Raw genomic sequence first — 57,671 nt, 5'->3', positions numbered from 1 at the left:
GTCGCTGCGGTCGTCCTCGTCGAATACCGCCACCGCGTGGGTCGGGCGGCTGTGCTGGATCAGCTGCTGCAGCGCATGGCGGCAGGCGCTGACGCAAGGGGAGCCCTGCACGGCGTGAATGCGGCGGATGAGGTTCAGGGCGTCGACAATCAGTAGGTGTATCATCATGGGCTGTCAGGTCGGAAAAAAACAGGGCGGCTGTTACGCCGCCCGGGATTGAGGGTCAGGCTACGATTTCGTAGCAGGGCACATAGGCGCTGCCCGGCAGCTTCATGCGGTGCTGGGCGACAAAGCCCTGCAGCAGGCTGTCCATTTGCTTCATCATTTGCGGTTCGCCGTGCAGCTTGTACGGGCCGAACTGCTCGATGGCGTGGATACCGTTTTCCTTCACGTTGCCGGCGACGATGCCGGAGAACGCGCGGCGCAGCGCGGCGGCCAATTGCTCCGGCGGCTGGTTCGGATACAGGTTGAGGTTTGCCATGTTCTCGTGAGTCGGCTCGAACGGCAGCTGCAGATCCGGCGCGATGCGGATCGACCAGTTAAAGCTGTAGGCGTCGCCAGTGTTGCGGCGGTTTTCCTTCACCAGCGGCATGGCTTTCTTCATTTGCCGCGCCACTTCTGCCGGATCGTCGATGATGATGGTGTAGTGGCGGCGCGCAGCGTCGCCCAGCGTGTTCATGATGAACTCGTCCAGCACGCGGAAGTAGTCGGCGCTCTCTTTCGGCCCGGTCAGGATCAGCGGCAGCACCTGTTCGCTGTTCTCCGGGTTCATCAGGATACCCAGCAGGTACAGCAGCTCTTCGGCGGTGCCGACGCCGCCCGGGAAGATGATGATGCCGTGCGCGATGCGCACGAAGGCTTCCAGGCGTTTTTCGATGTCCGGCATGATCACCAGCTCGTTGACCAGCGGGTTAGGCGGCTCGGCGGCGATGATCGACGGTTCGGTCATGCCGATGAAGCGGCTGTTGCGGTAACGCTGCTGCGCGTGGCCGACCGCAGCGCCTTTCATCGGCGCTTCCATGGCGCCCGGCCCGCAGCCGGTGCAGATGTTCAACTCGCGCAGGCCCAGCTGGCTGCCGACCTTGCGCGCGTAGAGGTATTCGTTCTCGTTGATCGAGTGGCCGCCCCAGCACACCACCATATTGGGATCTTCATCCAGGTGCAGCGTGCGTGCATTGCGCAGGATCGAGAACACCAGGTTGGTGATGTGGGCCGAGTTTTCCAGGTTCAGGTGCTGGAAACGGCCGGCGCTGGCGATTTGGCCGTGCACGAACAGGATGTCGCGCAGCACGGCGAACAGGTTGGCCTGCAGCGAGCGGATGATACGGCCGTCGACGAACGCCTCTTCCGGCGGGTTGACCAGCTCCAGCTTCACCCCGCGTTCGCGGCGCAGCACGTTGATGTCGAAGGTTTCATAGCGCGACAGCAGCTGTTTGCTGTTGTCGGTCTGGCTGCCGGAGTTCAACACGGCCAGCGAACAGTTGCGGAACAGGCGGTACAGGTCGCTGCTGGCGGTGCGCTTCAGCATGTCTACTTCCAGCTGCGACAATAAATCCATAGAGCCAAGCGGGCTGATGTGTGTAATCAAGGTAACTCCTTTGCACCCGGTGCGGGGCGGTAGTAATCCATACGCAGCAAAACAGCATCTCGTTATGGTTGGCGTGCTGCGGCGCAGCGGGCGCTGTGCCCGGCCGCAGCCTCGTTTTAACCTTACCGCCGTCCCCGCGCTTTTACCAACACAAACCGCTCGTTAGCTCAGTTGTTGAGCAATGTTTCGCACTTATTGGCGCGCCAGGCGGCCATGCCCGGGAGTGAACTCGACATGGCTGCGCCACGGGTTGATATCCAGCCCGCCGCGGCGAGTATAGCGGGCGTACACCGTCAGGCTTTGCGGCCGACAATAGCGCATCAGATCGTTGAAGATGCGCTCGACGCACTGCTCGTGGAACTCGTTGTGGTGGCGAAAGGAGACCAGGTAGCGCAACAGCGCTTCGCATCTGCTGTCACCTTGGTCAGAGATAGGTACAATGGCCGCCAGTTTAACGTATGCGAGAAAGAATATGGACCATGATGTATCGCACGCTCTGCGTGAATTCACTCAACGTTATGTCGAGTTGTGGCAGCAAGCGCGCGGCCACGCGCCGGCCAGCCAGGCGCTGTACGGCGTGCCGTCGCCCTGCATCGTGGAGAACCGCGAGGACGAAGTGCTGTGGTTGCCGCAGCCTTTCGAGCCGGCGGCGACGCTGGAGAAGGTCGAGGCCGCGCTGGAGCTGCGTTTGCAGCCGGACGCGCACCGTTTCTACACGCAACAATACGCGGGCGATATGAGCGCCCAGTTTGGCGAGCATCGCCTGAGCCTGCTGCAGGTCTGGAGCGAGGATGATTTCATCCGCCTGCAGGAGAACCTGATCGGTCATCTGGTGACGCAAAAGCGCCTCAAGCTGTCGCCGACCCTTTTCCTGGCGACCACCGAATCCGAGATGACGATGGTGTCGCTGTGCAACGTCAGCGGCAACGTCGTGCTGGAACAATTCGGTAGCGATAAGCGCACCCTGTTGGCGGCGACGCTGGGGAATTTCCTCGATGCGCTGCGCCCCGTGCTGGACTGAAGCGCGTCGGATTCACCGCCGATCGTGTAAGAGATCTCTCACACGGGCTGTGAGAGATCGCTCTTAATTTTTTTCACCTCGTTTAGAACAATGAGATTATTGTTATCCAGATCAATTGGTTAGAATTTCTTTAGGATAACTCTTAGTGTTAATTTAGTGTGAGATGTCTCCCAAACCCTTGTGATTCCGGGGAATTTAAGCGATCTTATCGTTACCGGCATGGAACCGGCGGAGCAGGAAAGCATCAGGATGATGCAGCTTCAGGAAGAAGAAAGGGATGCGCTCAGGCAAGAGCGAAGGATGGCGTCAGGAGATGCCCAGGATGTTTCAGGATAGAAACCAGGGACACCTCCAGGACGGAGATTGAGAGCCGGCACAGGACTGTCGGTGGGTCAGGAAGGCTGAGGAACCGCGTCAGGACGATGCTGCAGGATGATGCAAGGACCACTTGGTCAGGATGGCCGCAGGAAAAGTTTTCAAGGATTGAGCAGGGAGCACGCTGTGTAGCGGGATAGCTATAAAACGAACCGGGGGCACTGTTAACGCAGTGCCCCCAACTTTTTGTTCTATCCCGCCGCGCGTGCGCCCCGCCTTAATCTATCGCCAGCGCTAACCAATCGCACCCAGCGTATCGCCTGCGCTCTGCTTTTTCGGCAGCAGGAACAGCGTGGCGTAGATATCCAGCAGGTAAATCGCCGCCAGCAGGCTGATGGCGGCGGTAAACGACACCTGCGTCACCAGCGCACCGATCACCAATGGCCCCAGCCCGCCGACGCCGCGCCCCAGATTGAACAGGATGTTTTGCGCGGTGGCGCGCGCCTGCACCGGATAGGTATCGGAAATCAGCGCGCCGTAGCCGCCGATCATGCCGTTGACGAACAGGCCCATCAGCGCGCCGGCGAACAGCATCAGCATCGGATCGCTCAACTGGGCGTAACCTATCACCATCACCACGGCGCCTACCTGATAAAGCACGAAGATCTTCCAGCGGGCGAAGCGGTCGGCCAGGACGCCAAACAGCCAGATGCCGAAGGTCATGCCAACGACCGTCACCGCCGTCCACAGACCGGACTTGGTGAGCGAAAAGCCGAAGTTTTTCGCCAGGTAAGTCGGCATCCAGATCATCAGCCCGTAGTAGCCGAAGTTCTGCACCGAACAGAGAATGAAGATGCCGATGCTGGCTTTGCTGGTGGCGCGATCCTTAAACAACAGACGCAAACGCTGTAGAAAAGAGAGCGGCTGCCCGGCGTCTTTCTGCCGCACGAACTCTTCCGGCTCGCCCAGCGTACGGCGGATCAGGAATGACGCCAGCGCCGGCAGCAGGCCGACCAAAAACATGCCGCGCCAGCCGATATGTTCCAGCAGCAGCGGCGTCAGGAAGGCGGCCGCCAGCACGCCCAACTGCCAGCCCATGCCGACGTAAGCCGAGGCGCGGTTGCGTTTTTCCGCCGGCCAGGCTTCGGCGATCAGCGCCATGCCGATGCCGAACTCGCCGCCCAGCCCGATACCCGCCAGGGTGCGGTAGGCCAGCAGATCCCAATACCCCTGCGCCACGGCGCACAGGCCAGTGAACAGCGAAAACATCAGGATGGTGAGGGTGAGCACCCGGATGCGGCCAAAGCGATCGCTAAGGTGGCCGAAGATCACGCCGCCCAGCACCGCGCCGATCAGCGTCCAGGTGACCAGCGAACCGGCGGCCGATGAGGTTAATCCTAATTCGATGCTGATGGCCGGCAGCATAAAGCCGAGGATCAGCAGGTCAAACCCGTCCATGGCATAACCGGTGACCGAGGCCAGCATGGCCTTACCGGGCGTCGCGTGGTTTTTTTTCTCTGTTATTACGGACATGAATCTTTATCTGTGTGGTGAGTTCGGTGGGCCTATTGTGCCGCGCGGCGGCGAGCGCCACCAGATAAAAACGGCGGCCGGCCTCAGGCGCGCCGAATTTGGGCTATAAAAATGCTATGCTTTGCCGCCTTTCAGCCAGCGTGCTGGATACCATGATGAAAAGAGATCGGGAATGCAGATGAGTATACATAATCAGGTTCGCCGCAGTTTGCAGGCGATTGAACAATCCATGCGCGATCTGGCTTTGTGGCAGGCCGCTCCGCCCGAGCCTGAGGCTTTCTCCAGCACCGAGCCGTTCTGCATTGACAGCATGTCGGCCGAAGCCTGGTTGCAGTGGGTGTTTCTGCCGCGCATGTATGCGCTGCTGGACGCCGCAGCGCCATTGCCGACGCGCTTCGCCATCACGCCTTATTTTGAAGAGGCGTTGAAGGAGCGTGAGCCGAGCAGCCTGCCGCTGTTGGTGCTGCTGCAGCAGCTGGATTTGATGTTGAATAAAGAGCCGTAATTCGCCGGCGGCGCGCAGATTTTTGCCGCCCGGCAGTGTAGAGTACTCGCGCGGATGCCGGGCAGGAGAGCCGACGGCGTCTTTCGGCTCGGTTGAACCGCGGCGGTTGACCGGGGGCTGCATTAGGATGATGAGGTGCTGCAATAATGGATTTATTAAGGTTTATCCTGCGTTTACCTTTTACCCTGGTTAAGGGCGTGTGCCGCCTGCTGGGGGGCGTGTTGTCGCTGTTGGGACGGCTGCTGAGGCCGCTGGTCGGCAACCTCAGCTGGCGCGCTCCGGCCTGGTGGGCTGCGTTGCCGCGCGGTTTTCTGCGGCTCGAAAGCGGCGTGGATAAACACCCGAAGGCGATCGGTCTGGGCCTGCTGCTGCTGGCAGGTGCCGCGGGCGGCGCGTTTTACGGTTGGCACTGGTGGCAAAACCGCCCCCAGCCCATCGAACCGGCGCCGATGGTGGTTCAAGAGGTCAGCGCCGAGCTGGCTAATCCCGCGCCGATAGATTACGCCGCCGCCCGGCAGGCGCCGCAAACGGTGAGCCTGAGCTTCAGCGGCTCGGTCGCGCCGATAACCGCAGTGGGTAAAGCAGTGAGCGCCGGCATCACCCTCAAGCCGGCGGCGGAAGGGCAGTGGGCGTGGAACAATGAGTCGACGCTGGTGTTCACGCCGAAGAAACCGCTGCCGATGGGCGCAAAATATGACGTGACGCTCGAGCCCGCCACCTTGCTGGCGCCGCAGACCAAGCTCGCTAAAACCCGCTATGCCTTCACCGTGCCTGCGTTCGACTACCGTCTGGGGCAGGCCGAATATTACCGCGATCCGCAGGATGCGCAGAAACGCAGCGCGATTTTCAATGTGCAGTTCAATGCGCCGGTCGATGTCGCCAGCTTTGAAAAACAGATTTCACTGGGACTGAAGGAAGGCGGCACCACCTCCGAGAAGAAGCTGAATTTCTCTCTGGTCTATGACGAGAAAAAACTGAACGCCTGGGTGCATTCCGAGCCGTTGCAGGCGCTGGATCAGGGCGGTGCGGTGCATCTGACGGTCGGCAAGGGCATTAAATCGACGGTGGCCGGCAACGCGGTCGAAGAGGCGAAAAGCAACTGGGTCCAGGTACCGACGCTGTACAGCCTGGCGCTGAACGACGCCAGCGCTCAGGTGGTGGATACCGACAGCGGTAAAGGCCAGCGTGCGCTGGTGGTCGGTTTCAGCGATGCGGTGAAGGATGCCGAGCTGGCGAAGGCCACCAAGGCGTGGCTGCTGCCGCAGCACGATCCGAGCGATGCCGAGACGGCCAATGATGCCGAAGACTTCTATCAATGGACGGTCGACAGCGTCGGCAAAAACGTGCTGGCGCAGGCGACAGCATTGCCGCTGACGCTTAATGAGGCGGAGGAGGCCTACCAACCGCAGTTCAGCTTCCGTTTTGAAGCCCCGGCGCATCGCTTTGTGCTGCTCGAAATCGACAACAAGCTGGTCTCCGTCGGCGGTTACAAGATGCCGAAGAAGGTTTACCGGGTGGTCGAAGTGCCGGAGTTCCCGAAATCGCTGCAGTTCATGTCGCAAGGCTCGCTGCTGTCGGTCAATGGCGACAAGCAGATCAGCGTGGCGGCGCGCAACGTGGCGGGCCTGCGGCTGGACATCAAGCGGGTGATCCCGAGCCAGCTGCAGCACATTGTCTCCTTCAAAAGCCGGGAGTACTCGTCAACGGAATTCAACCGGCTCAACGACGAATATTTTACCGAACACTTCAAATACCAGACCGCGCTTAACAACGAGCGGCCGGGGGAAGTGAACTATCAGGGCATCGATCTCTCCCGTTATCTCTCCACCAACGCCAGCTCCCATCGCGGAGTGTTCCTGTTGACGCTGTCCGAATGGCAACCGAACCGGAAACCGGCGGCGACAGAGGCGGGCGACGAGCAGGAGCAGGAACCGGAGGAGAGCACCGGAGAAGATCAGCCCGACGTCGGCGATTCGCGCTTTGTGGTGGTGACCGATTTGGGCATCGTCGCCAAGAGTTCGCAGGATAAGACGCGCGACGTCTTCGTGCAGTCGATTCAAAGCGGCGCGCCGGTCAGCGGCGCCACCGTGTCGGTGGTGGCTAAAAACGGCGTGACGCTGCTCAGCCAAACCACCGGCGCCGACGGCCACGTGCGCTTCCCGGCGCTCGACGTGTACACCAATGAGCGCCAACCGGTGATGTTCCTGGTGGAGAAAGAGGGGGATGTCTCCTTCCTGCCGACCGGCAGCTATAACGATCGCGGGCTGGACTTCTCGCGCTTCGACGTTGCCGGTGAACAAACGCCGACCGATCCGCGCACGCTCAGCAGTTACCTGTTCTCCGATCGCGGCGTCTATCGGCCGGGAGATACCTTCAACATCGGCTTGATCACCCGCGCCGCCGACTGGCGCATCGGGCTGGCCGGCGTGCCGGTGCGCGCCGAAATTCGCGATCCGCGCGACAAGCTGATGTCCACCGTGCCGCTGACGCTGGGCGCCAGCGGTTTTAACGAGCTGAGCTATACCACCGATGAAAATTCGCCTACCGGCGAGTGGAACGTCTATCTGTATCTGATCGGCAAAAACAACGACACCTCCACGCTGCTCGGCCACACTGCGGTCAATGTGAAGGAGTTCGAACCGGATCAGCTGAAGGTGAAGCTGGCGTTGACGCCGAATCGCCAGCAAGGCTGGGTCAAGCCGTCTGAGCTGAAGGCCAGCATCGATGTGCAGAATCTGTTCGGCACCCCGGCGCAAGATCGCCGCGTGACGACCAGGCTGACGCTGCGGCCGATGTATCCGAGCTTCGATCGCTTCCCGGATTATGCATTTTACGAAAACCGGCAAAACAGCGATGGGTTCGAAACCGAGCTGGAAGATCGCACCACCGATGAACAAGGCGCGGCCGACATTCCGCTCGATCTGAAATCCTACGCCGACGCCACTTATCAGCTGCAGCTGTTGTCGGAGGCGTTCGTCGCCGGCGGCGGGCGTTCCGTGGCGGCCACTGCCCGCACGTTGGTTTCGCCTTACGATTACCTGGTCGGCGTGAAGGCGGATGGCGATCTGGGCTATATCAACCGCGACGCGGAGCGGCATCTAAATGTGATCGCCATCGATCCGGCCCTGAAACAGATCGCCATGCCGAATCTGAAACAGGTGCTGATAGAGCAAAAATACATTTCGGTGCTGACCAAGCAGGATTCGGGCGTTTACAAATACCAGTCGAAGATGAAGGAAGTGCAGCTGTCGGAACAGCCGCTGGCGCTGAGCGAACAGGGCGCGGATCTGCGGCTGGCGACCGATAAGCCGGGCGACTTCGTGTTGGTGATCGAGGATGCGCAGGGCAAGACGCTTAACCGCGTCGCCTACAGCGTAGCCGGCAATGCCAACCTGAGCCGTTCGTTGGATCGCAACGCCGAACTGAAGCTGAAACTGAACCAGGCGGAGTACCAGCCCGGCGAGGAGATTGAGGTGGCGATCAACGCGCCTTATACCGGCAGCGGGCTTATCACCATCGAAAAGGACAAGGTTTACGCCTGGCAGTGGTTCCACACCGACACCACCAGTTCGGTGCAGAAGATCCGCGTGCCGGCCGGCATGGAGGGCAACGGCTACATCAACGTGCAGTTCGTGCGCGACATTAACTCCAGCGAGATCTTCATGAGCCCGCTGAGCTACGGCGTGATGCCGTTCAAGATCAGCACCAAGGCGCGCCAGAACGGCCTCGAGGTGACGGCGCCGGAGGTCATCAAGCCGGGTGAAAACCTGACGATGACGGTCAAGACCGATGCGCCGCAGCAGGTGGCGCTGTTCGCCGTCGATGAGGGCATTCTGCAGGTGGCGCGTTACCGTCTGAAGGATCCGCTGGAGTTCTTCTTCAGCAAACGCGAACTGAACGTGAGCAGCTCGCAGATCCTCGATCTGATCCTGCCGGAATTCAGCAAGCTGATGGCGCTGACCGCGGCGCCGGGCGGCGATGCGGGCGAAGGGCTGGATCTCAATCTCAACCCGTTCAAGCGCAAGCGCGACAAGCCGGTGGCCTATTGGTCCGGCATTACCGAAGTCAGCGGCGAGAAGCAGTTCGTCTATCCGGTGCCTGATTACTTCAACGGCAAGATCCGCGTCATGGCGATTTCGGTGACGCCGGAAAAAATCGGCAAGGCGCAAACCGCCGCCACGGTGCGCGACAACTTCATCATGACGCCAAACGTGCCGGCGATGGTGGCGCCGGGCGACGAGTTCGACGTCAGCGTGGGCGTCAGCAACAATCTTGAAGGGCTGAACGGCCAGTCGGTGGCCGTCAATGTTCTGTTGACGCCGCCGCCGCAGCTGGAAGTGGTGGGCAACGCGACGCAAAGCCTGACGCTGGCGGAAAAACGCGAAGGCGTGATCACCTTCCGCCTGCGCGCCAAAGCCGTGCTGGGCGATGCGCCACTGGTGTTCGATGCCCGTTACGGTGACCAGGCCAGCCGCCGCACCGTCAGCACCTCGGTGCGGCCGGCGGCGCCGTACCGCACCCAGTCGGTGATGGGGCGCATGAGCGGCGGCAGCCAGAACGTCGACGGCCTGCGCCAGATGTTCGACGCTTTCGCCCAGCGCCGGGCGGCGGTATCTCATTCACCGCTGGTGCTGACCAGCGGGCTGGCGCAATACCTGGCGGATTATCCGTATTACTGTTCCGAGCAGATCGTCAGCCGCTCCATTCCGCTGATGCTGCAGAGTCGTCATCCGGAGATGAAAAGCAGCCTGAGCCAGACGGAAGTCAGCAAGCAGCTGCGCAACCTGCTGGGCGTGCTGCGTGCCCGCCAGAACGACAGCGGGGCGATCGGCGCCTGGCGTTCGTCGCCGGATGCCGATCCTTTCGTCACGCCTTATGTGGTGCAGTATCTGCTCGAAGCCAAAGCGGCGGGCTATGCCCTGCCGGACGGCATGCTGGACGAGGCCAACGGTGCGTTGCGCGAGCTGGCGGCCAGCGGATTCGACGATCTGTATCTGCTGCGTCTGCGCAGCTGGGCGGTTTACCTGCTGACGCTGCAGGGCGAAGTGACCACCAACTCGCTGGCGGCGGTGCAGGATACGCTGCAAAAACGCTATGGCGAGGGGTGGAAAACCGATCTGAGCGCGCTGTATCTAGCTTCTTCCTATCGCCTGTTGAAGATGGACGACGAAGCCGCCGCGCTGCTGCAACCGAGCTGGCAGCAGCTGAGCAAGGCGTATGACAGCGCCTGGTGGACGCAGAACTATTTCGATCCGCTGGTGCAGGATGCGACGCGGCTGTATCTGATTACCCGCCACTTCCCGGAGAAGGTGGCGTCGATCCCACCGCAGGTGCTGGAGAATATGGTCAAGGCGCTGAAAGAAGAGCGTTACACCACCTACTCCTCCGCGATGAGCATTCTGGCGCTGGAAAGCTATTCGGCCCAGGTGGCGGCGCAGTCCGCCAATGCGGATGCATTAGGCATCGTGCAGGTAGGCAAAGCCGGCGGCGAGCCGCAGCGCATCAGCGAGCTGCAGGGGCTGTTCGTTCAGGGGCAATTCAACGCCGATGCCACCGCGGTGCGCTTCACCAACGGCGGCAGCGCGCCGGCCTGGTATGTGGTGACGCAGGCCGGTTACGACCTGAATGCGCCGCAAAAAGCGCTGTCGCGCGGGATTGAGATCGTTCGCGATTACACCGACGAACAGGGCAAGCCGGTAACGCAGGTGACGCTGGGGCAGAAGATCAACGTCCATCTGAAGGTGCGCGCCAACTCGAAAGAGGGGCAGAGCAACCTGGCGATCGTCGATCTGCTGCCGGGCGGGTTCGAAGTGGTGCAGCAGACGCCGCCGGAGCCGGCCGATGCCGGTGAAGAGAGCGACGATCGCGGCGGCTGGCAGTCGCCGCTGGCCGCGTCCGGCTCCACCTGGGCGCCGGACTACAGCGATATCCGCGAAGATCGGGTGATTATCTACGGTAGCGCCGGCACCGAAGTGCAGGAGTTCGTTTATCAAATCAAGGCCACCAATACCGGCAGCTTTATTGTTCCACCGGCCTACGGTGAAGCCATGTACGACCGTGAAGTGCAGGCCATGTCGGCAGGCGGCGGCAAGCTGGTGGTCGTGCCGGCGAGCAACGATTAGGCCGTATCCGGCGCCAGGCCAACGCCTGGTGCCGGGATGCTGAGAGCGTATGAAGATCCTGACCGGGCGCGTGCTGCAAAACGGCTTGATGGCGGTGTTTTTACTGACGCTGCTGTTGGGCGCGATTCGGCTGTGGCCGCATCCGCCTTTGTGGCAGGGGCTGCCGCAGTCTTCCGTCTATTACGACAGGCACGGCGCGCTGCTGCGCATTACGCTGGCCAACGACGATCGCTACCGGCTGTGGACCCCGCTGGAGCAGGTGTCGCCGTTGGCGGTGCGCGGGCTGCTGTTGCACGAAGATCGCTGGTTCTACTACAACCCCGGTTTTAACCCCGTCAGCCTGATGCGCGGCTTCTGGCGCAGCTATGTCGCCGGCGGCAAGATGCAGGGCGGTTCGACCATCAGCATGCAGCTGGCGCGCATGCGCTGGCATCTCAATACCCGCACGCCGGGCGGCAAGCTGCTGCAGGTGCTGCGTGCGGTGCAGCTGGAGCTCAGCTATTCCAAGCGCGATATCCTGGAAGCCTATCTGAATTACGCTCCCTACGGCCGCAACATCGAAAGCATCGGCGCCGCCAGCCTGATCTATTTCGCCAAGTCGCCGAAGGATTTGACCCTGCCGGAGGCGCTGACGCTGGCGGTGTTGCCGCAGTCGCCCAGCTACCGTCTGGAGCCGAAAACCGGCGTGCTCGGCGCCGCATTGACTCAGGCGCGCAATCGTCTGTTCCAGCGCTGGCAGCAGGTTTACCCGACCGACACCAGCCAGCAAACGCTGTTCCGCCTGCCATTGGCGCTGCGCCAGCCTGAGCAAGTACCCTATATCGCGCCGCACTTTATCGAACAGCTGCGCCTGCAGACGCAGCAACTGGTGCAGCGCGATACCCGCGTCGATACCACGCTGGACGCCGGGTTGCAGCGGCTGGTCGAGCGGCAGGTCAATGCCTTTATCGCCCGCAACCGCAGCCGCGGCATTCAGAACGCCGCAGTGCTGCTGGTGGACAGCCGCGATATGGGGGTGCGTGCGTTGGTGGGATCGGCGGACTACTACAATCGCCCTATTCAGGGGCAGGTGAACGGCACCAACGCCAAACGCTCGCCGGGATCGACGCTGAAGCCGTTCATCTATGCGCTGGGCATGGAGCAGGGCGTGCTGCATCCGATGACTATCCTGAAAGACGTGCCTTCGTCGTTCGGGGCCTATGCGCCGGAGAATTTCGACCGGCGCTTTCTCGGCCCGGTGACCGCCACCGACGCGCTGAATTTCAGCCGCAATATTCCGGCGGTGTATGTCGCTTCACAGCTGCGTCAGCCGACCTTTTATCAGTTTTTGCGCCTGACCGGCGTCGCCAATATGGCCAACGAAAGCCACTACGGGCTGTCGTTGGTGCTGGGCGGCGGCGAGGTGACGGCGCAGGAATTGGCGAAGCTGTATGCATTGCTGGCGAACCGCGGTGAGCTGCGGCCGCTGCGCATGCAGGTTAACGCGGCTGAATCGGCGCCGGTGCGGCTGTTGAGCGAGGAGGCCAGTTTCATCACGCTGGATATGCTGCGCCAGCACCGGCGGCCGGGCGACACGCTGGCGCAGCGCTCTTCGGCGTTGCCGGTGTATTGGAAGACCGGCACCTCCTGGGGGTTCCGCGACGCCTGGAGCGTCGGGATTTTCGGCCCTTACGTGTTGGTGGTGTGGGAAGGCAACTTCGACGGGCGTGGCAACAATGCGTTGGTCGGCGCCGAAGCGGCCGCGCCGCTGTTTTTCAACATCATTGACAGCGTTAATGCCAGCTACCCCGGCCTGCGAGAACCGAAACATCCGTTCCCTAAACGGCTGCGGCGGGTGGAGATCTGCCTCGCCAGCGGCGATCTGCCGACGCCGTGGTGCCAGCAAAAAGGCAAGACCTGGTTCATTCCCGGCAAGTCGCCGATCAAAGTCGATAGCGTTTACCGGCCGGTGGTGCTGGATATTCACAGCGGCGAGGTCGTCTGCCCGCCGTATGACGCGGCGCAGACCCGCACCGAAGTCTTTGAGTTCTGGCCATCCGATCTGGCCAACGTGTTCGCCCAGGCGGGTCTGCCGAAACGCACGCCGCCGGTTAATCGCTGCAAGGATAACGGCATCGCCGTCGGCGGCAACGCGCCGCGCATCACCTCACCGCTGAAAAACACCACCTATACCCTGCGTCAGTCGCAGCAGGGTCGGGATAAAATCGCCTTCAGCGCGGTGACGGACGCCGACAGCAAAACGGTGTACTGGTTCGTCGACGATATCTATCTCGGCAGCAGCGCCAGCAAAAAGCCGATCGACTGGCGGCCGATCAACAACGGGCGCTACCGCATCCGGGCGGTGGACGATCGCGGCCGCGCCGATACGCGGCTGGTGACCATCGAGTGGGTGAACTGAGGTTGGGGCGCCTCGGTTATGCCTGTATAACCGGGGAGAACGGCAGCGGGGATCATGGATAAGAATAAGCACGCCGTGGGTATTTTTACCTTTTTGATACCGGGATTCGAGAAAGAGTATTTCCCGCCCTTTCACTGGAAATAAAAACAACCCAGCGTGCTGCGACCTAAGCCGATAATGTTTAACAGGGAACGCTTAGGTATTATTCACTGATTATTTTCCCTAACCAGCGTCGAATGACTTTTATCTCGTCTGCAGAAAATTCATCTTCCAGCGTTGACTCTAACTTGTTGATTACCTTGTCACAGGATGCAAAAAGCGTTTCACCATGCGTGGAAAGCTTAATGATTTGAACGCGTTTATAACGAGGGTGCGGCAGACGCTCGATGAGCTCGAGTTTTTCCAATCTGACGAGTATTAAACTGACGGTCTGAGGGGTCAGTAGCGCCAATCGGGCTAAATCGGCATTAGAGCACCCTTCAAAATTAGAAATAATGCTCATGATAACGAATTGAGGCGCGGTTATTTGATATTGGCTTAATTCCTTTTCCATTTTTTGTTTATAAGCGCCGGATGCTTTACGCAGCAGGTAGCCGAGAATTCCCGCCTCGCAATCAAACATATCATTACTGTTTTTTACGTTCTTTTTCATTTTCAATCCTTGTGAGTTATCAGTGTGCTGATAACATGGCAAGTGAGCTATCTCGTATGATTATGTGAATCGCTCTGCTTTTCAATACTGGATAGGCCTTGTTCTGCAACATTCGCAGTTTCTCAATAATGCATAGGTGGTTGATTATGATAGAACCTTATGGCGTCATTGGACTAAGCCCTACCGCATGGGGCATTCAGAAAAGAGCGGATATTTCGAAGAATCTGGACCATATCGAAGAATTGACCAACGGCGCCTTGTCACTTTGCGCATTGGATATCCCGGTTCGCCTGCTGGTTTTACCTGAGGGCGCACTTCAGGGATTCACCGATGAAGTATTGGATATGCCGATGGTTGAGTTTTTAAAAGACGGGGCTATTGATATTCCAGGGCCTGAGACCGAAAGACTCGGCCAATTGGCGCAACGTCATAATCTCTTCATTATGGCGCAGGCCAAAGTCAGGGAGCCTGATTGGCCGGACATCATGTTCAACGTCGGCTTTGTTATCAATCCTCAGGGCGACATTATACTCAGACACCATAAAATGTCAGCGTTGCTGCCGAGCGAGCGTTCCGCATCACCGCATGACTTATTTGACAAATGGGTCGAGAAATATGGCCGCACGCTGCAATCTTTCTGGCCTGTTGTCGATACCGAAATTGGCCGTCTGGGCGTGATGATGGCGATGGAGGGGAATTTCCCGGAAAATGGGCGCGGTTTGGCGATGAATGGGGCAGAGGTCGTGTATCGCGCTTCACTGCCCACGCCATTTACCGAAAATGATATGTTCGAAATCTCCAACAGGGCTCGCGCACTGGAAAACAACCTGTATATCGTCGCGCCGAACATCGCCCCTGTGTACACCTTTCCCCACTCTTTGGCCCCAATAGATTGCGGTGGTGGGAGTTCATTGATCGTTGATTATAAAGGCAAGATTATTGGTAAACAAAAAGATACCAACGGCTCAAGCTACGTACATGCCGTCATTGATATCGAGGCGCAGCGTTATCATCGAACGCATTCATCAGTGACCAATTGGTTAAAAGATATCAGAACCGAATGTGCGCAATTGATTTATGAAAAGCCAGTGTATCCCAAAAATATTTACCTTAACCATGCGCAAGGAAATCATAAGGAATACAAGGAAAACGTTCTGAGCAAACAAATAGAGATGATGATTGAGCGCGGTATCTATCGTCTTAGTGCCTATGATAAATAGTTTTATATACAGCGACATTTATCTCGTAGATAGATGACGCGTAATAGCAATATCTTTCAATTGCATTTTAAAAATCGTAGCGCGAGGGGTGAATGCTCCGCGTTGAACATGCTGCGCCATAATTCCTCTGGGAATAACCCAATTTCTATGTGTCAAGGTTATTATATGAAACTTATTCCTTTGTCATTGTTGTTTTTATCCGTATCCTCCTATGCCGGTATAGAGTATAAGCTTACCGAAATAGTCAATAGCCCGAGCGGGAAGTACCAAGGCCTGGAGCAAGAGGGTTATTTGCAATTCAAAGGCATTCCCTATGCGGAGCCGCCGGTGGGTGAAAAACGCTGGCAAGCACCGGAAAATAAAAGTGTCATGGAGGGCGTGTATTTTGCCGGTAAGTTTGGCAACAGCTGTGCGACGACGGTTAGCCTGGCGGGATTCAGTAAAATAAGCCAGTCGGAAGATTGCCTCTACCTGAATGTTTACGCGCCAAAAGACAATGAGGGTAAAAAGCGGCCGGTTTTGGTTTGGATACCCGGTGGTGGCTTAAGAACCGGGTCGGGTGATGAGTACGACGTGTCTAATTTTATCAAGAAAGATATCGTAGTCGTAACAATAAACTATAGATTGGGCGTTTTTGGTTTTTTCTCGCACCCAGCGCTTAACCATGAGAGTAAGAAAATCAACTATGGCCTTTTGGATCAACAAAAAGCCTTGTCATGGGTTCAACGCAACATAGCCAGCTTTGGCGGGGATCCTGACAATGTCACGTTGTTCGGTGAATCAGCGGGAGGGCATAGCGTGCTTGCAAACATCGTTTCCCCTCTGTCCTCAGGGTTATTTAAGAAAGCGATAATCTCAAGCGGTTCTTATAACCTGGACCAAAAAAATATCGCGCAGGCCAACGCGGTCGGTATGGAGGTGGCAAAAGCGGTGGGCTGCGATGATGGCACGCCGGACGGGCAGCTGGCTTGCTTAAAGAAAACGCCCGTCGCCAAACTAGCGACAACGGCAATATCCAATTTGTATAACGATCAATTTACTATTGATGGCGATATCATTCCATATACCTTTAATGAGGCGATCGCGAAAGGAAAAGTCAATAAGGTTGATATTATCAATGGTTTTCAGAATAATGAAGGGACTTTCTTTGCTGGCGTGATAGAAAACGATGCCGGCAAGAAAATCGACAAGCAAATCTATACAGCGTCGATGATGACCTTATACGGAAAATCATTCTCCTCCGTAGAGGAAACGGATGATAACACCGATTTTACGGCAAAACTGAGCGACGATCTGACAAAGTATAAATTTATTTGTCCATCCCTTCAGTTCAACACCGAGATGGCCAAGAAAAACAGGCTATATGCCTACGTGTTTAACGATAAGACCGCGCCTCAATACATACCAAAGATGTCGAGGCCTTATCTGGCGGCGCACACCAGTGAGCTAATCTATTTCTTTGATGGATTTCATGGCGCCACCGGCGTGAAGCAGGCCTTAACCAAAGAACAGCAACGCCTATCAGATAATATTGTTTCTTATTTAAGTAACTTTATTAAGAACGGCGATCCTAATCAGGGAGCACCGGTGAGAGAAAAATGGACCGAGTTTAATACCGAACATATGATGGCCATTGAGTTTTCCGATAAAGGGATTTTTGATATAAACAATTTATCGAAAAAATACGTCTGCCCTCAGTAATTTCATGCGGCATTAGATGCAGCGCCTCGCCGAGCGTTGGCGTTATAACGGGAGGTTCCCACTGTCGGGAACTTCCCTTTTCGACATTGTTTTATTCATGCCTCCGGCACCGATGTTCAATGCGCAAACCCGCCAAATGGCTGGGTGGAATAGAGTGGTTATCCGGCATGAGGTCAATTATGATACCTCGGTAGTAAATGCATGGCACCACTATCAGGTTGATTTCACTGCGGTTTCACTAGCTTCAGGCCACATTGACTTTACTGCAGCCATTAATTTTAACGCGAGGAAAGCGATGTGATTGAGGTTTTATATCAGGATGAGCATCTGGTGGCGGTGAACAAGCCGTCGGGTTGGTTGGTGCACCGCAGTTGGCTGGATCGTCATGAAACCCGCTTTATGATGCAGACGGTGCGCGATCAGCTCGGGCAGCACGTTTTTACCGTGCACCGTCTCGATCGCCCGACCTCCGGCGTGCTGCTGATGGCGCTGTCCAGCGAGGTGGCACGCCTGCTGTCGCAACAGTTCGAGCAACATCAGGTGCAGAAAACCTACCATGCGGTGGTGCGGGGTTACGTGCAGGAGGGGGCGACCCTCGATTATCCGCTGACGGCGGAACTGGACAAAATCGCCGATAAACATGCCGATGCCGATAAGGGGCCGCAGCCGGCGGTGACGCACTACCGGCCGTTGGCGCAGGTGGAGATGCCGGTGGCCGTCGGCCGCTACGACAGCGCGCGTTACAGCCTGGTGGAGCTGCAGCCGGAAACCGGCCGCAAGCACCAACTGCGGCGCCATATGGCGCACCTGCGCCATCCGATCATCGGCGACAGCAAGCATGGCGATCTGCGGCAGAACCGCGGTATGGCGCAACATTTCGGCTGCCCGCGCCTGATGCTGCACGCCAGCCACCTGCAGTTGACGCACCCGGTGACCGGCGAACCGCTGCAGGTGACGGCGCGCTGGGACGAAGACTGGCAGGGGGTGATGACGCAGTTCGGCTGGGCGGGGCTATTCCCTGAACTCGGCGGGGTTGAGTTTAGCGCGGCTAACGGTCAGGATAGCTGACAATTTTTAAAGGTAATGAAGGGAGTAGGAGCCATGGCTCAGGTTGGTATCTTCGTGGGAACGGTCTACGGCAATTCGCTGCTGGTGGCGGAAGAAGCGCAAAACATCCTCAGCGAGCAGGGCCATGAGGTCAAACTGTTCGAAGAGGGCACGCTGGAGGCCTGGCAGTTTTACCGTCAGCACTACGCGCTGGTGATCACCTCCACCACCGGGCAGGGCGATCTGCCGGACAGCATCGCACCGCTGTTCCACGCCATTCGCGACCAGGTTGGCTACCAGCCGGAGCTGCGCTATGGGCTGATTGCCCTAGGCGACAGCAGCTATGACAACTTCTGCGGTGCCGGGCGCGCGTTCGATGCGCTGCTGCAGGAGCAGGGCGCCACCCGCGTTGGCGAAGTGCTGGAGATCGATGCGATGGAACAGCCGGAGCCGGAAGTGGCCGCCTGCCCGTGGGTCGAGCAGTGGGGCACGCTGCTGCAATCGTAAAGTAAAAAGGCGCCGCGAAAGGGCGCCTTGGCGATGATGCGGGTCAACCGATCCGCATTATTTGCCGCGGGTGAGTTTTTCCAGATCGGCTTCGATCTCGGCAATCTTGTGCGACACCACGCCTTCGAGATGGCGCAGGTCGTCGAGGATTTTACGCTTCAGATCCACTTCCACCTGATCGCGTTGGCACAGCTGATCCAGCTCGTCGATCACATAACGCAGGTTCGGGTTGATCTCGTGAATTTCCTTGTAGCCCTGACCGGCGTTGTCCGCCACCACGGTTTTACGCTGGCGCGGGTACTTGAATTTCACGCTCTTGGCGAAGAACTCGCCCTTATCCTTGCGGAAATAGATCTTGAGGATGTCGTTGTTGGCCTCTTGACGCAGGCTATAGCGATCGACGTCTTCCGGTTGATTGATGCCCAAACTCTTCAAGTTATCGTACATACTGCGCCCTCTTTAGATGTGATCGTTATATTCCACGACTGCGATTATGGCGGAAAGCGAGATCTGCGACTGTGACTGCCAGCGAAACGCAGAAAAAAAAATAGCGGGTGAATCACCCGCTATTTCAATTTAGTCGATAGTGCGCAATAACTCATTAATGCCGACTTTACCGCGCGTTTTGGCATCGACTTTCTTGACGATCACCGCGCAGTACAGGCTGTAAGAACCGTCTTTCGACGGCAGGTTGCCGGAAACCACCACCGAACCCGCCGGCACGCGGCCGTAATGGATTTCGCCGGTCTCGCGGTCATAGATGCGGGTGCTCTGGCCGAGATACACGCCCATCGAGATCACCGAGCCTTCTTCCACGATCACGCCTTCCACCACTTCGGAGCGCGCGCCGATGAAGCAGTTGTCTTCGATGATGGTCGGGTTGGCCTGCAGCGGCTCCAGCACGCCACCGATGCCGACGCCGCCGGACAGGTGGACGTTTTTGCCGATCTGCGCGCAAGAGCCGACGGTCGCCCAGGTGTCGACCATGGTGCCTTCGTCGACGTAGGCGCCGATGTTAACGTAAGACGGCATCAGCACGGTGTTGCGTGCGATGAACGCGCCCTGGCGCACGGTGGCCGGCGGCACGACGCGGAAACCTTCCTTCTGGAAGCGCGCTTCGTCGTAGTCGGCGAACTTCATCGGCACCTTGTCGTAGTAACGGGTTTCCGCGCCGTCCATCACCTTGTTGTCGTTGATGCGGAAAGAGAGCAGCACGGCTTTCTTCAGCCACTGATGGGTGACCCATTGACCGTCAATCTTCTCGGCGACGCGCAGGGCGCCGCTGTCCAGCAGGCCGATCACCTGGTTTACCGCTTCGCGCGTTACGGTGTCTACGTTCGCCGGGGTGATGTCTGCACGGCGTTCGAAGGCGCTTTCAATAACGTTCTGTAATTGCTGCATGCTGTTCTCTTTCCTGATGTTGTCGGTAAAAAGTTACTTGTATCACATTTTATCGTTTGGGGTGAGGGCCTCTGTCAACCGTTGCTCCAACTTTCTGCGCGTTTCTTGGTCGAGTGCGCGCCGCTCGCCGTCGGCCAGGATAAATAAATCCTCGACCCGCTCGCCGATGGTTGAAATGCGCGCGCCGTGCAGTGACAGCCCCAGATCGGCGAACACTTCGCCCACCCGCGCCAACAGGCCGGGTTGGTCGAGCGCGGTCAGCTCCAGGTAGCTGCGGCGATCGGTGTGGGTCGGCAGGAAGGTGACTTCGGTCGGCACGCTGAAGTGGCGCAGCTTGGAAGATGGCCGGCGCACGCGCGGCGGCTGGTACTCCCGCTGGGTGATGGCCTGCAGCAGCGCCTGGCGGATCGCCGCGTGGCGATCCTGCGCCAGCGGGCTGCCGTCCGGCTCCAGCACGATAAAGGTGTCCATCGCCATGCCGTCGCGGTTGGTGAAGATCTGCGCGTCGTGCACGCTCAGGTTACGGCGATCCATCTCTCCGGCGACGGCGGCGAACAGGTAAGGGCGATCCGGGCTCCAGATGAAGATCTCGGTGCCGCCGCGCGTCGCCTGGCGGCTGACCAGCACCAGCGGCTGGGTGGAGTCGTGGGCCAGAAGATGGCGGGCGTGCCAGGCCAGCTGATTCGGCGAGTGACGCAGGAAATAGTCGGCGCGGCAGCGGCTCCAGATACGGTGCAGCGCCTCTTCGTCGATGTTGTCCATGCGCAGCAGCGCCAGCGCCTGCAGGCGGTGGTGGCGCACGCGTTCGCGCAGATCCGGGCTGTTTTGCATGCCGCGGCGCAGCTGCTTCTCGGTGGCGAAATACAGCTCGCGCAACAGGCTCTGTTTCCAGCTGTTCCACAGGGTTTCGTTGGTGGCGCAGATATCCGCCACCGTCAGACACACCAGATAGCGCAGGCGGGTCTCGCTCTGCACTTCGCTGCTGAACTGCTGGATCACCGTCGGATCCTGAATATCGCGGCGCTGCGCGGTGACCGACATCAGCAGGTGGCAGCGCACCAGCCAGGCCACCAGTTGAGTTTCGCGCGAGTTGAGGCCGTGCAGTTCGGCGAACTCCACCACGTCTTCCGCGCCGAGGATCGAGTGATCGCCGCCGCGCCCTTTGGCGATATCGTGGAACAAGGCCGCCAGCAGCAGCAGTTCCGGGTGCGGCAGGCGCGGGTACAGCTCCACGCACAGCGGATGGCGCGGCCGGGTTTCAGGCTCGGCGAAGCTCTCCAGCTTCTGCAGCACGCGGATGGTGTGTTCGTCGACGGTATAGGCATGGAACAGGTCGAACTGCATCTGCCCGACGATCTTGCCCCATTGCGGCATGTAGGCCCACAGCACGCTGTGACGGTGCATCGGCACCAGCGCGCGCGACACCGCGCCGGGATGGCGCAGGATGGCCATAAACAGATCGCGCGCTTCCGGGATGGTGCACAGCGGCTGTTTCAGGTGGCGGCGCGCGTGGCGCAGCTGGCGCACGGTGGTGGAATAAATGCCCTTGATCTCGCGGTTGCGTACCATCAGGTAGAACATGCGCATGATGGCTTGCGGCTCACGGATAAACAGCGTTTCGTCGCGCAGGTCGATCAGATCGCCGCGCAGCTGGAAATCGTCGTTCAGCGGGCGCGGCTTTTCGGTGGCGTCCAGCGCCAGGATGGCTTCGTCGAACAGCTGCAGCAGCATGTGGTTCAACTCGCTGACGCGGCGCGTCATGCGGTAGAAGTCTTTCATCATGCGCTCGACCGGCTCGTTGCCTTCACCTTCGTAGCGCAGCAGCTGCGCTACGCTGAGCTGACGATCGAACAGCAGACGGTTGTCGTAACGCGGCAGCACCAGGTGCAGCGCGAAACGGATGCGCCACAGGAAGCTTTGGCACTCGTTCAGCTCGTTGCGCTCGGCCTGGGTGAGGAAACCGAAGCCGACCATTTCGTCCAGCGAGGTGGCGCCGAAGTGACGACGCGCCACCCACAGCAGCGTGTGGATATCGCGCAGGCCGCCGGGGCTGCTTTTGATATCCGGCTCCAGGTTATAGCTGGTGCCGTGGTAGCGCTGGTGGCGCTCTTGCTGTTCGTTGATCTTGGCGTGGAAAAACTGCGGCGAAGGCCAGAAGCCGTCGCTGAAGATATGCTTTTGCATCTGCAGGAACAGCGCGACGTCGCCGCAGATCATGCGCGATTCGATCAGGTTGGTGGCCACGGTCAGATCCGCCAGCCCCTCCAACAGGCACTCTTCCAGGGTACGCACGCTGTGGCCCACTTCCAGCTTGAGATCCCACAGCAGGGTGATGAACTCGCCGACCCGTTGCGACTGTTGCTCCGTCAGTCGGCGCTGGCTGAGCACCAGCACGTCGATATCCGACAGCGGATGCAGCTCGCCGCGGCCATAGCCGCCGACCGCCACCAGCGCGGTTTCCGGGATATCTTCGAAGCCGTAAAACGTCCACAGCCGGCGCAGCAGGCGATCGATGAAGTCGCTGCGCGCCGCCACCAGGCTTTCGGCGCTGGAGCCGGCGTCGAACGCCGCCGCCAGCCACAGCTGGAACTGCTCCAGCCGCTGTTTCAGCACCAGGCAGGTGAGATCGTCGTCGCCGTAGACGCTGGGAGAGGCGGGCGGCATCGGCGCGGCCGTTTGAAGGAGATTGTCAGACATAGTGCGCAGCCCATAAAAAAGGCCGGCATAAGCCGGCCTGGTGACATTCTGCACGCGGCGTGCGCCGCGGTGCTTACATCTCGTGCGTAATGATGTTGGGGATGGTGTCATCCTTGCGCAACGTCATTATCTCGCAGCCGTTATCAGTGACCACAATAGTATGCTCATACTGCGCCGACAAGCTGCGATCTTTGGTTTTTACCGTCCAACCGTCTTTCATGGTGCGGATGCGGTAATCGCCGGCGTTGACCATCGGTTCGATGGTGAAGGCCATGCCCGCCTGCAGCACCACGCCGCCGTCGTCGGCGTCATAGTGCAGCACCTGCGGCTCTTCGTGGAACACTTCACCGATGCCGTGGCCGCAGTACTCGCGCACCACCGAGAATTTCTCGGCTTCGACGAATTGCTGGATAGCCTTGCCCAGGGTGCGCAGACGGATGCCCGGCTTGACCATCTTCAGCGCCAGGTACAGGCTCTCTTGCGTGACGCGGCACAGACGCTCGCCCAGAATGGTCGGTTTGCCGACGATGAACATCTTCGAGGTGTCGCCGTGGAAACCGTCTTTAATTACGGTCACGTCGATGTTGACGATGTCGCCGTCTTTCAGCGTTTTGTCGTCGCTCGGGATGCCGTGGCACACCACTTCGTTCACCGAGATGCACACGGATTTCGGGAAGCCGTGGTAGCCGAGACAGGCGGAGATGGCCTGCTGTTCGTTGGTGATGTACTCGTGACAGATACGGTCCAGTTCGCCGGTGGTCACGCCAGGTTTGACGTGCGGCTCGATGATCTCCAGCACTTCGGCGGCCAGGCGGCCGGCCACGCGCATTTTTTGGATGTCATCAGGTGTTTTAATTGAGATTGCCATGAAATTCGTCCGCAGGTGTCGTTATCGTCGACAATAAGAAGCAGTGACTTATGGTATCAGCCCGGCCGGGGGCTGCCAAATTTCATTTCCCGGCGCGCGGCGTAAAGCAACAAAAGTTGGTGTCGGCAGCGGGTTTATGGTATAAAGCGCGCCGGCGATCCGCGACTTGGTTCTTGTGACCAGGCAGGAATTGGCCGAAAATACTTTAACTGCACTCATTTTGTGTAAATAACACACACGTATCGGCACATCCGCCGGGGTGCCCTGAGGTGACTTGTCGCCGCCAGGGTCGGCGTTATGGGATACGTGGAGGCATAACCCCAATTAATCTATAGAGGTTTAATCATGGCAACTGTTTCCATGCGCGACATGCTCAAGGCTGGTGTTCACTTCGGTCACCAGACCCGTTACTGGAACCCGAAAATGAAGCCTTTCATCTTCGGCGCTCGTAACAAGGTTCACATCATCAACCTGGAGCAGACCGTACCAATGTTCAACGCCGCTCTGGCTGAACTGACCAAGATCTCTTCCCGTAAAGGCAAGATCCTGTTCGTTGGTACCAAGCGCGCAGCAAGCGAAGCGGTAAAAGACGCTGCTAACAGCTGTGATCAGTTCTTCGTGAACCACCGCTGGTTGGGCGGCATGCTGACTAACTGGAAAACCGTTCGTCAGTCCATCAAACGTTTGAAAGATCTGGAAATCCAGTCTCAAGACGGCACCCTGGACAAGCTGACCAAGAAAGAAGCGCTGATGCGCACTCGTGAACTGGCCAAGCTGGAAAACTCCCTGGGCGGTATCAAAGACATGGGCGGCCTGCCAGACGCACTGTTCGTTATCGATGCCGATCACGAACACATCGCGATCAAAGAAGCCAACAACCTGGGTATCCCGGTATTCTCTATCGTTGATACCAACTCTAACCCAGACGGCGTTGACTTCATCATCCCTGGTAACGACGATGCAATCCGTGCAGTAAACCTGTACCTGACTGCCGTTGCTGCCGCTGTGCGTGAAGGTCGTTCTCAAGATCTGGCCGTTCAGGCGGAAGAAGGCTTCGTAGAAGCTGAATAATAAGGCAAGCTCGTCACTGAGCCCTTATTAACCAGGTATTGACATATGTTGGTTAGGGGGGCCTGTAAAGGCCCCCTTTGCTTATCTGAATGAGAACTGTCTCCACGCGAGATAACCGAGGAAAAATAAATGGCTGATATTACCGCTGCCCTGGTAAAAGAACTGCGCGAGCGTACCGGCGCTGGCATGATGGATTGCAAGAAGGCGCTGGTTGAATCCAACGGCGACATCGAGCTGGCAATCGAAAACATGCGTAAGTCCGGTGCGATCAAAGCCGCTAAAAAAGCAGGCAACGTGGCTGCTGACGGCGTGATCAAAACCAAGATCGAAGGCAACTACGGCATCATTCTGGAAGTTAACTGCCAGACTGACTTCGTAGCAAAAGACGCCGGTTTCCAGGCGTTCGCCGACAAAGTGCTGGATGCCGCTATGGCTGGCAAAATCACTGACGTTGACGTGCTGAAAGCACAGTTCGAAGAAGAGCGCGTAGCGCTGGTGGCAAAAATCGGCGAAAACATCAACATTCGTCGCGTTGCTTCCCTGGAAGGCGAAGTGCTGGGCAGCTACCTGCACGGCGCGCGTATCGGCGTTCTGGTTGCGGCTAAAGGCGCTGACGAAGAGCTGGTTAAGCAAATCGCAATGCACGTTGCGGCGAGCAAGCCAGAGTTCGTGAAGCCAGAAGACGTGTCTGCTGAAGTGGTAGAAAAAGAGTACCAGGTTCAGCTGGACATCGCCATGCAGTCCGGCAAGCCGAAAGAAATCGCAGAGAAAATGGTTGAAGGCCGCATGAAGAAATTCACCGGCGAAGTTTCTCTGACCGGTCAGCCTTTCGTTATGGATCCGAGCAAGTCTGTTGCTCAGGTGCTGAAAGAGCACAACGCTGACGTGACCAACTTCATTCGCTTCGAAGTGGGCGAAGGCATCGAGAAAGTCGAAACCGACTTCGCTGCTGAAGTTGCCGCGATGAGCAAACAGTCTTAATGACTGTCGATGGAACCGCCGTCTGGCGGTTCCATACTATCCAGCCAGAATTACACCGGTGGCAGGCCCTGCGGCGTGATATTCACCCCAGGCGCGTTTCATCGGCTGAAATCCCCAATACTAATACTGCTTCTTAGGACAGAACACCATGGCAACCAATGCAAAACCCGTATATCAGCGTATTCTGCTTAAACTGAGTGGCGAAGCCCTGCAAGGTGCAGAAGGTTTTGGTATCGACGCCAGCGTTTTGGATCGCATGGCTCAGGAAGTGAAAGAGCTGGTCGAACTGGGAATTCAGGTAGGTGTAGTTATTGGCGGCGGGAACTTGTTCCGCGGCGCGGGCCTGGCGCAGGCCGGCATGAACCGCGTAGTGGGCGACCACATGGGAATGCTGGCTACCGTGATGAACGGCCTGGCTATGCGTGATGCACTGCACCGTGCCTATGTGAACGCCCGCCTGATGTCAGCGATCCCGCTGAACGGCGTATGTGATAATTACAGCTGGGCAGAGGCTATCAGCCTGCTGCGCAACAACCGCGTGGTGATCTTCTCCGCCGGTACCGGCAACCCGTTCTTCACCACCGATTCCGCCGCTTGCCTGCGCGGCATCGAGATCGAAGCGGACGTGGTGCTGAAAGCCACCAAAGTGGATGGCGTATACTCCGCCGATCCGGTGAAGAACCCGGATGCGACGCTGTATGAACAATTAACCTATCAGGACGTGCTGGAGCGCGAGCTGAAAGTGATGGATCTGGCGGCGTTTACGCTGGCCCGCGATCACGGTCTGCCGATCCGCGTGTTCAACATGAACAAGCCTGGCGCGCTGCGCCGCGTGGTGATGGGTGAGAACGAAGGTACGCTGATCAGCAAATAAGGCTGTTCACACCCCTTTTTCGGAGCGCGTGACGCCAGGCGCCGCGCGCTCTCCGAGTACGATTACGGGCTATACTTGAGTATCGCCTGCCAAGTAACCAGCTTCCAAGGGTTTGCAACGTGACTAATGAAATCAGAAAAGATGCTGATTCACGCATGGAAAAAAGCGTAGAAGCATTCAAAAACCAAATCAGCAAGATCCGCACCGGCCGCGCTTCCCCAAGCATTCTGGACGGCATCATGGTGGAATACTACGGCGCCGCTACCCCGCTGCGTCAGCTGGCCAACGTGACCGTGGAAGACTCCCGCACGCTGAAAATCAACGTGTTCGATCGCAGCCTGAGCCAGGCGGTTGAAAAAGCGATCATGAGTTCCGATCTGGGCCTCAACCCGTCTTCCGCCGGTTCCGACATTCGCGTTCCGCTGCCTCCGCTGACCGAAGAGCGTCGTAAGGATCTGATCAAGATCGTGCGCGGCGAAGCCGAGCAGGGCCGTGTGGCGGTGCGCAACGTGCGCCGCGACGCCAACGACAAGGTCAAGGCGCTGCTGAAAGACAAAGAGATCAGCGAAGACGAAGAGCGTCGTTCGCAAGACGAGATTCAGAAAATGACCGACGCTTACATCAAGCTGGTCGACGCCGCGCTGGCGGAGAAAGAAAAAGAGCTGATGGAATTCTAATCAGCATCGCGCAGAAAAAAAGCGTCGCCTGGGCGGCGCTTTGTTTTTTGTGGCGCAGATCCCGTTTCATCGTACTGAAAGATCATGGACAAGCGCTGTCCAAGGTTCCACACTGGAGCACCTCCGATCTCATCAGACAGTTATTCAGAGTGAACTCATGAAGCAACTGACCATTCTTGGCTCGACCGGCTCGGTAGGGACCAGCACCCTGGCCGTGGTCAGGGCGAATCCCGACCGTTTTGCGATCAAAGCACTGGTGGCCGGCCGCAACGTTGCGGTCATGGCGCAGCAATGCATGGAATTCCGGCCCGCCTTTGCCGCTATGGCGGATGAAAGCGCTGCGCGCGAGCTGCGCGTCATCCTGGCGGAAAACGGCGTCGCTACCGAAGTCTTGGCCGGAGAACAAGCGGCCTGCGAACTGGCCGCGTTGGATGACGTCGATCAAGTGACGGCGGCGATCGTTGGCGCCGCAGGGCTGCTGCCGACGCTGGCGGCGATCCGCGCGGGCAAGCAGGTACTGCTGGCCAACAAGGAGTCGCTGGTCACCTGCGGCCGTCTGTTTATGGATGCGGTGCGGCAAAGCCAGGCGCAACTGCTGCCGCTCGACAGCGAGCACAACGCGATTTTTCAGAGTTTGCCTGAGAGCATTCAGCGTCAGTTGGGATACTCTTCACTGGACAGTCATGGTGTGTCGCGCATCGTGCTTACCGGCTCCGGCGGCCCGTTCCGCACCACGCCGTTGGATCAGTTCGCCGCGATGACCCCGGATCAAGCCTGCGCCCACCCGAACTGGTCGATGGGCCGCAAGATCTCGGTGGATTCCGCCACCATGATGAACAAAGGTCTGGAATACATTGAGGCCCGCTGGCTGTTTAACGCCTCGGCCGAGCAAATGGAAGTGATCCTGCACCCGCAGTCGGTGATTCACTCGATGGTGCGTTATGCCGACGGCAGCGTGCTGGCGCAGTTGGGTACGCCGGATATGCGCACGCCGATTGCCCATGCGATGGCGTATCCGCAGCGCGTGAACTCCGGCGTGGAAGCGTTGGACTTCTGCCGTATCGGTTCGCTGACCTTCTCCGAACCGGAGCGTGAACGTTATCCTTGTCTGTACCTGGCTGTCGAAGCGTTCGACGCCGGCCAGGCGGCGACCACCGCGCTGAACGCGGCTAACGAAATCGCCGTGGCGGCATTTTTGCAGCAGCAGATTCGCTTTACCGACATCGCGGCGGTCAACCGCCAGGTGGTCGAGCGTCTGGCATTGCAGGAACCGACGTGCATTGAAGCGGTCTTAGACATTGACCGTCAGGCGCGCGCCGTCGCCGAGGAACGTGTTCGCGCGTTGTGCAACTGAGCACGGCGATTATCCGATTTTGCTCGTAATTCACGTGTGCCGCAGCGGGGCCGTTTGTTCATGCCCCGCTGAGGTGGTATAGTCTGCGCCACCTGTCAGCGGTTATACCGTTGAATTATGGCCCGATTGGCGCCCTGTGCGTCAAGAGCGGCCCGGCTGCGCCGGGCATCGCGAGGGCAGGCTGAAAGCCGTGTCGGGCACACGGCTTTTTTTGCGCGCAAGGGCCTGATGTTCCGGAAAGGCAGTTATATTTCTATTGAGGAAATAAGTACGAGTTATGTCGTCCGCAAACCAACAAGAGGCTACTCCATCTTCCCCGGGGCCGCGCCATGTCGCCATTATCATGGACGGTAACGGACGCTGGGCCAAACGTCAGGGCAAGTTACGTGTCTTCGGTCATAAAGCAGGGGTGAAATCGGTTCGCCGCGCGGTCAGCTTTGCCGCCAGCAACCATTTAGATGCACTCACGCTTTATGCCTTCAGCAGCGAAAACTGGAACCGTCCGGTGCAGGAAGTCTCTGCACTGATGGAGCTTTTTGTCCGCGCCTTGGATAGTGAAGTAAAAAGCCTGCATAAACATAACGTCAGGCTGCGGGTGATCGGCGATATCAGCCGGTTCAGCGCGCGTTTGCAAGAGCGGATCCGCCGCTCTGAAGCACTGACGGAAAATAACGATGGCCTGACGCTCAATATCGCTGCCAACTACGGTGGCCGTTGGGATATCATTCAGGGAGTAAGAGAGCTGGCCGAACAGGTGCGGGTAGGGGAGTTGCGCCCGGATCAGATCAGCGAGGAATTATTGAGCGATCGGGTTTGCATGAGCGACCTGGCGCCGGTGGATCTGGTTATCCGCACCGGCGGTGAACATCGCATCAGTAACTTCCTGCTGTGGCAAATCGCCTATGCTGAACTTTACTTTACTGATGTACTCTGGCCTGATTTCGATGAACTTGTCTTTGAAGGTGCGCTGAATGCATTTGCACAACGTGAGCGCCGCTTCGGGGGAACCACACCTATCGGCGCCGATGCGTCCTAGGGAGAACTTTTGCTGAAGTATCGCCTCATAACTGCTCTGATTTTAATCCCGATCGTTATCGCGGCGCTGTTCCTGCTGCCGCCGCTGGCCTTTGCGCTGGTAACGCTCGTCGTGTGCATGTTAGCAGCCTGGGAGTGGGGCCAACTGGCCGGTTTTACCTCCCGTTCGCAGCGTATCTGGTTGGCGATGCTGTGCGGTTTTCTGCTGGCGCTGATGATGATCAGCGTCCCCGCTTACCACCAATCCGTGCCGCAGATAAGCGGCTCGCTGTGGTTGTCGCTGGCCTGGTGGCTGGCGGCGCTGCTGCTGGTGCTGTTCTATCCCGGCTCGGCCGCTATCTGGCGCAATTCGCGCCCGCTGCGCCTGCTGTTTGGCCTGCTGACCATCGTGCCTTTCTTCTGGGGCATGCTGGCGCTGCGCCAGTTCGGCTACGAGCAAAACCCGTTTACCGGCGCCTGGTGGCTGCTGTACGTGATGCTGCTGGTGTGGGGCGCGGATTCCGGTGCCTACATGTTCGGTAAACTGTTCGGCAAGCACAAGCTGGCGCCTAAGGTCTCGCCGGGCAAAACCTGGGAGGGGCTGATCGGCGGGCTGTTGACGTCGGCGGTCATTTCCTGGCTGTTCGGCCGCTATGCACCGCTGAATGTGGTGCCGACCACCTTGCTTGCCTGCTCGGTGCTCGCCGCGTTGGCTTCGGTGCTGGGCGATTTGACCGAAAGCATGTTCAAACGCGAAGCGGGCATCAAGGACAGCGGTCATTTGATCCCCGGTCATGGCGGCATACTGGATCGTATCGATAGCCTGACTGCAGCGGTGCCGGTGTTTGCCTGCCTGATGCTGTTGGTGTTTTAATCCGTCGATGACGGAAAGTGAGGGATGATGGTCAGCGTGCTTTGGAACCTGGTGGCGTTTCTGATTGCGCTCGGTATCTTGATTACCGTGCACGAATTCGGACACTTTTGGGTTGCCCGTCGTTGCGGCGTGCGCGTTGAACGCTTCTCCATCGGTTTCGGCCGGGCGCTGTGGCGCCGCACCGATCGTCAGGGCACCGAGTACGTTATCGCGCTGATTCCGCTCGGCGGCTACGTGAAGATGCTGGACGAGCGCGTGGAGTCGGTGGCGCCGGAAATGCGCCACCAGGCCTTCAACAACAAAACCGTCTGGCAGCGCGCGGCTATCATCAGCGCCGGCCCCATCGCCAACTTCCTGTTTGCTATCCTTGCCTACTGGCTGGTGTTCATCATCGGCGTGCCGAGTTTCCGTCCGGTGATAGGCGAAATCGCGCCGCAGTCGATCGCCGCCAGGGCCGAAATTTCGTCTGGCATGGAACTAAAGTCGGTTGACGGCATCGAAACGCCTGATTGGGAGTCAGTTCGTCTGGCGCTGGTGGCGAAGATTGGCGATGCGCAAACCGAAGTCGGCGTCGCGCCGTTCGGCTCGTCGCAGGTGGTGACCAAAACTCTGGATCTGCGCCAGTGGAACTTTGAACCGGACAAGCAGGATCCCGTTGTCGCGCTGGGCATTATGCCGCGCGGCCCGCAGATTGAATCCGTGCTGGCGGAAGTGCAGCCGAACTCGGCGGCGCAAAAGGCGGGTTTACAAGCGGGGGACAGGATCGTTAAAGTCGATGGTCAGCCGCTGGGTCGTTGGCAGACGCTGGTGAAGCGTATTCACGATGGCCCGGGCCAACCGTTGGCTTTGGAGATTGAAAGAAACGGCGCCCCCTTGTCTTTGACGCTGATACCGGATACAAAGCCGGTGGGAAAAGACAAATCGGTGGGGTTTGCAGGCATCATTCCAAAAGTGCTGCCGCTGCCGGACGAGTATAAGACGATTCGTCAGTATGGACCGTTCTCGGCGCTGTATCAGGCCGGCGACAAGACCTGGCAGCTGATGCGGCTGACGGTCAACATGCTGGGCAAATTAATAACCGGTGATGTAAAGCTGAACAACCTGAGTGGCCCGATCTCGATTGCACAGGGAGCAGGGGCGTCAGCCGGAGTCGGGTTCGTGTATTATCTGATGTTCCTGGCGTTGATTAGCGTCAACCTGGGTATCATCAACCTGTTCCCATTACCGGTGTTAGATGGTGGGCATCTCCTCTTCCTGGCGATAGAAAAGCTGAAGGGTGGGCCGGTTTCCGAGCGAGTACAGGACTACAGCTACCGCATAGGTTCGATCGTGCTGGTGTTGTTGATGGGTCTTGCACTTTTCAATGATTTTTCCCGCCTCTAGGGGCGGGGATAGGTTAGGAAGAACGCATAACAACGATGGCGATGAAAAAGTTGCTCATAGCGTCGCTGCTGTTTGGCAGCGCCACCGTATACGGTGCAGACGGGTTCGTAGTGAAAGACATTCATTTCGAAGGCCTGCAGCGAGTCGCCGTCGGTGCGGCGTTACTCAACATGCCGGTTCGCGTCGGCGATACCGTCACTGACGATGACATCAGTAATACCATCCGTGCCTTGTTTGCCACCGGCAACTTCGAGGACGTGCGCGTACTGCGCGATGGTAATACCCTGATCGTTCAGGTGAAGGAACGTCCTACCATCGCCAGCATCACTTTCTCCGGCAACAAGTCGGTGAAGGATGACATGCTCAAGCAGAACCTGGAAGCCTCCGGCGTCCGGGTGGGCGAGGCGCTCGACCGCACCACGATCTCCAGCATTGAAAAAGGGCTGGAAGACTTCTACTACAGCGTCGGTAAATACAGCGCCTCGGTGAAAGCCGTGGTCACGCCGTTGCCGCGTAACCGTGTCGACCTGAAACTGGTGTTCACGGAAGGGGTCTCCGCCAAGATTCAACAAATCAATATCGTCGGCAACCATGCCTTCACCAACGACGAACTGATCTCGCGCTTCCAACTGCGTGACGAAGTGCCGTGGTGGAACCTGGTCGGCGATCGCAAATACCAGAAGCAGAAACTGGCGGGCGATCTCGAAACCCTGCGCAGCTTCTATCTGGATCGCGGCTATGCCCGTTTCAACATCGATTCTACCCAGGTGAGCCTGACGCCGGATAAAAAAGGCATCTACATCACCATCAACATCACTGAAGGCGATCAGTACAAGCTTTCCGATGTCATCGTAAACGGCAACCTGGCCGGTCACTCGGCGGAAGTCGCGCAGATCACCAAAATCGAACCGGGCGAGCTGTACAACGGCAGCAAGGTGACCAAAATGGAAGACAACATCAAAACGATGTTGGGCCGTTATGGTTACGCCTACCCGCGCGTCGGTACTCAGCCGGAGATCAACGACGCGGATAAAACCGTCAAGCTGCACGTCAACGTCGACGCGGGCAACCGCTTCTACGTGCGCCGCATCAAGTTCGAAGGCAACGACACCAGCAAGGATTCCGTGCTGCGCCGCGAAATGCGTCAGATGGAAGGTGCCTGGCTCGGCAACGAGCAGGTCGAGCAGGGTAAAGAGCGTCTGAACCGCTTGGGTTACTTCGAAACGGTTGACGTGGAAACCCAGCGCGTGCCGGGCACCGCCGATCAGGTTGACGTGACCTACAAGGTGAAAGAGCGCAACACCGGTACCTTTAACTTCGGCGTCGGTTACGGCACCGAGAGCGGCGTCAGCTTCCAGGCCGGCGTGCAACAGGACAACTGGTTGGGTACCGGCTACTCGGTTGGCATCAGCGGCACCAAGAACGACTACCAGACCTATACCGAATTCTCGGTCACCAACCCGTACTTCACCGTTGACGGTGTGAGCTTGGGCGGCCGCGTATTCTACAACGACTTTAAAGCGGATAACGCGGACCTGTCCGACTACACCAACAAGAGTTACGGTGTTGACGGCACGCTGGGCTTCCCGATCAACGAAAACAACTCGTTGCGCACCGGTCTGGGCTATGTCCACAACGGCCTGTCGAACATGCAGCCGCAGATCGCCATGTGGCGTTATCTCGACTCGATGGGCGTGGATGCGAACAAAACCGACCGCGCCAGCTACTCGACGGACGACTTCACCCTGAACCTGGGTTGGACCTACAACAACCTGGACCGCGGCTACTTCCCGACCTCGGGCAACCGCACCACGTTGAACGGCAAGGTCACCATTCCGGGGTCGGACAACGAATACTACAAGGTGACGCTGGACAGCGTACAGTACGTGCCGATCAACGACGACCGCACCTGGGTGCTGTTGGGTCGCGGCCGTCTGGGTTACGCGGATGGGCTGGGCGGCAAGGAAATGCCGTTCTATGAGAACTTCTACGCCGGTGGTTCAAGCACCGTGCGCGGCTTCCAGTCCAATACCATCGGTCCGAAGGCGGTGTATTACAACTCCAACTCGTACCAGTGCCAGTTCAACGCCGGCAGCACGACCGATCGTCAGAGCATCTGTAGCTCGGATGACGCGGTGGGCGGTAACGCCATGGCGGTCGCCAGCCTGGAGCTGATCACCCCGACGCCGTTCATCAGCGAGAAGTATGCCAACTCAGTGCGTACGTCGCTGTTCATCGATGCGGGTACCGTGTGGGATACCAAGTGGAAGAATACCAACGAAACGCTGATGTACGGCGTGCCGGACTACAGCAAGGCCAGCAATATTCGTTCCTCCGCCGGTATCGCGCTGCAGTGGATGTCGCCGCTGGGGCCGTTGGTGTTCTCTTACGCCAACCCGATCAAGAAATACGAAGGCGACAAGTCCGAACAGTTCCAGTTTAACATCGGTAAGACCTGGTAACGGGTCTCGCCTCTGGGCATAACAGTTATTAAGAATCGCAATGGCCAGGCGCCCGCCGGCAGAGGGAGATGATTCTCATTGTTTGGTGGGACAAGTCTGGCAAATTGTGTACTTCAGTGTCATATGACACAAATGGGTGATGGTAAGGAGTTTATAGTGAAAAAGTGGTTGTGTGCCGCAGGCCTCGGTTTAGCAATGGCTGCTTCAGCTGGCGTTCAGGCAGCAGATAAGATCGCTGTCGTTAACGTCTCCAGCATTTTCCAACAGCTGCCGGCCCGCGAAGCGGTCGCTAAACAGCTGGAAAACGAGTTTAAAGGCCGTGCAAGCGAACTCCAGAACATGGAACGTAGCCTGCAGACCAAAATGCAACGTCTGCAGCGTGACGGCGCTACCATGAAAGCCAGCGACCGCAGCAAGTTGGAAAAAGACGTGATGGCGCAGCGCGAGCAGTTCTCTCAGAAAGCTCAGGCTTTCGAGCAGGACAACCGTCGTCGCCAGATGGAAGAGCGTAACAAGATCCTGAGCCGCATCCAGGACGCGGTGAAGTCTGTCGCGAGCAAAGGCGGTTATGACGTGGTGATCGACGCCAACGCCGTTGCCTATGCAGACTCTTCCAAAGACATCACTGCTGACGTGCTGAAACAGGTTAAATAACACATGCTTTCAATTCGACTGGCTGATTTAGCGCAGCAGTTGGATGCACAATTGCACGGTGATGGCGATCTCGTCATCACCGGCATTGCTTCTATGCATTCGGCACAGCCTGGCCAAATCACGTTTTTGTCAAACAGCCGCTACCAAGAGCAGCTGTCTTCCTGCCAGGCAAGCGCCGTGGTGCTTACCGAAGCGGATTTACCACACTGCCGCAGTGCGGCGCTGGTGGTTAAGAACCCTTACCTGACCTATGCGCGCATGGCGCAGCTGATGGACACCACGCCGTCGCCGGCCCAGGATATCGCGCCAAGCGCGGTTATCTCGCCTGAAGCGCAGCTGGGGCAGAACGTCGCCATTGGGGCGAATGCGGTGATCGAGTCGGGTGCGGTGCTTGGCGATAACGTGGTTATCGGCCCGGGCTGCTTCATCGGCAAACACGCACGCATCGGCGCGGGAACGCGTCTGTGGGCGAACGTCACGATTTATCATGCGGTCGAAATCGGCCAGCGCTGCCTGATCCAGTCCGGAACGGTGATCGGCGCAGACGGTTTCGGCTATGCGAACGAGCGCGGCGAGTGGATCAAAATTCCTCAGTTGGGCACGGTGATTATCGGCGATCGCGTCGAAATCGGCGCTTGCACCACCATTGACCGCGGCGCTTTGGATAACACCCAAATCGGGAATGGTGTTATCATCGACAACCAATGCCAGATTGCACATAACGTCGTGATTGGCGACAATACCGCCGTCGCCGGCGGTGTGATCATGGCCGGCAGCCTGAAAATCGGCCGCTACTGCCAGATCGGCGGCGCCAGCGTGATCAACGGTCACATGGAGATTGCCGACAAGGTTGTTGTTACCGGAATGGGAATGGTTATGCGACCAATCACCGAACCTGGGGTATACTCTTCGGGCATTCCGTTGCAGCCTAACAAGGTTTGGCGTAAAACCGCTGCGTTGGTAATGAATATCGATGAGATCAGCAAGCGCTTGAAAGCTGTCGAACGTAAAGTCGGAAAAGACTAGTCATTGCCGCCCGCCCTGGCGGGTACAAAACGAAACGCGTTGGTCGTGAGACCAAAAGCGCAAAGAGATGTTAATTTGCGGCCTGCATGATGATCTCCTTTTGGGGTCAGCGCAGGCCGTGTTGTTGATGCCATCAGTTTTTAGAGACAGGAAGAGTATTTTGACTACTGACACTCATACTCTGGATATTGCAGAAATTTTGGATCTGCTTCCTCACCGTTACCCGTTCTTGCTGGTCGACCGCGTCCTCGAGTTTGAAGAACACAAATATCTGCGTGCGGTGAAGAACGTATCGGTGAATGAACCGTTTTTCCAGGGCCACTTCCCTGGCAAACCGATTTTCCCAGGCGTATTGATCCTGGAAGCCATGGCGCAGGCCACCGGTATCCTGGCGTTTAAAAGCGTCGGCAAACTGGAGCCGGGCGAGCTGTATTACTTCGCCGGTATCGACGAAGCGCGCTTCAAGCGCCCTGTGGTGCCAGGCGATCAGATGGTCATGGAAGTCACCTTCGAGAAAACGCGCCGCGGTCTGACTCGCTTCAAAGGCGTGGCGACCGTTGACGGTAAAATTGTCTGCGAAGCAACCATGATGTGTGCCCGCAGCCGGGAGGCTTAATCCGTGATTGACCAAACCGCCTTTATCCATCCAAGCGCGATAGTCGAAGAAGGCGCCGTGATCGGCGCCAACGTGCATATCGGCCCTTTCTGCTACGTCGGCTCCCAGGTGGAAATCGGCGCCGGCACGGTGCTGAAATCCCACGTGGTGGTGAACGGCATTACCAAGATTGGCCGCGATAATCAGATTTATCAGTTCGCCTCCATCGGCGAAGTGAATCAGGATCTGAAATACGCGGGCGAGCCGACGCGTGTGGAAGTGGGCGATCGCAACCGCATCCGCGAAAGCGTCACCATTCACCGCGGCACCGCGCAGGGCACCGGGCTGACCAAAGTGGGTAATGACAACCTGCTGATGGTCAACGTGCACGTCGCCCACGACTGCGTGGTCGGCAATTCTTGCGTGCTGGCCAACAACGCCACGCTGGCAGGGCATGTGGAAATTGACGATCACGCCATCATCGGCGGCATGACCGCGATCCACCAGTTCTGCATTATCGGTGCGCATGTGATGGTAGGCGGTTGTTCCGGCGTCGCTCAGGATGTGCCTCCGTTCGTCATCGCTCAGGGCAACCACGCAACACCATTTGGCGTCAACGCGGTCGGCCTGAAGCGTCGCGGTTTTGACAAGGATGAAATGCAGGCGATTCGCAACGCCTACAAAATCCTTTACCGCAGCGAGAAAACGCTGGATGAAGCGAAAGCGGAAATTGAAGCCCTGGCTAAAGAGCAGCCGGTGGTGCAGCAGTACCTCGATTTCTTCACCCGTTCCACCCGTGGCATCATTCGCTGAGTTATGTCGAATCGTCCATTGACTATCGGATTGGTCGCCGGAGAAACCTCCGGTGACATTCTCGGCGCCGGCTTGATCCGCGCGCTCAAGGCGCAGATCCCCGACGCGCGTTTCGTTGGCGTCGCCGGCCCGCTGATGCAGGCCGAAGGGTGTGAGGCCTGGTACGAAATGGAAGAGCTGGCGGTTATGGGCGTGGTGGAAGTGCTCGAACGCTTGCCACGCCTGTTGAAGATCCGCAAAGATCTCACTCGCCGCTTCAGCGAGCTGCGGCCGGACGTGTTTGTCGGCATCGACGCGCCGGACTTCAACATCACGCTGGAAGGCCGCCTCAAGCAGCGCGGCATTCGCACCATCCATTACGTCAGCCCATCCGTATGGGCCTGGCGGCAAAAGCGCGTTTTCAAAATTGGCAAAGCCACCGATCTGGTGCTGGCCTTTCTCCCTTTCGAAAAAGCGTTTTACGATCGTTTCAACGTGCCTTGCCGCTTTATCGGCCACACCATGGCGGACGCCATGCCGTTGCAGCCGGATCGGCTGGCGGCGCGCGCCCAGCTTGGCATCGCTCCGCAGGCGCGCTGTCTGGCCTTGTTGCCAGGCAGCCGCGGCGCCGAAGTCGAGATGCTGAGCGCCGACTTCCTCAAAACCGCGCAGCTGCTGCGCACACGTTATCCCGAGCTGGAAGTGGTGGTGCCGCTGGTCAATGCCAAACGGCGCGAGCAGTTTGAGCGCATTAAGGCCGAGGTGGCGCCGGATCTGACCGTACACCTGCTGAACGGCCAGGGACGTGAAGCGATGATCGCCAGCGATGCGGCGCTGCTGGCGTCCGGCACGGCGGCGCTGGAGTGCATGCTGGCCAAGTGCCCGATGGTGGTGGGGTATCGCATGAAACCGTTCACTTTCTGGCTGGCGCAGAAGCTGGTGAAAACCCCTTACGTTTCGCTGCCGAATCTGCTGGCGGGGCGCGAGATCGTCACCGAGCTGCTGCAGCATGACTGCGTGCCGGACAAACTGGCCGCCGCCGTGATGCCGCTGCTGGAAGAGAGCCCGCAAACCGAAGCGCTGAAACAGACTTTCCTTACCTTGCACCAAAGCATCCGTTGCGGTGCGGACGAACAGGCCGCTCAGGCTGTGTTGGAGCTGGCGAAAGCATGATTGAACCCTTTATCTATCCCGCTGCCACGCTGATTGCCGGTGTGGACGAAGTGGGCCGCGGCCCGTTGGTCGGCGCGGTGGTCACCGCCGCCGTGATCCTCGATCCGGCGCAGCCGATCGTCGGTCTGGCGGACTCCAAGAAACTCAGTGAAAAACGCCGTTTGGCGCTGTATGACGAAATCGTCGCCAAAGCGCTCTCCTGGAGCCTGGGCCGCGCCGAGCCGGCGGAAATCGACCAGCTGAATATTTTGCATGCGACGATGCTGGCGATGCAGCGTGCGGTGGCAGGGTTGCATATCGCGCCGGACATGGTTTTAATCGACGGTAACCGTTGCCCGAGTCTGCCGATGCGTTCGCAGGCGGTGGTGAAGGGCGACAGCCGCGTGGCGGAGATCAGCGCGGCGTCCATTCTGGCGAAGGTCACGCGCGATCGCGAAATGGCCGAGCTGGACAGCGAGTTCCCGGATTACGGTTTCGCGCAACATAAAGGCTACCCGACCGCCTTCCACCTGGAGCGGCTGGCCGCGCTGGGCGCCACCGAGCATCACCGCCGCAGCTTCGCGCCGGTGAAAAGGGCGCTGGCGCTGTAGTCTGCGGGCCTGATTGACCAGGCCCGACGATAGCATTAACCCGGGTTCAGCCTGCTGAACCCCTTCAATCAGGTATCTGGAGATGGCCGAACCTCGTTTTATTCACCTGCGCGTCCACAGCGACTACTCCATGATTGATGGATTGGCCAAGACGGCGCCGCTGGTGAAAAGAGCCGCCGCGTTAGCCATGCCTGCTCTGGCAATCACCGATTTCACCAACCTGTGCGGGCTGGTGAAATTTTACGGCAGCGCGCACGGCGCCGGGATCAAACCGATCATCGGTGCGGATTTCCATGTGCAAAGCGAAGAGCTGGGCGATGAACTGGCTCAGTTGACGGTGCTGGCCAGCAACAATGAAGGCTACCAGAACCTGACGCTGCTGATTTCCCGCGCCTATCAGCGTGGCTATGGTGCCGCCGGCCCGACCATCGATCGCGACTGGCTGATCGAACACCGCGAAGGGCTGATCCTGCTCTCCGGTGCGCGCCAGGGCGACGTCGGCAAGTTTCTGCTGCGCGGCAACCAGGCGCAGGTGGATCAGTGCCTGGACTTCTACCAGCAGCACTTCCCTGACTGTTACTACCTGGAACTGATCCGTACCGGCCGCCCGGACGAAGAGAACTACCTGCATGCGGCGGTGGCGCTGGCCACCGAGCGCGGTTTGCCGGTGGTGGCCACCAACGACGTGCGCTTCCTGGTGGAAGATGACTTCGACGCCCATGAGATTCGCGTCGCCATCCACGACGGCTTCACGCTGGACGATCCCAAGCGGCCGCGCAACTACAGCCCGCAACAGTACATGCGCAGCGAAGACGAGATGTGCGAGCTGTTCGCCGACATCCCGGAAGCGCTGCTGAACAGCGTCGAAATCGCCAAGCGCTGCAACGTCACCATTCGCCTCGGCGAATACTTCCTGCCGCAGTTCCCGACCGGCGATATGAGCACCGAGGACTTCCTGGTGCTCAAATCGAAAGAGGGGCTGGAAGAGCGTCTGGAGTTCCTGTTCCCCGATCCTGAAGTGCGCGCGCAGCGCCGCCCGGAATACGACGAGCGTCTGGACGTCGAGCTGAAGGTGATCAACCAGATGGGGTTCCCCGGCTACTTCCTGATCGTGATGGAGTTTATCCAGTGGTCGAAGGACAACAATGTGCCGGTTGGCCCGGGGCGCGGCTCCGGCGCCGGTTCGCTGGTGGCCTATGCGTTGAAAATCACCGACCTCGATCCGCTGGAGTTCGACCTGCTGTTTGAACGCTTTCTGAACCCGGAACGTGTTTCGATGCCCGACTTCGACGTCGACTTCTGCATGGAGAAGCGCGATCAGGTGATAGAGCACGTGGCGGAGATGTACGGCCGCGAAGCGGTATCGCAGATCATCACCTTCGGTACCATGGCGGCGAAAGCGGTTATCCGCGACGTGGGCCGGGTGCTGGGGCACCCGTACGGTTTCGTCGATCGCATCTCCAAGCTGGTGCCGCCGGATCCGGGCATGACGCTGGAAAAAGCCTTCGCCGCCGAACCGCAGCTGCCTGAAATTTACGAGGCCGACGAAGAGGTCAAGGCGCTGATCGACATGGCGCGCAAGCTGGAAGGGGTAACGCGCAACGCTGGTAAACACGCCGGTGGCGTGGTGATCGCGCCGACCAAGATCACCGACTTCGCGCCATTGTACTGCGACGCCGAAGGGCACCACCCGGTGACCCAGTTCGACAAGAACGACGTGGAATACGCCGGGCTGGTGAAGTTCGACTTCCTCGGTCTGCGTACCCTGACCATCATCGACTGGGCGCTGGAGATGATCAACGCCCGGCGCGCCAAGACCGGGCTGGAACCGATCGACATCGCCGCCATTCCGCTCGACGACAAGAAAAGCTTCGACATGCTGCAGCGCTCGGAAACCACGGCGGTGTTCCAGCTTGAATCGCGCGGCATGAAAGACCTGATCAAACGTCTGAAGCCCGACTGCTTCGAAGACATGATCGCACTGGTAGCGCTGTTCCGCCCGGGGCCGCTGCAGTCGGGCATGGTAGATAACTTCATCGACCGCAAGCACGGCCGCGAAGAGATCTCCTACCCGGATATCCAGTGGCAGCACGAGTCGCTCAAGCCGGTACTGGAACCGACCTACGGTATCATCCTGTATCAGGAACAGGTGATGCAGATTGCCCAGGTGCTGGCCGGTTACACCCTGGGCGGCGCGGACATGCTGCGTCGTGCGATGGGTAAAAAGAACCCGGTCGAAATGGCCAAGCAGCGCGGCGGCTTTGAAGACGGCGCGAAATCGCGCGGCATCGACGGCGAACTGTCGGTGAAAATCTTCGATCTGGTGGAGAAATTCGCCGGTTACGGCTTTAACAAATCGCACTCCGCCGCCTATGCGCTGGTCTCTTACCAGACGCTGTGGCTGAAGGCGCACTACCCAGCCGAGTTTATGGCGGCGGTAATGACCGCCGATATGGACAACACCGACAAAGTGGTGGGGCTGGTGGACGAATGTTGGCGTATGGGGCTGAAGATCCTGCCGCCGGACATCAACAGCGGCCTTTATCACTTCCACGTTAACGACGACGGCGAGATCGTTTACGGCATCGGCGCCATCAAGGGCGTGGGGGAAGGGCCGATCGAGGCGATTATCGAGGCGCGCAACAGCGGTGAGCAAGGTTACTTCAAAGACCTGTTCGACCTGTGCGCGCGCTCCGACATCAAGAAACTGAACCGCCGCATTCTGGAGAAACTGATCATGTCCGGGGCGTTCGATCGCCTTGGGCCGCACCGCGCCGCGCTGATGAATTCGCTTGGCGATGCGTTGAAAGCGGCGGATCAGCATGCGAAAGCCGAAGCTATCGGCCAGGTGGATATGTTTGGCGTGCTGGCGGAAGCGCCGGAGCAGGTGGAGCAATCCTACGCCAATATCGCGCCCTGGCCGGAGCAGGTGGTGCTGGACGGTGAACGGGAGACGCTGGGGCTGTACCTCACCGGCCACCCGATCACCCAGTACCTGAAGGAGATCGAACGTTACGCCGGTGGCCAGCGTTTGAAAGACATGCACCCGACGGACCGGGGCAAAATGACTACCGCCGTCGGGCTGGTGGTCGCCGCGCGGGTGATGGTGACCAAGCGCGGCAACCGCATCGGCATCTGTACGCTGGATGACCGTTCGGGCCGTCTGGAAGTGATGCTATTCACCGAAGCGTTAGAAAAATACCAGCATTTGTTGGAAAAAGACCGTATCCTTATCGCCAGTGGACAGGTCAGCTTTGATGACTTTAGCGGCGGGCTTAAAATGATGGCCCGCGAGGTAATGGACATCAGTGAAGCCCGGGAAAAATATGCTCGCGGGCTTGCTATCTCGCTGACTGACAGGCAAATTGATGACCAGCTTTTGAACCGTCTCCGTCAGTCGTTGGAACCCCATCGCTCGGGGACGATTCCAGTGCATCTCTACTATCAACGGGAAGATGCGCGAGCCAAGCTGCGTTTTGGCGCAACCTGGCGCGTGACGCCCACCGACCGCTTGTTGATCGACTTGCGGACGTTGGTAGGCAATGAGCAGGTGGACTTGGAATTTGACTAAAATAGGAATGCTATGAGTCTGAATTTTCTTGATTTTGAACAGCCGATTGCAGAGCTGGAAGCGAAAATTGACTCGCTGACTGCAGTCAGCCGTCAAGACGAAAAATTAGATATTAATCTGGACGAAGAGGTTCAGCGCCTGCGTGAAAAGAGCGTTGAGCTGACGCGCAAGATTTTTGCCGATCTTGGGGCTTGGCAGATTGCCCAATTGGCACGCCACCCGCGCCGTCCTTATACCCTGGATTATATCAAACACATCTTTACCGACTTCGAAGAGTTGGCGGGCGATCGCGCTTACGCCGACGACAAAGCGATCGTCGGCGGCATTGCGCGCCTGGATGGCCGCCCGGTGATGATCATCGGGCACCAGAAAGGCCGCGAAACCAAAGAGAAGATCCGCCGCAACTTCGGCATGCCGGCGCCGGAAGGCTACCGTAAGGCGCTGCGCCTGATGGAAATGGCCGCACGCTTCAAGATGCCGCTCATTACCTTTATCGATACCCCGGGCGCTTATCCGGGCGTGGGTGCGGAAGAACGTGGCCAGTCGGAAGCCATCGCGCGCAACCTGCGCGAGATGTCGCGCCTGAACATCCCGGTCATCTGCACCGTCATCGGCGAAGGCGGCTCGGGCGGCGCGCTTGCGATCGGCGTGGGCGACAAGGTGAACATGCTGCAGTACAGCACCTATTCGGTGATTTCGCCGGAAGGCTGCGCCTCCATCCTGTGGAAGAGCGCCGACAAGGCGCCGCTGGCCGCAGAAGCGATGGGCATCACTGCGCCGCGTCTGAAAGAACTGAAGTTGATCGACTCGGTTATCCCGGAGCCGCTGGGTTCCGCGCACCGCGACGTGCCGGCGATGGCGGCCGCGCTGAAAGCGCAGCTGTTGGCCGACCTGAAAGATCTGGACGGTCTGAACGACGAAGAGTTGCTCAACCGTCGCTATCAGCGCCTGATGAACTACGGCTATTGCTGAGTTCTGTTGTTCGCTGCAAGAAACCGCCTTCGGGCGGTTTTTTTTTGGCTACACACCGCCGGATTTTCGTGGTGTTATAGAGACTTGGCCGTTAACTGACAGGAGCTGCCGATGAATATCATCGCCATCATGGGCCCGACGGGCGTCTACTACAAAGATGAGCCGATTCGCGAGCTCCACGCTGCGCTGGCCGCCATGGGATTCCAGCTGGTGTATCCTAAAAACAGCGGTGACCTGCTGAAACTGATCGAAGCCAACGCCCGCATCTGCGGGGTGATCTTCGACTGGGACGACTACAGCCTGGAGCTGTGCAGCGAGATCAACGAGCTGAACGAATACCTGCCGCTGTACGCCTTTATCAATACCCACTCCACCTTCGACGTCAGCCTGCATGAAATGCGCATGGTGCTCTATTTCTTCGAGTACGGTCTGAATGCGGCGGACGATATCGCGCAGCGCATCCAGCAGTACACGGCGGAATACATCGACACCATTACGCCGCCGCTGACCAAGGCGCTGTTCAACTACGTGCGCGAAGGCAAGTACACGTTCTGCACGCCGGGCCACATGGCCGGCACCGCGTTCCAGAAAAGCCCGGTGGGCTGCCTGTTCTATGACTTCTTCGGCGCCAATACCCTGAAGGCCGACATTTCAATTTCGGTCACCGAGCTCGGCTCGCTGCTGGATCACACCGGCCCGCACCTCGAGGCCGAAGAGTATATCGCGCGCACCTTCAACGCCGAGCAGAGCTATCTGGTCACCAACGGCACCTCCACCGCCAACAAGATCGTCGGCATGTATTCGGCGCCGGCGGGCAGCACGGTGCTGATCGACCGTAACTGCCACAAATCGCTGTGCCACCTGCTGATGATGAGTGATATCGTGCCGATCTACCTGCGCCCGCTGCGCAACGCCTACGGCATCCTCGGCGGTATTCCGCAGCGCGAGTTCACCCGCGCCAGCATCGCCGCCCGGGTGCAGGAGACCCAGAACGCCACCTGGCCGGTACACGCGGTGATCACCAATTCCACCTATGACGGCCTGCTGTACAACACCGACTACATCAAGCAGACGCTGGAGGTGCCGTCGATCCACTTCGATTCCGCCTGGGTGCCTTACACCAACTTCCACCCGATTTACGACGGCAAAAGCGGCATGAGCGGCGAGCGGGTGCCCGGTAAGGTGATTTACGAAACCCAGTCGACGCACAAGCTGCTGGCGGCCTTCTCGCAGGCTTCGATGATTCATATCAAGGGCGACTACGACGAAAGCACCTTCAACGAAGCCTACATGATGCACACCACCACTTCGCCGCACTACGGCATCGTGGCGTCGATGGAGACCGCTGCCGCCATGCTGCGCGGCAACCCAGGACGGCGTTTGATCAACCGTTCGGTGGAGCGCGCGCTGCATTTCCGCCGTGAAGTACAGCGGCTGCGCGAGGAGAGCGACAGCTGGTTCTTCGATATCTGGCAGCCGGAAGAGATCGATGAGGCGCAGTGCTGGCCGCTGGATCCCGACGACAACTGGCACGGTTTCGGCCAGACCGATCGCGATCATATGTATCTCGATCCGATCAAGGTGACGATCCTCACGCCGGGTATGAACGAGCTGGGCGCGCTGGAGGAGGAGGGGATCCCGGCGGCGCTGGTGGCGAAGTACCTCGACGAGCGCGGCATCGTGGTGGAGAAGACCGGGCCTTACAACCTGCTGTTCCTGTTCAGCATCGGCATCGATAAAACCAAGGCGATGAGCCTGCTGCGCGGGCTGACCGATTTCAAGCGCGCCTACGATCTCAACCTGCGGGTGAAGAACATGCTGCCGGATCTGTATGCCGAAGATCCGGATTTTTATCGCCATATGCGCATTCAGGATCTGGCCGCCGGCATCCATCGACTGATCTGCCAACACGATCTGCCGCGCCTGATGCAGCGGGCGTTCGACGTGCTGCCGGAAATGAAGCTGACGCCGCACCAGATGTTCCAGGAGCAGGTGCGCGGCAATGTGGAAACTTGCGAGCTGGATCAGTTGGTGGGCAAGGTGGCGGCCAATATGATCCTGCCTTATCCGCCGGGCGTGCCACTGGTGATGCCGGGAGAAATGATCACCGAAGAGAGCCGGGCGGTACTCGATTTCCTGCTGATGCTGTGTTCGATCGGCGAGCGTTACCCCGGCTTTGAAACCGACATCCACGGTGCCAAACTGACGGAAGACGGGCGTTATCTGGTGAAGGTGCTGAAAGCGCCGCAGCCATAATGGCATAATGCGCCCGGCGGTTTGGCAAGATGCGCCGGGCTTTCTCATTGACGGCATTGCCGCCGCCGGATACCGTGCCCCACCAAAACGAACAGAAGAGGGTTTCTATGCTGGCGTTACGTCAGGTGCATCACATCGCGATCATTGGCGCGGACTACGCCGCCAGCAAGCGTTTTTACTGCGACATTCTCGGGTTTACCCTGCTGAGCGAAGTCTACCGTGCGGAGCGCGACTCCTGGAAAGCGGATCTGGCGCTCAACGGGCAATACACCATCGAGCTGTTTTCTTTCCCTTCGCCGCCGGTCCGGGTCAGCCGCCCGGAGGCTTGCGGCCTGCGCCATCTGGCGTTCAGCGTCGACGATATCGAGCAGGCCATCGCCCATCTGCAGGCGGCCGGCGTCGCTTGTGAACCGCTGCGCGTCGATCCTTACACCCAATCTCGCTTTACCTTTTTCAGCGATCCCGATGGTTTACCGTTAGAATTATACGAGAGTTAACGGCTTAATCGCCTCCCGGCGGCCACAGCCGGGGGCGGTTATGCTATGATCGCGCCCTTGCCCTACATGCCTACAGAGTTATTTCCGCCATGCAAGAGCCTGCTTTTCGCGTCGGGGAGTGGCTGGTTACCCCTGCCGACAACACTATCAGCCGCGACGGCCGCCAAAAAACGCTGGAACCGCGCCTGATCGACATGCTGTGCTATTTCGCCCGGCATCCTGACGTGGTGCTGAGCCGCGAGGAGCTGATCGACAATGTCTGGACGCGCAATATCGTCACCAACCACGTGGTGACCCAATGCATTTCAGAACTGCGCAAATACCTGAAAGACGGCGACAGCGACAGTCAGGAATACATTATTACCGTGCCCAAACGCGGTTATAAGTTGGCGGCTTCGGTGATCTGGTGTGAAGAAGGGGAGCCGCAGCCCGCTTTGGCTCAGGCGCCGCAGATCGCGGTGATCATGCATGAGCCGGAAGACGGCAGCGATGATGAAGAGGATACGCCGTATGTGCCGCCGCGCCGGGCAAGCGCGCTGGCTGCTGCGCCCGGCGAGAAGAAGCCGCGTTTTTATCGCCGCTCGACGTTCTGGGTGTGGCTGGCGTTTCTGAGTGCGCTGAGCGTCTGCGTGGCGTTTGTCGGCATCGCCACGCTGTCGCAGCGCGTGCCGGTCTCCAGCATGCCGGTGCTGCTCAACCCGCGCGATATCGATATCCGCATTCAGGGCGGCGAGAGCTGCAGCAACTGGATGCCGCAGCTCTCTTATGTGGTGGGCGTCAGCGAGCTGATTACCGATTCGTTGAACACTTACTCGACCTTCCTGGTGCACGACCAGACCAACTACAACTATTCCGGCCCCAGCAACTCGGGCAAGTCGCTGTATATCGAGTTCGTTAATCAGCGCCACTACCGCGCCCAGCAGTGTTTCCTGTCCGTGCGGCTGGTGGATAACGCCGACAGTTCGATCATGTTGGACAAGCGTTACTTCATCACCGCCGATAACCAGCTGAAGATCCAAAGCGACTTCCTCTCCAGCCTGTCCGCGGCGCTGAAACAGCCCTGGCCGCCGCAGCTGGAGCAGCGTCTGGCGCAGCTGTTGCCCGACAACGGACCGCTGCTGCAGCGTTTCTACCAGGCACATCAATTGTTGATCCACGGCGACGCCGATTCGTTGACCCGCGCCAGCGTTCAGTTGAGCGATCTGATTAAAAGCGCGCCGAATTTCCACTACCTGCTGGCGGAAAAAGCGCTGGTGGATGTGCTGCGCAATTCTTATCAACCGTTCGACAGCCAGGCATTGGCGCAATTGCGGGCCGATATCAGCCATCTGGCGACGATCCCCGAATTGAAGAACACGCCGATTATGCAGCAGGTTCTGGCGGTAGATGCCTTGACGCAGGGGCGCATTGACGAAGCGCACCGGGCTATCGATCTGGGGATTGAGCTGCAAATGTCGTGGCTGAACTATGTGCTGTTGGGCAAGGTGTATGAAATGCAGGGGCAGAACCATTTGGCGGCGGACTCTTATATCACTGCCTTCAACCTGCGCCCCGGCGAAGATACATTGCATTGGATCACCAACGGCGTATTCCAGACGTCATTGACCAACGTCGTGCCTTATTTAAATAACTATCAGCGCCAATAATTAACCGATATCACGCCGCCATTATTCTTCGGGGATCATGGCGGCGTTATTTATTGGTGAAGGCATGTTGCATGAATGTATTATTTTGCTGTGCGATATTATCTCTTTTTTGCCGTTTGTTATTCGTTTTTAACCTTTGCATATTATTGTTTTTGAATGATGTTTATCTTTTCTTTAGCTTACCTTTTTATCTTGATGTGTTAATGAAAAACCTCAAATTATCATTTGTATGATCATGAGCGTAATCTCACTTTATCTTTAGGACTTTATTCCCGTCGATGGTTAGCATCCTGACTATCAAGCCGGCTCATTAAAATATTTTATTTATGGGTGTGGCTTATAAGAAACGTAAATCAGGAGAAACTGACCATGGCTTCACCCAAGAAAATAGGGCTTATTGCCTGCACCGGCGTCGTCGCCGGTAATATGATGGGGAGCGGGATTGCCTTATTGCCCGCCAACCTGGCGAGTCTCGGATCCATCGCCATCTGGGGATGGGTGATCTCGATTATCGGGGCGATGTCGTTGGCCTATGTGTATGCCCGCCTCGCCACCAAAAACCCGCAGCAGGGCGGCCCTATCGCCTATGCCGGTGAAATTTCTCCGGCCTTCGGTTTCCAGACCGGCGTGCTTTATTACCATGCCAACTGGATCGGTAACCTGGCCATCGGCATTACCGCCGTTTCTTATCTCTCCACCTTCTTCCCGGCGCTGAACAACCCGGTGCCCGCCGGTATTGCCTGTATCGCCATCGTGTGGAGCTTCACCTTCGTGAACATGCTGGGCGGGACCTGGGTCAGCCGTTTGACCACCCTGGGCCTGGTGTTGGTGCTGATCCCGGTGATCGTGACCGCCACCATCGGCTGGCACTGGTTTGACGCCGCTACCTACCAGGCTAACTGGAACACCTCCGGCACCACCGACAGCCATGCGGTCATCAAAAGTATCCTGCTGTGCCTGTGGGCGTTCATCGGCGTGGAATCCGCGGCGGTCAGCACCGGCATGGTGAAAAACCCGAAACGCACCGTACCGCTGGCGACCATGCTCGGCACCGGTCTGGCGGGCATCATCTATATCGCCGCCACCCAGGTGATCAGCGGCATGTTCCCGGCGTCTGAAATGGCCGCCAGCGGCGCGCCGTTCGCCATCAGCGCCTCGGCGATTATGGGTAACTGGGCGGCGCCGATGGTTTCTGCCTTCACCGCCTTCGCCTGCCTGACCTCGCTCGGTTCGTGGATGATGCTGGTCGGCCAGGCCGGGGTACGCGCCGCCAACGACGGCAATTTCCCGAAAGTGTACGGCGAGCTGGATAAAAACGGCATTCCGAAGAAAGGCCTGCTGCTGGCCGGTTGCAAAATGACCGCGCTGATGGTGCTGATCACCCTGATGAGCTCCGCCGGCGGCAAAGCGTCCGACCTGTTCGGCGAGCTGACCGGTATCGCGGTGCTGCTGACCATGCTGCCTTACTTCTACTCCTGCGTAGACCTGATCCGCTTTGAAGGGGTCAACGTACGCAACCTGCTGAGCCTGATCGCTTCAGTGTGCGGCTGCGGCTTCTGCTTCATCGCGCTGATGGGCGCCAACTCTTTCGAACTGTCCGGCACCTTTATCATCAGCCTGATTATCCTGATGTTCTACGCCCGGAAAATGAATACCCGCCAGGCTGCCAGCGCAGCGGCGGTCGATGAAAACACCACGGCCAAAGCGCACTGATTCGCGTCCGCTGACCGACTGAATTTACCCAGCCCCTTTCTTTCCGACCTGTCAGCCGCGACGGGAAGGGGCTTGCTTTGCCAGGAGAAATGCATATGAACGTTATCGCCATCATGAATCACATGGGTGTCTACTTCAAAGAAGAGCCTATCCGTGAACTGCATCAGGCGCTGGAAAGTCTGGATTTCCGCATCGTTTACCCTAACGATCGCGAAGACTTGCTGAAACTGATCGAGAACAATGCCCGCTTGTGTGGGGTGATCTTCGACTGGGACAAATACAACCTGGAACTGTGCGAAGAGATCAGCCAACTGAACGAGTACATGCCGCTGTACGCGTTCGCCAACACCTATTCCACGCTGGACGTCAGCCTGAACGATCTGCGCATGCAGGTGCGCTTCTTCGAATATGCGCTCGGCGCGGCAACCGACATCGCCGCCAAGATCAAACAGAATACCGACGAATATATCGACACCATCCTGCCGCCGCTGACCAAGGCGCTGTTCAAATACGTGCGCGAAGGCAAGTACACCTTCTGTACGCCGGGCCACATGGGCGGCACCGCGTTCCAGAAAAGCCCGGTCGGCAGCCTGTTCTACGATTTCTTCGGCCCGAATACCATGAAGTCGGATATCTCGATTTCGGTGTCCGAGCTGGGATCGCTGCTGGATCACTCCGGCCCGCACAAAGAGGCGGAAGAGTATATTTCTCGCGTGTTCAACGCCGAACGCAGCTACATGGTCACCAACGGCACCTCAACCGCCAACAAGATCGTCGGCATGTACTCGGCGCCGGCGGGCAGCACGGTGCTGATTGACCGTAACTGCCACAAGTCGCTGACTCACCTGATGATGATGAGTGACATCACGCCGATCTACTTCCGCCCGACCCGCAACGCTTACGGCATCCTCGGCGGCATTCCGCAGAGCGAGTTCCAGCGCGCCACCATCGCCAAACGCGTGAAGGACACCCCGAACGCTACCTGGCCGGTGCACGCGGTGATCACCAACTCCACCTATGACGGCTTGCTGTACAACACCGACTTTATCAAGAACACCCTGGACGTGAAATCTATCCACTTTGACTCCGCCTGGGTGCCTTACACCAATTTCCACCCGATCTATAAAGGCAAGTGCGGCATGAGCGGCGGCCGCGTGGAGGGCAAGGTGATCTATGAAACCCAGTCCACCCACAAACTGTTGGCGGCTTTCTCGCAGGCGTCGATGATCCACGTGAAGGGCGACATCAACGAAGAGACCTTCAACGAAGCCTACATGATGCACACTACCACCTCGCCGCACTACGGCATCGTGGCCTCTACCGAAACCGCCGCGGCGATGATGAAAGGCAACGCCGGCAAGCGCCTGATCCACGGCTCTATCGAACGCGCGATCAAGTTCCGTAAAGAGATCAAACGCCTGAAAGTCGAATCCGACGGCTGGTTCTTCGACGTCTGGCAGCCGGAGCATATCGATGAGCCGGAATGCTGGCCGCTGCGTTCCGACAGCGCCTGGCACGGTTTCAAGAACATCGACAATGAACACATGTACCTCGATCCGATCAAGGTCACCATCCTGACGCCGGGGATGAGCAAGGAAGGCGAGATGCAGCCGTTCGGCATCCCGGCCAGCATCGTGGCGAAATACCTCGATGAACGCGGCATCATCGTCGAGAAAACCGGGCCGTACAACCTGTTGTTCCTGTTCAGCATCGGCATCGACAAAACCAAGGCGCTCAGCCTGCTGCGCGCGATGACCGACTTCAAACGCTCGTTCGATCTGAACCTGCGGGTGAAAAACATGCTGCCTTCGCTGTATCAGGAAGCGCCTGATTTCTATGAAAACATGCGCATTCAGGATCTGGCGCAGAACATTCACCGCCTGGTGGAGCAACACAACCTGCCGGATCTGATGTACCGCGCGTTCGAAGTGCTGCCAACCATGGTGATGAACCCGTACCAGGCGTTCCAGAAAGAGCTGCACGGCGAAGTGGAAGAGGTCTATCTGGAGGACATGGTCGGCAAGGTCAACGCCAATATGATCCTGCCATACCCACCGGGCGTGCCGTTGGTGATGCCGGGCGAAATGCTGACCGAGGAGAGCCGGCCGGTGCTGGAGTTCCTGCAGATGCTGTGCGAAATCGGCGCGCATTATCCGGGCTTTGAAACCGACATTCACGGCGCCTATCGTCAGGCGGACGGACGTTATCGGGTGAAAGTGCTGAAGGCGAAATAACTGCAGCCAAAAACAGGGGAGGCGCTCGCGCTTCCCCTTTGTCGTTCACCGACTGATGGGAGACCAACATGAAAACACCCTCACAGCCGCGCGCAATCTACTATGTCGTAGCGATACAAATTTGGGAATATTTCAGCTTTTACGGCATGCGTGCGTTACTGATTCTCTATCTGACCCACCAACTCGGCTATACCGACAGCCGCGCCATCGATCTCTACAGCGCTTACGCTTCGTTAGTTTACGTCACTCCTATTTTGGGCGGCTGGCTCGCTGACCGCCTGCTGGGCAACCGCGTCGCGGTGATCGCCGGCGCGGCGCTGATGACCCTGGGGCATATCGTGCTCGGCCTGAGCGCGGTCTCCGCCCAGTCGCTCTATCTGGCGCTGGCGATCATCATCTGCGGTTACGGCCTGTTCAAATCCAATATCAGCTGCCTGCTGGGCGAGCTGTACCCGGCGCAGGACTCGCGCCGCGAGGGAGGTTTCTCGCTGCTGTACGCCGCCGGTAACGTCGGATCTATTTTGGCGCCGATCGCCTGTGGGTTGGCGGCCGAGCGCTATGGCTGGCACGTCGGCTTTGCGTTGGCCGGGATCGGCATGTTCGCCGGTCTGGTGATCTTCCTGCTGGGCGGGCGTCATTTCCGCCACACTCGCGGCGTGAATGCCCCGCTGATGCGTGCCAGAAGCCTGGGCTTGCCGCACTGGGGCTGGCTGTTGGCGGCGTTGCTGGCGTCGCCGCTGTTCTTCACGCTGTTGTTTGTGCGCGACTGGGCCGGTTATTTGCTCGGGCTGGTGTGCGTGGCGGCGGTAGTGCTGGTGGCGCGTATTATGCTGCGAGCGGACGCCGGCCAGCGCCGGGGCCTGTGGCGGATCGTTGCGCTGATGCTGCTGGGCACGCTGTTCTGGGCCTTTGCCCAGCAGGGTGGCAGCTCCATCAGCCTGTTTATCGATCACTTCGTCGATCGGCGCTGGTTCGGCTGGACGGTGCCGACCGCGCTGTTCCAGTCGGTTAACGCCTGCGCGGTGATGCTGGGCGGCGTGGCGCTGGCATGGTTGGCGAGCGGCGACGGTACGGGCGATCGCACGCTGCGCATCTGGTGCAAGTTCGCCTTCGGCCTGCTGCTGATCGGCGTCGGCTTTACGCTGATGGCGCTCAATACGCGGCTGCACGGGCCGGGATCGATGGGGCTGATGATCGCCGGCCTGGCGGTGATGGGCTTCGCCGAACTGTTTATCGATCCGGTGGCGATGGCGCAGATCACCCGGCTGAACATTCCCGGCGCCACCGGGGTGTTGACCGGCATCTATATGCTGGCGACCGGCTCGATCGCCAACTATCTGGCGGGCATTATCGCCAATCAGACCGCCGAGGATCATATCGAAGGGGCGGCGATGCAGGCGTATGGCCGCATTTTCGCTCAGATCGGCTGGGGAGCTGCCGGGTGCGCGCTGGCGGTGATCGCGGTGCTGGGCGGCTGGTGGCTGCTGACGCGACGCCAGGCCCGGACGGTTAATGCTTGATTGATGACGGTAGGCGGAGTTAACGTGCAGCTATGTAGAAGTGACAAAGCCTACCGATGGATACTGATCAATTAACGACGCTGGTGGCGGACCAGCTGGGCGCGCAGCAGCGGCTGCTGGTGGCGTTCAGCGGCGGTCTGGACTCCAGCGTGCTGCTGCATCTGCTGGCGGCATTGCGCCGCCAACGTCCGGCGCTGCAGCTGCGTGCATTGCACGTGCACCACGGCCTGAGCGCTTTCGCCGACCGCTGGGTGAAGCATTGCCGCCGCCGCTGCGCCGACTGGCAGGTGCCGCTGACGGTGACGCACGTGCAGGTGGACGCCCGCCAGGGCGGCATCGAAGCGGCGGCGCGTGCGGCGCGCTATGCCGCCTTCAGCGCCGCCCTGGCGGAGGGCGAAGCGCTGCTTACCGCTCAACACCTTGACGATCAAAGCGAAACTTTCCTGTTGGCGCTCAAGCGCGGCAGCGGGCCGGCGGGATTGTCGGCGATGGCGGCGCGCACCACGTTGGGCGAGCATCTGTTGTTGCGGCCATTGCTGGGCTGTTCGCGCCAGACGCTGGAAAGCTATGCGCAGCGCCACGCCTTAAGCTGGATCGATGACGACAGCAATCAGGACACGCGCTTCGATCGCAATTTCCTGCGTTTGCAGGTTTTGCCGCAGCTCAACCAGCGCTGGCCGCACTTCGCTTCGGCGGTGGCGCGCAGCGCCAGCCTGTGCGCCGAGCAGGAGCAGCTGTTGGACGAACTGCTGGCGGAACCGCTGCAAAGCCTGTTGGCGGCAGATCGCTCATTGGCGATCGACGGTCTGACGGACTGTTCTCCGGTACGGCGTTTCGCCTTGCTGCGGCGCTGGATCGCGTTGTTTAACGTCACTATGCCGGCGCGTGAGCAGCTACAGCGCCTGTGGGAGGAGGTGGCGCTCAGCCGGGAAGACGCTGAACCGCAGCTGCAGCTCGGCGCCTATCAGATCCGCCGTTTCCGTGGCCGACTGCACCTGCTGCCGCCGCTGGCGACGCTGCGCGGTGTGCATCTGCCCTGGCGGCCTGACGAGCCACTGGCGTTGCCGGACGGGCTGGGGCGCCTGATCGCCGGCGAGGGCGAACTGGCGCTGCGCGCGCCGCAGCCAGCGCAGCGGATCAGCATTCGTTTCGGCGGCGTGCAGGGCACCGTGCGCATCGTAGGGCGCTCCCATTCGCGACCGATAAAAAAACTGTGGCAGGAGCTGGGGATTCCTCCCTGGCAGCGTGATCGCATCCCGTTGATTTATTATGATGAGCAGCTGATCGCCGCCCTGGGCACATTCGTCTGTGAGGCGGGGCAAGTGGCGGAAGACGAACGCCCGTGGCGACTGCGCTGGGAAAAAAATCATAATCGTGAGGAGCAATGATGAAGTTTGTGGGGATCACGCTGTTGGCCGCCGGCCTGTTCAGCCTGCCGGCATTGGCGGCGGGGGATGCGGCCGCCGGTCAGGCGAAAGCCGCTGCCTGCGCGGCTTGCCACGGCGCACAGGGCAAGGTGACGGTGCCGATGTACCCGAATTTGGCCGGGCAGAACGCCATGTACCTGCAGCACGCGCTGCAGGCGTACAAGAAAGGAGAGCGCAACGGCGGCCAGGCCGAGGTGATGAAGGCCTATGTGTCCGGCCTGTCGGAGGATGATATCGCCGATCTGGCGGCCTATTACGCCAGCCTGAAGCCATAAATGACGAGGGCAGCCGGTAGGCTGCCCTGTTGGGATGGGGTTACCGCTGCTCAGTCTGACAGACTGACGACCACGGTACCGATTTCCGGATGACTGAAACTGCTGATATGGTCCAGACGCAGGTCGCGCTGCTGGCCGTTCTGCTCGATGGTCAGATACTCAACGCGTTTCTTTTGCAGCAGGTCGATCGCCTTGGCCTCGATCACTTCTCCGTCGCGTAACTCCAGCTTCAGAATAAGTTTATGCTGACAGGCGAGTTCCAGGTTGTCGTAGTCATCGCAATTGATGGGTTGGTACTCATCATTCATCAACATAGTCGCTCACCAATAAGTTAGCGGCGGCAAAGGCCGCCTGTTCCCTAACGGAGGACGGTAGCGCGTCGTTCGCTGCGACATCGTCCAATGCCTTTAACGCACAAGCCAGCGCATCAGGCACGTAGCCAAGATCTCCACTGCCAATCTCGGCGTAAGTACGGCGTACTAACTCACAGTATTGTTGCACAGTTTCCTCCCTTAAGAACCTCTGCATCATCAAGACCGCTCTCGCGATGAGGCGCAGGCTCTCGGAGTTTTATCCTATCCTAGACGACTATAGCACAGCTGTTACGGAGTTATCAGCACCCCGACACGCCTTTCGCTCTGCGCCGGGCCGGGCTGCGCTGGCGGCGTTCGGCCCTGATCAAGTACACTGTCGCCGGATAATTACGAGGTCACCCATGGCGCTGAAAGCAACCATTTATAAAGCCGCGGTCAATATCGCTGATATGGATCGTCATTTCTACCACGACGCCGCGCTGACGCTGGCGCAACACCCGTCCGAAAACGAACAGCGCATGATGCTGCGCCTGCTGGCCTGGATCTGCCATGCCGACGAACGGTTGGTGTTCACCAAAGGGCTGAGCGCCGACGACGAGCCGGAGATCTGGCAGCGCAACGACCATAACGGACTGGAAATGTGGATCGAGATGGGGTTGCCCGACGAGAAGCGCATTCGCAAGGCCTGCAACCAGTCACCGCGCGTGGTGTTGTACGCTTACGGCGAGCGCGCCGCGCACGTTTGGTGGCAGGCGATGCAGGGCAAAGTGGCCGGTTACAAGAACCTGAGCGTACGCTTCCTCGACGACGAGCAGCTGGCGCGGCTGACGGCGCTGGCCAGCCGCACCATGACGCTGCAGGCGACGCTGCAGGAGGGAACTATTTGGTTGTCCGATGCTCAGAATAGTCTGGAAATCCAGTTTGCTGAGTGGCAGCAGGCGCAGGTGTGACCGGTGCTGGAACTGTCAAGAAACGTAGCCATACCGGATAATGAGCTGGAATTGACGGCGATCCGCGCGCAGGGCGCGGGCGGTCAGCACGTGAACAAAACCTCAACGGCGATCCATTTGCGCTTTGACATCCGGGCATCCAGCCTGCCAGAGTATTATAAGGAAAGGCTGCTGGCGCTGAATCACCATTTAATTACTGCCGATGGCGTGGTGATTATCAAGGCGCAAGAGTATCGCAGTCAGGAATTGAATCGCGAAGCGGCGTTGGCCAGGCTGGTCGCGTTGATTCAGCAGGCGATGGTGGTGGAAAAAACGCGCAAGGCGACCAAGCCGACGAAAGGAGCGAAACTGCGTCGCCTGGAAGGCAAGACGCGCAAAGGCGCCACCAAGGCGCTGCGTGGCAAGGTTCGCACTTAGGAATACATGAACACAGTAGGAGAATAACTGTGAAGAAAATTACGATAGCCCTGTTCTTGGCGGCAGGCGCACTCTCGTTGTTGGGATGCAACAATCATTATCAGCCGAAGGAACAACCGCTGCAGGCGATGCCGCAGAGTTATCAAGGGGTGTTGCCTTGCGCCGATTGCGGCGGTCTGGATACGGCGCTGTTCCTGGATGAAGACGGTACTTTTGTGCTGCAGGAAACCTATCGCGGCAGCAAAGACGGCGATCAGACCTTTGCCGACTACGGCAAATGGGCGCGCACCGCGGATAAGCTGGTGCTGACCGACAGCACCGGCGAGAAACGCTACTTCCGTCCGGTGGGCAAGAGCCTGGAAATGCTGGACCGCAGCGGCGCGCCGATCGAGTCCAAGCTGAATTACCGTCTGGAGCCGGTCGAAAAGCCGTTGCCTAAAACCCCGATGGTGATGAAAGGCAGCTACAGCTATATGGCCGACGCGGCGGTGTTCAAAGATTGCGCCACCGGCATCACTTTCCCGGTGGATAACAACATCGCGCTGGAGCAAGGTTACGCCAAGGCCAATAAGACTGCCGGCGAGCCGGTGTTCCTGACCTTCAACGCGCACTTCAGCGTGCAGCCGTCGATGGAAGAGGGGCAGATTGAAAAAGCGGTGGTGCCGGACGGCAAGATCGCGTTCGACCGCAGCAAAAGCTGCAGCAGCAAGTAACGCGTTTCGGATGTAAAAAATCCACCTGCTTAGCAGGTGGCTTTGACACAGCCCCCTAAAAGGGGGCTTAA

Annotated in this window: 46 protein-coding genes and 1 pseudogene (1 of these 47 running past the window's edge); 36 read left to right on the top strand and 11 right to left on the bottom strand. The window is 58.7% G+C overall.

Annotated features, from left to right (window positions below; translation table 11 throughout):
* From xni to queF, 3 genes and pseudogenes are all read right to left on the bottom strand, one after another.
* Positions 1-168 carry the start of a flap endonuclease Xni gene (gene xni, locus AAIE04_RS21700; RefSeq protein ID WP_498577667.1) on the bottom strand. 591 nt of this gene lie to the left of the window's left edge, so the window shows 168 of its 759 coding nt (coding positions 1-168); the start codon lies at positions 166-168; its stop codon lies off the left edge, out of view.
* A 55-nt stretch (positions 169-223) separates the two neighbouring features.
* The gene (ppnN, locus tag AAIE04_RS21695) at positions 224-1,588 is read right to left on the bottom strand and encodes a nucleotide 5'-monophosphate nucleosidase PpnN (protein ID WP_019455737.1); all 1,365 of its coding nucleotides are present in this window, start codon (positions 1,586-1,588) and stop codon (positions 224-226) included.
* Between the two features lie 192 nt (positions 1,589-1,780).
* Positions 1,781-1,993: pseudogene (gene queF, locus AAIE04_RS21690) on the bottom strand (NADPH-dependent 7-cyano-7-deazaguanine reductase QueF); the annotation flags it as partial.
* Between the two features lie 67 nt (positions 1,994-2,060).
* Here queF and syd point away from each other — a divergent pair.
* Positions 2,061-2,609 (top strand): SecY-interacting protein, encoded by a 549-nt coding sequence (gene syd / locus AAIE04_RS21685; protein WP_063917938.1) that lies wholly within the window; start codon positions 2,061-2,063, stop codon positions 2,607-2,609.
* Positions 2,610-3,218: 609 nt separating this feature from the next.
* On the opposite strand, the gene AAIE04_RS21680 is transcribed toward syd, so the two are convergent.
* Positions 3,219-4,457, bottom strand: coding sequence for an MFS transporter (locus tag AAIE04_RS21680; RefSeq protein ID WP_025160236.1), 1,239 nt, complete (start codon positions 4,455-4,457; stop codon positions 3,219-3,221).
* 178 nt (positions 4,458-4,635) lie between these two features.
* Here AAIE04_RS21680 and AAIE04_RS21675 point away from each other — a divergent pair, with 178 nt between their 5' ends.
* From AAIE04_RS21675 to pbpC, 3 genes are all read left to right on the top strand, one after another.
* A complete protein-coding gene (locus tag AAIE04_RS21675) occupies positions 4,636-4,962 on the top strand; it encodes a YqcC family protein (RefSeq protein WP_025160237.1) in 327 nt (108 codons plus the stop codon).
* 146 nt (positions 4,963-5,108) lie between these two features.
* Positions 5,109-11,084 carry an alpha-2-macroglobulin gene (locus AAIE04_RS21670; protein ID WP_498577666.1) on the top strand — a complete coding sequence of 1,992 codons (5,976 nt, stop codon included), beginning with the start codon at positions 5,109-5,111 and terminating at the stop codon, positions 11,082-11,084.
* Positions 11,085-11,133: 49 nt separating this feature from the next.
* Positions 11,134-13,482, top strand: a complete 2,349-nt coding sequence (pbpC, locus tag AAIE04_RS21665; RefSeq protein ID WP_498577665.1) for a penicillin-binding protein 1C — start codon at positions 11,134-11,136, stop codon at positions 13,480-13,482.
* Positions 13,483-13,684: 202 nt separating this feature from the next.
* Here the strand turns inward: pbpC and AAIE04_RS21660 are convergent, their stop codons facing one another.
* Positions 13,685-14,134, bottom strand: coding sequence for a MarR family winged helix-turn-helix transcriptional regulator (locus AAIE04_RS21660; RefSeq protein ID WP_019455746.1), 450 nt, complete (start codon positions 14,132-14,134; stop codon positions 13,685-13,687).
* Positions 14,135-14,280: 146 nt separating this feature from the next.
* Between AAIE04_RS21660 and AAIE04_RS21655 the strand changes: the two genes are divergently transcribed.
* The 4 genes from AAIE04_RS21655 to AAIE04_RS21640 all read left to right on the top strand — a co-directional run bounded on the left by AAIE04_RS21655 (position 14,281) and on the right by AAIE04_RS21640 (position 18,609).
* On the top strand, positions 14,281-15,354 hold the full coding sequence (locus AAIE04_RS21655; RefSeq protein ID WP_498577664.1) for a nitrilase-related carbon-nitrogen hydrolase: 1,074 nt from the start codon (positions 14,281-14,283) through the stop codon (positions 15,352-15,354).
* Positions 15,355-15,519: 165 nt separating this feature from the next.
* Entirely contained in the window at positions 15,520-17,055 is a 1,536-nt protein-coding gene (locus AAIE04_RS21650) for a carboxylesterase/lipase family protein (RefSeq protein ID WP_498577663.1), read from the top strand.
* Between the two features lie 297 nt (positions 17,056-17,352).
* The gene (truC, locus tag AAIE04_RS21645) at positions 17,353-18,123 is read left to right on the top strand and encodes a tRNA pseudouridine(65) synthase TruC (protein ID WP_019455750.1); all 771 of its coding nucleotides are present in this window, start codon (positions 17,353-17,355) and stop codon (positions 18,121-18,123) included.
* A gap of 33 nt (positions 18,124-18,156) precedes the next feature.
* Positions 18,157-18,609, top strand: coding sequence for a flavodoxin (locus AAIE04_RS21640; RefSeq protein ID WP_004931927.1), 453 nt, complete (start codon positions 18,157-18,159; stop codon positions 18,607-18,609).
* A gap of 57 nt (positions 18,610-18,666) precedes the next feature.
* Here AAIE04_RS21640 and AAIE04_RS21635 read toward each other — a convergent pair whose 3' ends face one another.
* The 4 genes from AAIE04_RS21635 to map all read right to left on the bottom strand — a co-directional run bounded on the left by AAIE04_RS21635 (position 18,667) and on the right by map (position 23,575).
* Positions 18,667-19,056, bottom strand: coding sequence for a DUF3461 family protein (locus tag AAIE04_RS21635; protein WP_004931929.1), 390 nt, complete (start codon positions 19,054-19,056; stop codon positions 18,667-18,669).
* A 129-nt stretch (positions 19,057-19,185) separates the two neighbouring features.
* On the bottom strand, positions 19,186-20,010 hold the full coding sequence (gene dapD, locus AAIE04_RS21630; protein WP_004931932.1) for a 2,3,4,5-tetrahydropyridine-2,6-dicarboxylate N-succinyltransferase: 825 nt from the start codon (positions 20,008-20,010) through the stop codon (positions 19,186-19,188).
* Between the two features lie 42 nt (positions 20,011-20,052).
* The gene (gene glnD / locus AAIE04_RS21625; protein WP_063917933.1) at positions 20,053-22,707 is read right to left on the bottom strand and encodes a bifunctional uridylyltransferase/uridylyl-removing protein GlnD; all 2,655 of its coding nucleotides are present in this window, start codon (positions 22,705-22,707) and stop codon (positions 20,053-20,055) included.
* Positions 22,708-22,780: 73 nt separating this feature from the next.
* A complete protein-coding gene (gene map, locus AAIE04_RS21620; RefSeq protein ID WP_004931936.1) occupies positions 22,781-23,575 on the bottom strand; it encodes a type I methionyl aminopeptidase in 795 nt (264 codons plus the stop codon).
* 345 nt (positions 23,576-23,920) lie between these two features.
* On the opposite strand from map, the gene rpsB reads away from it, so the two are divergent.
* The 25 genes from rpsB to AAIE04_RS21495 all read left to right on the top strand — a co-directional run bounded on the left by rpsB (position 23,921) and on the right by AAIE04_RS21495 (position 55,206).
* On the top strand, positions 23,921-24,646 hold the full coding sequence (gene rpsB, locus AAIE04_RS21615) for a 30S ribosomal protein S2 (RefSeq protein WP_004931937.1): 726 nt from the start codon (positions 23,921-23,923) through the stop codon (positions 24,644-24,646).
* Between the two features lie 129 nt (positions 24,647-24,775).
* On the top strand, positions 24,776-25,627 hold the full coding sequence (tsf, locus tag AAIE04_RS21610; RefSeq protein ID WP_004931939.1) for a translation elongation factor Ts: 852 nt from the start codon (positions 24,776-24,778) through the stop codon (positions 25,625-25,627).
* 148 nt (positions 25,628-25,775) lie between these two features.
* Positions 25,776-26,501, top strand: a complete 726-nt coding sequence (pyrH, locus tag AAIE04_RS21605) for a UMP kinase (RefSeq protein ID WP_004931940.1) — start codon at positions 25,776-25,778, stop codon at positions 26,499-26,501.
* A gap of 119 nt (positions 26,502-26,620) precedes the next feature.
* Positions 26,621-27,178: a ribosome recycling factor gene (gene frr, locus AAIE04_RS21600; RefSeq protein WP_025160240.1), complete on the top strand. Its 558-nt coding sequence runs from the start codon at positions 26,621-26,623 to the stop codon at positions 27,176-27,178.
* A 157-nt stretch (positions 27,179-27,335) separates the two neighbouring features.
* Entirely contained in the window at positions 27,336-28,532 is a 1,197-nt protein-coding gene (gene ispC, locus AAIE04_RS21595) for a 1-deoxy-D-xylulose-5-phosphate reductoisomerase (protein WP_498577662.1), read from the top strand.
* Positions 28,533-28,809: 277 nt separating this feature from the next.
* Positions 28,810-29,568: a (2E,6E)-farnesyl-diphosphate-specific ditrans,polycis-undecaprenyl-diphosphate synthase gene (gene ispU / locus AAIE04_RS21590; protein WP_025160241.1), complete on the top strand. Its 759-nt coding sequence runs from the start codon at positions 28,810-28,812 to the stop codon at positions 29,566-29,568.
* A 9-nt stretch (positions 29,569-29,577) separates the two neighbouring features.
* Positions 29,578-30,420 (top strand): phosphatidate cytidylyltransferase, encoded by an 843-nt coding sequence (gene cdsA / locus AAIE04_RS21585; RefSeq protein ID WP_019455757.1) that lies wholly within the window; start codon positions 29,578-29,580, stop codon positions 30,418-30,420.
* A 27-nt stretch (positions 30,421-30,447) separates the two neighbouring features.
* Positions 30,448-31,803 carry a sigma E protease regulator RseP gene (gene rseP, locus AAIE04_RS21580; protein ID WP_025160242.1) on the top strand — a complete coding sequence of 452 codons (1,356 nt, stop codon included), beginning with the start codon at positions 30,448-30,450 and terminating at the stop codon, positions 31,801-31,803.
* Positions 31,804-31,838: 35 nt separating this feature from the next.
* A complete protein-coding gene (gene bamA / locus AAIE04_RS21575; protein ID WP_197800100.1) occupies positions 31,839-34,265 on the top strand; it encodes an outer membrane protein assembly factor BamA in 2,427 nt (808 codons plus the stop codon).
* A gap of 156 nt (positions 34,266-34,421) precedes the next feature.
* Entirely contained in the window at positions 34,422-34,919 is a 498-nt protein-coding gene (gene skp, locus AAIE04_RS21570) for a molecular chaperone Skp (RefSeq protein ID WP_004931958.1), read from the top strand.
* A 3-nt stretch (positions 34,920-34,922) separates the two neighbouring features.
* Positions 34,923-35,945: a UDP-3-O-(3-hydroxymyristoyl)glucosamine N-acyltransferase gene (gene lpxD, locus AAIE04_RS21565; protein WP_025160243.1), complete on the top strand. Its 1,023-nt coding sequence runs from the start codon at positions 34,923-34,925 to the stop codon at positions 35,943-35,945.
* A gap of 160 nt (positions 35,946-36,105) precedes the next feature.
* Positions 36,106-36,561: a 3-hydroxyacyl-ACP dehydratase FabZ gene (gene fabZ / locus AAIE04_RS21560; RefSeq protein ID WP_004931962.1), complete on the top strand. Its 456-nt coding sequence runs from the start codon at positions 36,106-36,108 to the stop codon at positions 36,559-36,561.
* Between the two features lie 3 nt (positions 36,562-36,564).
* Positions 36,565-37,353, top strand: a complete 789-nt coding sequence (gene lpxA / locus AAIE04_RS21555) for an acyl-ACP--UDP-N-acetylglucosamine O-acyltransferase (protein WP_063917930.1) — start codon at positions 36,565-36,567, stop codon at positions 37,351-37,353.
* A 3-nt stretch (positions 37,354-37,356) separates the two neighbouring features.
* The gene (gene lpxB, locus AAIE04_RS21550; RefSeq protein ID WP_063917929.1) at positions 37,357-38,505 is read left to right on the top strand and encodes a lipid-A-disaccharide synthase; all 1,149 of its coding nucleotides are present in this window, start codon (positions 37,357-37,359) and stop codon (positions 38,503-38,505) included.
* Positions 38,502-39,095, top strand: coding sequence for a ribonuclease HII (gene rnhB / locus AAIE04_RS21545; protein WP_019455763.1), 594 nt, complete (start codon positions 38,502-38,504; stop codon positions 39,093-39,095). Before lpxB ends, rnhB begins: the two co-directional genes overlap by 4 nt.
* Positions 39,096-39,177: 82 nt before the next feature.
* Positions 39,178-42,666, top strand: coding sequence for a DNA polymerase III subunit alpha (gene dnaE, locus AAIE04_RS21540; protein WP_019455764.1), 3,489 nt, complete (start codon positions 39,178-39,180; stop codon positions 42,664-42,666).
* A gap of 12 nt (positions 42,667-42,678) precedes the next feature.
* The gene (gene accA, locus AAIE04_RS21535) at positions 42,679-43,638 is read left to right on the top strand and encodes an acetyl-CoA carboxylase carboxyl transferase subunit alpha (RefSeq protein WP_019455765.1); all 960 of its coding nucleotides are present in this window, start codon (positions 42,679-42,681) and stop codon (positions 43,636-43,638) included.
* Positions 43,639-43,749: 111 nt separating this feature from the next.
* Positions 43,750-45,894: a lysine decarboxylase LdcC gene (locus AAIE04_RS21530; protein WP_019455766.1), complete on the top strand. Its 2,145-nt coding sequence runs from the start codon at positions 43,750-43,752 to the stop codon at positions 45,892-45,894.
* Between the two features lie 107 nt (positions 45,895-46,001).
* Positions 46,002-46,391, top strand: coding sequence for a VOC family protein (locus tag AAIE04_RS21525; protein WP_498577661.1), 390 nt, complete (start codon positions 46,002-46,004; stop codon positions 46,389-46,391).
* 89 nt (positions 46,392-46,480) lie between these two features.
* Positions 46,481-48,037 carry a lysine decarboxylation/transport transcriptional activator CadC gene (gene cadC, locus AAIE04_RS21520; protein ID WP_498577660.1) on the top strand — a complete coding sequence of 519 codons (1,557 nt, stop codon included), beginning with the start codon at positions 46,481-46,483 and terminating at the stop codon, positions 48,035-48,037.
* A gap of 369 nt (positions 48,038-48,406) precedes the next feature.
* Entirely contained in the window at positions 48,407-49,750 is a 1,344-nt protein-coding gene (gene cadB, locus AAIE04_RS21515; RefSeq protein ID WP_498577659.1) for a cadaverine/lysine antiporter, read from the top strand.
* Between the two features lie 95 nt (positions 49,751-49,845).
* Complete coding sequence (gene cadA, locus AAIE04_RS21510) at positions 49,846-51,984, top strand: lysine decarboxylase CadA (RefSeq protein ID WP_063917927.1); 2,139 nt, start codon at positions 49,846-49,848, stop codon at positions 51,982-51,984.
* Positions 51,985-52,052: 68 nt separating this feature from the next.
* Entirely contained in the window at positions 52,053-53,504 is a 1,452-nt protein-coding gene (gene dtpD / locus AAIE04_RS21505; protein ID WP_498577658.1) for a dipeptide permease DtpD, read from the top strand.
* Between the two features lie 56 nt (positions 53,505-53,560).
* Positions 53,561-54,892, top strand: coding sequence for a tRNA lysidine(34) synthetase TilS (gene tilS / locus AAIE04_RS21500; RefSeq protein WP_498057649.1), 1,332 nt, complete (start codon positions 53,561-53,563; stop codon positions 54,890-54,892).
* Positions 54,892-55,206, top strand: a complete 315-nt coding sequence (locus AAIE04_RS21495; protein WP_074055985.1) for a c-type cytochrome — start codon at positions 54,892-54,894, stop codon at positions 55,204-55,206. Before tilS ends, AAIE04_RS21495 begins: the two co-directional genes overlap by 1 nt.
* 50 nt (positions 55,207-55,256) lie before the next feature.
* Here the strand turns inward: AAIE04_RS21495 and rof are convergent, their stop codons facing one another.
* Positions 55,257-55,520, bottom strand: a complete 264-nt coding sequence (rof, locus tag AAIE04_RS21490) for a Rho-binding antiterminator (protein WP_004931991.1) — start codon at positions 55,518-55,520, stop codon at positions 55,257-55,259.
* The gene (locus AAIE04_RS21485; RefSeq protein ID WP_004931993.1) at positions 55,507-55,707 is read right to left on the bottom strand and encodes a YaeP family protein; all 201 of its coding nucleotides are present in this window, start codon (positions 55,705-55,707) and stop codon (positions 55,507-55,509) included. The genes rof and AAIE04_RS21485 overlap by 14 nt, the downstream gene beginning before the upstream one ends.
* Before the next feature lie 214 nt (positions 55,708-55,921).
* Here AAIE04_RS21485 and AAIE04_RS21480 point away from each other — a divergent pair, with 214 nt between their 5' ends.
* Genes AAIE04_RS21480 through nlpE form a run of 3 tightly spaced genes read left to right on the top strand, consistent with a single transcriptional unit; the run spans position 55,922 to position 57,600 of the window.
* A complete protein-coding gene (locus AAIE04_RS21480; RefSeq protein WP_063917925.1) occupies positions 55,922-56,470 on the top strand; it encodes a YaeQ family protein in 549 nt (182 codons plus the stop codon).
* A gap of 3 nt (positions 56,471-56,473) precedes the next feature.
* On the top strand, positions 56,474-56,887 hold the full coding sequence (gene arfB / locus AAIE04_RS21475; RefSeq protein ID WP_004931997.1) for an alternative ribosome rescue aminoacyl-tRNA hydrolase ArfB: 414 nt from the start codon (positions 56,474-56,476) through the stop codon (positions 56,885-56,887).
* Between the two features lie 29 nt (positions 56,888-56,916).
* A complete protein-coding gene (nlpE, locus tag AAIE04_RS21470; protein WP_004932000.1) occupies positions 56,917-57,600 on the top strand; it encodes an envelope stress response activation lipoprotein NlpE in 684 nt (227 codons plus the stop codon).
* Positions 57,601-57,671: the final 71 nt, after the last annotated feature.

Source organism: Serratia sp. Ae19-1 (assembly GCF_059801225.1).
This window is presented reverse-complemented; position numbering and strand designations above follow the sequence as displayed.

What these genes read in the sequence shown, in the direction of transcription:
- dnaE (WP_019455764.1), top strand. Translation starts at nt 39,178, where the DNA reads ATGGCCGAACCTCGTTTTATTCACCTGCGCGTCCACAGCGACTACTCC.
- tilS (WP_498057649.1), top strand. Translation starts at nt 53,561, where the DNA reads ATGGATACTGATCAATTAACGACGCTGGTGGCGGACCAGCTGGGCGCG.
- ispC (WP_498577662.1), top strand. Translation starts at nt 27,336, where the DNA reads ATGAAGCAACTGACCATTCTTGGCTCGACCGGCTCGGTAGGGACCAGC.
- rnhB (WP_019455763.1), top strand. Translation starts at nt 38,502, where the DNA reads ATGATTGAACCCTTTATCTATCCCGCTGCCACGCTGATTGCCGGTGTG.
- AAIE04_RS21525 (WP_498577661.1), top strand. Translation starts at nt 46,002, where the DNA reads ATGCTGGCGTTACGTCAGGTGCATCACATCGCGATCATTGGCGCGGAC.
- rof (WP_004931991.1), bottom strand. Translation starts at nt 55,520, where the DNA reads ATGTTGATGAATGATGAGTACCAACCCATCAATTGCGATGACTACGAC.
- AAIE04_RS21675 (WP_025160237.1), top strand. Translation starts at nt 4,636, where the DNA reads ATGAGTATACATAATCAGGTTCGCCGCAGTTTGCAGGCGATTGAACAA.
- AAIE04_RS21670 (WP_498577666.1), top strand. Translation starts at nt 5,109, where the DNA reads ATGGATTTATTAAGGTTTATCCTGCGTTTACCTTTTACCCTGGTTAAG.
- lpxB (WP_063917929.1), top strand. Translation starts at nt 37,357, where the DNA reads ATGTCGAATCGTCCATTGACTATCGGATTGGTCGCCGGAGAAACCTCC.
- AAIE04_RS21680 (WP_025160236.1), bottom strand. Translation starts at nt 4,457, where the DNA reads ATGTCCGTAATAACAGAGAAAAAAAACCACGCGACGCCCGGTAAGGCC.
- AAIE04_RS21640 (WP_004931927.1), top strand. Translation starts at nt 18,157, where the DNA reads ATGGCTCAGGTTGGTATCTTCGTGGGAACGGTCTACGGCAATTCGCTG.
- pyrH (WP_004931940.1), top strand. Translation starts at nt 25,776, where the DNA reads ATGGCAACCAATGCAAAACCCGTATATCAGCGTATTCTGCTTAAACTG.
- AAIE04_RS21635 (WP_004931929.1), bottom strand. Translation starts at nt 19,056, where the DNA reads ATGTACGATAACTTGAAGAGTTTGGGCATCAATCAACCGGAAGACGTC.
- tsf (WP_004931939.1), top strand. Translation starts at nt 24,776, where the DNA reads ATGGCTGATATTACCGCTGCCCTGGTAAAAGAACTGCGCGAGCGTACC.
- glnD (WP_063917933.1), bottom strand. Translation starts at nt 22,707, where the DNA reads ATGTCTGACAATCTCCTTCAAACGGCCGCGCCGATGCCGCCCGCCTCT.
- dapD (WP_004931932.1), bottom strand. Translation starts at nt 20,010, where the DNA reads ATGCAGCAATTACAGAACGTTATTGAAAGCGCCTTCGAACGCCGTGCA.
- AAIE04_RS21660 (WP_019455746.1), bottom strand. Translation starts at nt 14,134, where the DNA reads ATGAAAAAGAACGTAAAAAACAGTAATGATATGTTTGATTGCGAGGCG.
- AAIE04_RS21655 (WP_498577664.1), top strand. Translation starts at nt 14,281, where the DNA reads ATGATAGAACCTTATGGCGTCATTGGACTAAGCCCTACCGCATGGGGC.
- AAIE04_RS21495 (WP_074055985.1), top strand. Translation starts at nt 54,892, where the DNA reads ATGAAGTTTGTGGGGATCACGCTGTTGGCCGCCGGCCTGTTCAGCCTG.
- bamA (WP_197800100.1), top strand. Translation starts at nt 31,839, where the DNA reads ATGGCGATGAAAAAGTTGCTCATAGCGTCGCTGCTGTTTGGCAGCGCC.
- cadA (WP_063917927.1), top strand. Translation starts at nt 49,846, where the DNA reads ATGAACGTTATCGCCATCATGAATCACATGGGTGTCTACTTCAAAGAA.
- syd (WP_063917938.1), top strand. Translation starts at nt 2,061, where the DNA reads ATGGACCATGATGTATCGCACGCTCTGCGTGAATTCACTCAACGTTAT.
- cadB (WP_498577659.1), top strand. Translation starts at nt 48,407, where the DNA reads ATGGCTTCACCCAAGAAAATAGGGCTTATTGCCTGCACCGGCGTCGTC.
- ispU (WP_025160241.1), top strand. Translation starts at nt 28,810, where the DNA reads ATGTCGTCCGCAAACCAACAAGAGGCTACTCCATCTTCCCCGGGGCCG.
- AAIE04_RS21480 (WP_063917925.1), top strand. Translation starts at nt 55,922, where the DNA reads ATGGCGCTGAAAGCAACCATTTATAAAGCCGCGGTCAATATCGCTGAT.
- accA (WP_019455765.1), top strand. Translation starts at nt 42,679, where the DNA reads ATGAGTCTGAATTTTCTTGATTTTGAACAGCCGATTGCAGAGCTGGAA.
- AAIE04_RS21650 (WP_498577663.1), top strand. Translation starts at nt 15,520, where the DNA reads ATGAAACTTATTCCTTTGTCATTGTTGTTTTTATCCGTATCCTCCTAT.
- rpsB (WP_004931937.1), top strand. Translation starts at nt 23,921, where the DNA reads ATGGCAACTGTTTCCATGCGCGACATGCTCAAGGCTGGTGTTCACTTC.
- map (WP_004931936.1), bottom strand. Translation starts at nt 23,575, where the DNA reads ATGGCAATCTCAATTAAAACACCTGATGACATCCAAAAAATGCGCGTG.
- pbpC (WP_498577665.1), top strand. Translation starts at nt 11,134, where the DNA reads ATGAAGATCCTGACCGGGCGCGTGCTGCAAAACGGCTTGATGGCGGTG.
- dtpD (WP_498577658.1), top strand. Translation starts at nt 52,053, where the DNA reads ATGAAAACACCCTCACAGCCGCGCGCAATCTACTATGTCGTAGCGATA.
- lpxD (WP_025160243.1), top strand. Translation starts at nt 34,923, where the DNA reads ATGCTTTCAATTCGACTGGCTGATTTAGCGCAGCAGTTGGATGCACAA.
- rseP (WP_025160242.1), top strand. Translation starts at nt 30,448, where the DNA reads ATGGTCAGCGTGCTTTGGAACCTGGTGGCGTTTCTGATTGCGCTCGGT.
- AAIE04_RS21530 (WP_019455766.1), top strand. Translation starts at nt 43,750, where the DNA reads ATGAATATCATCGCCATCATGGGCCCGACGGGCGTCTACTACAAAGAT.
- cadC (WP_498577660.1), top strand. Translation starts at nt 46,481, where the DNA reads ATGCAAGAGCCTGCTTTTCGCGTCGGGGAGTGGCTGGTTACCCCTGCC.